Source organism: Domibacillus sp. A3M-37, from assembly GCF_024213455.1.
Classification (GTDB): Bacteria; Bacillota; Bacilli; order Bacillales; family Domibacillaceae; genus Domibacillus; species Domibacillus tundrae.
This window is the reverse complement of the sequence record NZ_JANAVL010000004.1, coordinates 1-57,671: the sequence shown is the minus strand read 5'-3', so window position 1 is coordinate 57,671 and position 57,671 is coordinate 1. Positions and strand designations below refer to the sequence as shown.

General features: G+C 44.7%; 54 protein-coding genes, 1 tRNA gene and 1 riboswitch (1 of these 56 running past the window's edge). Of the genes, 14 read left to right on the top strand and 41 right to left on the bottom strand.

All coding sequences use genetic code 11. From position 1 onward, the window contains the following. Nucleotides 1-572: the 5' portion of a YtxH domain-containing protein gene (locus NLX67_RS08640; protein ID WP_254311414.1), read on the bottom strand. The gene continues 172 nt to the left of window position 1, outside the view; 572 of the gene's 744 nt are visible here — the first part of the coding sequence; it begins with the start codon at nucleotides 570-572; the stop codon falls past the left edge of the window. A 31-nt stretch (nucleotides 573-603) separates the two neighbouring features. Further along, nucleotides 604-1,086, bottom strand: a complete 483-nt coding sequence (locus NLX67_RS08635) for a DUF948 domain-containing protein (protein WP_254311412.1) — start codon at nucleotides 1,084-1,086, stop codon at nucleotides 604-606. A gap of 162 nt (nucleotides 1,087-1,248) precedes the next feature. On the opposite strand from NLX67_RS08635, the gene NLX67_RS08630 reads away from it, so the two are divergent. Further along, nucleotides 1,249-2,364, top strand: coding sequence for an aminopeptidase (locus NLX67_RS08630; protein WP_254311409.1), 1,116 nt, complete (start codon nucleotides 1,249-1,251; stop codon nucleotides 2,362-2,364). A 60-nt stretch (nucleotides 2,365-2,424) separates the two neighbouring features. On the opposite strand, the gene murC is transcribed toward NLX67_RS08630, so the two are convergent. The 4 genes from murC to NLX67_RS08610 all read right to left on the bottom strand — a co-directional run bounded on the left by murC (nucleotide 2,425) and on the right by NLX67_RS08610 (nucleotide 8,104). Continuing rightward, entirely contained in the window at nucleotides 2,425-3,723 is a 1,299-nt protein-coding gene (gene murC, locus NLX67_RS08625; RefSeq protein ID WP_254311574.1) for a UDP-N-acetylmuramate--L-alanine ligase, read from the bottom strand. 158 nt (nucleotides 3,724-3,881) lie between these two features. After that, nucleotides 3,882-6,095, bottom strand: a complete 2,214-nt coding sequence (locus NLX67_RS08620) for a DNA translocase FtsK (RefSeq protein WP_254311407.1) — start codon at nucleotides 6,093-6,095, stop codon at nucleotides 3,882-3,884. A gap of 120 nt (nucleotides 6,096-6,215) precedes the next feature. Further along, nucleotides 6,216-7,016, bottom strand: a complete 801-nt coding sequence (locus NLX67_RS08615) for a DUF1444 domain-containing protein (RefSeq protein WP_254311405.1) — start codon at nucleotides 7,014-7,016, stop codon at nucleotides 6,216-6,218. 17 nt (nucleotides 7,017-7,033) lie between these two features. Further along, nucleotides 7,034-8,104, bottom strand: coding sequence for a M42 family metallopeptidase (locus tag NLX67_RS08610; protein WP_254311403.1), 1,071 nt, complete (start codon nucleotides 8,102-8,104; stop codon nucleotides 7,034-7,036). A 144-nt stretch (nucleotides 8,105-8,248) separates the two neighbouring features. Here NLX67_RS08610 and NLX67_RS08605 point away from each other — a divergent pair, with 144 nt between their 5' ends. Then, the gene (locus tag NLX67_RS08605; protein ID WP_254311402.1) at nucleotides 8,249-8,569 is read left to right on the top strand and encodes a hypothetical protein; all 321 of its coding nucleotides are present in this window, start codon (nucleotides 8,249-8,251) and stop codon (nucleotides 8,567-8,569) included. A gap of 299 nt (nucleotides 8,570-8,868) precedes the next feature. Here the strand turns inward: NLX67_RS08605 and trmB are convergent, their stop codons facing one another. The 5 genes from trmB to thpR form a co-directional block, all read right to left on the bottom strand. Further along, nucleotides 8,869-9,516 (bottom strand): tRNA (guanosine(46)-N7)-methyltransferase TrmB, encoded by a 648-nt coding sequence (gene trmB, locus NLX67_RS08600; RefSeq protein WP_254311401.1) that lies wholly within the window; start codon nucleotides 9,514-9,516, stop codon nucleotides 8,869-8,871. Continuing rightward, nucleotides 9,500-10,327 carry a phosphotransferase family protein gene (locus NLX67_RS08595; protein WP_046178541.1) on the bottom strand — a complete coding sequence of 276 codons (828 nt, stop codon included), beginning with the start codon at nucleotides 10,325-10,327 and terminating at the stop codon, nucleotides 9,500-9,502. The genes trmB and NLX67_RS08595 overlap by 17 nt, the downstream gene beginning before the upstream one ends. A 144-nt stretch (nucleotides 10,328-10,471) precedes the next feature. Next, nucleotides 10,472-12,607 (bottom strand): type I pullulanase, encoded by a 2,136-nt coding sequence (gene pulA / locus NLX67_RS08590; RefSeq protein WP_254311399.1) that lies wholly within the window; start codon nucleotides 12,605-12,607, stop codon nucleotides 10,472-10,474. Continuing rightward, nucleotides 12,608-13,561 carry a nuclease-related domain-containing protein gene (locus tag NLX67_RS08585; protein ID WP_046178539.1) on the bottom strand — a complete coding sequence of 318 codons (954 nt, stop codon included), beginning with the start codon at nucleotides 13,559-13,561 and terminating at the stop codon, nucleotides 12,608-12,610. After that, nucleotides 13,545-14,114, bottom strand: coding sequence for an RNA 2',3'-cyclic phosphodiesterase (gene thpR, locus NLX67_RS08580; protein ID WP_254311397.1), 570 nt, complete (start codon nucleotides 14,112-14,114; stop codon nucleotides 13,545-13,547). Before thpR ends, NLX67_RS08585 begins: the two co-directional genes overlap by 17 nt. Nucleotides 14,115-14,261: 147 nt before the next feature. Between thpR and cysK the strand changes: the two genes are divergently transcribed. Continuing rightward, complete coding sequence (gene cysK, locus NLX67_RS08575; protein ID WP_046178537.1) at nucleotides 14,262-15,194, top strand: cysteine synthase A; 933 nt, start codon at nucleotides 14,262-14,264, stop codon at nucleotides 15,192-15,194. 83 nt (nucleotides 15,195-15,277) lie between these two features. On the opposite strand, the gene pepV is transcribed toward cysK, so the two are convergent. Next, on the bottom strand, nucleotides 15,278-16,687 hold the full coding sequence (gene pepV, locus NLX67_RS08570; protein ID WP_254311395.1) for a dipeptidase PepV: 1,410 nt from the start codon (nucleotides 16,685-16,687) through the stop codon (nucleotides 15,278-15,280). 328 nt (nucleotides 16,688-17,015) lie between these two features. Here pepV and NLX67_RS08565 point away from each other — a divergent pair, with 328 nt between their 5' ends. Next, a complete protein-coding gene (locus tag NLX67_RS08565) occupies nucleotides 17,016-17,237 on the top strand; it encodes a DeoR family transcriptional regulator (protein ID WP_045851690.1) in 222 nt (73 codons plus the stop codon). A 45-nt stretch (nucleotides 17,238-17,282) separates the two neighbouring features. On the opposite strand, the gene NLX67_RS08560 is transcribed toward NLX67_RS08565, so the two are convergent. After that, entirely contained in the window at nucleotides 17,283-17,993 is a 711-nt protein-coding gene (locus NLX67_RS08560; RefSeq protein ID WP_254311393.1) for a pseudouridine synthase, read from the bottom strand. A gap of 11 nt (nucleotides 17,994-18,004) precedes the next feature. Continuing rightward, the gene (locus NLX67_RS08555; RefSeq protein WP_254311392.1) at nucleotides 18,005-19,627 is read right to left on the bottom strand and encodes a putative polysaccharide biosynthesis protein; all 1,623 of its coding nucleotides are present in this window, start codon (nucleotides 19,625-19,627) and stop codon (nucleotides 18,005-18,007) included. 120 nt (nucleotides 19,628-19,747) lie between these two features. Here NLX67_RS08555 and NLX67_RS08550 point away from each other — a divergent pair, with 120 nt between their 5' ends. Further along, a complete protein-coding gene (locus NLX67_RS08550) occupies nucleotides 19,748-21,001 on the top strand; it encodes a BaiN/RdsA family NAD(P)/FAD-dependent oxidoreductase (protein WP_254311390.1) in 1,254 nt (417 codons plus the stop codon). Between the two features lie 599 nt (nucleotides 21,002-21,600). Here NLX67_RS08550 and NLX67_RS08545 read toward each other — a convergent pair. Then, nucleotides 21,601-21,909 carry a rhodanese-like domain-containing protein gene (locus tag NLX67_RS08545; RefSeq protein ID WP_254311389.1) on the bottom strand — a complete coding sequence of 103 codons (309 nt, stop codon included), beginning with the start codon at nucleotides 21,907-21,909 and terminating at the stop codon, nucleotides 21,601-21,603. A 20-nt stretch (nucleotides 21,910-21,929) separates the two neighbouring features. Beyond that, complete coding sequence (gene leuS, locus NLX67_RS08540) at nucleotides 21,930-24,341, bottom strand: leucine--tRNA ligase (protein ID WP_254311387.1); 2,412 nt, start codon at nucleotides 24,339-24,341, stop codon at nucleotides 21,930-21,932. Nucleotides 24,342-24,591: 250 nt separating this feature from the next. On the opposite strand from leuS, the gene mnmL reads away from it, so the two are divergent. Both mnmL and mnmM read left to right on the top strand, forming a co-directional pair. Continuing rightward, nucleotides 24,592-25,548, top strand: coding sequence for a tRNA modification radical SAM protein MnmL/YtqA (mnmL, locus tag NLX67_RS08535; protein ID WP_254311386.1), 957 nt, complete (start codon nucleotides 24,592-24,594; stop codon nucleotides 25,546-25,548). After that, entirely contained in the window at nucleotides 25,545-26,117 is a 573-nt protein-coding gene (mnmM, locus tag NLX67_RS08530) for a tRNA 5-(aminomethyl)-2-thiouridylate-methyltransferase MnmM (RefSeq protein ID WP_254311384.1), read from the top strand. The genes mnmL and mnmM overlap by 4 nt, the downstream gene beginning before the upstream one ends. A 56-nt stretch (nucleotides 26,118-26,173) precedes the next feature. Here the strand turns inward: mnmM and NLX67_RS08525 are convergent, their stop codons facing one another. The 6 genes from NLX67_RS08525 to NLX67_RS08500 form a co-directional block, all read right to left on the bottom strand. Next, a complete protein-coding gene (locus NLX67_RS08525) occupies nucleotides 26,174-27,178 on the bottom strand; it encodes a FecCD family ABC transporter permease (RefSeq protein ID WP_254311383.1) in 1,005 nt (334 codons plus the stop codon). Next, entirely contained in the window at nucleotides 27,175-28,203 is a 1,029-nt protein-coding gene (locus NLX67_RS08520; protein WP_254311381.1) for a FecCD family ABC transporter permease, read from the bottom strand. Before NLX67_RS08520 ends, NLX67_RS08525 begins: the two co-directional genes overlap by 4 nt. A gap of 12 nt (nucleotides 28,204-28,215) precedes the next feature. Further along, nucleotides 28,216-29,169, bottom strand: a complete 954-nt coding sequence (locus NLX67_RS08515) for an iron-hydroxamate ABC transporter substrate-binding protein (protein WP_254311379.1) — start codon at nucleotides 29,167-29,169, stop codon at nucleotides 28,216-28,218. Nucleotides 29,170-29,289: 120 nt separating this feature from the next. Beyond that, entirely contained in the window at nucleotides 29,290-30,285 is a 996-nt protein-coding gene (locus NLX67_RS08510; protein WP_254311377.1) for an LLM class flavin-dependent oxidoreductase, read from the bottom strand. 18 nt (nucleotides 30,286-30,303) lie between these two features. Continuing rightward, the gene (locus tag NLX67_RS08505; RefSeq protein WP_254311376.1) at nucleotides 30,304-31,380 is read right to left on the bottom strand and encodes a tetraprenyl-beta-curcumene synthase family protein; all 1,077 of its coding nucleotides are present in this window, start codon (nucleotides 31,378-31,380) and stop codon (nucleotides 30,304-30,306) included. A 9-nt stretch (nucleotides 31,381-31,389) separates the two neighbouring features. Further along, the gene (locus NLX67_RS08500) at nucleotides 31,390-32,199 is read right to left on the bottom strand and encodes an alpha/beta hydrolase (RefSeq protein WP_254311375.1); all 810 of its coding nucleotides are present in this window, start codon (nucleotides 32,197-32,199) and stop codon (nucleotides 31,390-31,392) included. A 107-nt stretch (nucleotides 32,200-32,306) separates the two neighbouring features. Between NLX67_RS08500 and NLX67_RS08495 the strand changes: the two genes are divergently transcribed. Then, nucleotides 32,307-32,837 carry a gamma carbonic anhydrase gene (locus tag NLX67_RS08495; RefSeq protein ID WP_254311573.1) on the top strand — a complete coding sequence of 177 codons (531 nt, stop codon included), beginning with the start codon at nucleotides 32,307-32,309 and terminating at the stop codon, nucleotides 32,835-32,837. 213 nt (nucleotides 32,838-33,050) lie between these two features. On the opposite strand, the gene metK is transcribed toward NLX67_RS08495, so the two are convergent. Continuing rightward, nucleotides 33,051-34,247: a methionine adenosyltransferase gene (metK, locus tag NLX67_RS08490; protein ID WP_046178521.1), complete on the bottom strand. Its 1,197-nt coding sequence runs from the start codon at nucleotides 34,245-34,247 to the stop codon at nucleotides 33,051-33,053. A 120-nt stretch (nucleotides 34,248-34,367) separates the two neighbouring features. Further along, nucleotides 34,368-34,476: riboswitch (SAM riboswitch) on the bottom strand. A 269-nt stretch (nucleotides 34,477-34,745) separates the two neighbouring features. Between metK and pckA the strand changes: the two genes are divergently transcribed. Continuing rightward, complete coding sequence (pckA, locus tag NLX67_RS08485; RefSeq protein ID WP_254311373.1) at nucleotides 34,746-36,332, top strand: phosphoenolpyruvate carboxykinase (ATP); 1,587 nt, start codon at nucleotides 34,746-34,748, stop codon at nucleotides 36,330-36,332. Nucleotides 36,333-36,523: 191 nt separating this feature from the next. On the opposite strand, the gene NLX67_RS08480 is transcribed toward pckA, so the two are convergent. The 4 genes from NLX67_RS08480 to NLX67_RS08465 are packed head-to-tail and all read right to left on the bottom strand — an operon-like array spanning nucleotide 36,524 to nucleotide 38,334. Beyond that, nucleotides 36,524-36,766, bottom strand: coding sequence for a DUF2584 domain-containing protein (locus NLX67_RS08480; RefSeq protein ID WP_046178519.1), 243 nt, complete (start codon nucleotides 36,764-36,766; stop codon nucleotides 36,524-36,526). Beyond that, the gene (locus NLX67_RS08475; RefSeq protein ID WP_254311370.1) at nucleotides 36,766-37,521 is read right to left on the bottom strand and encodes an alpha/beta hydrolase family protein; all 756 of its coding nucleotides are present in this window, start codon (nucleotides 37,519-37,521) and stop codon (nucleotides 36,766-36,768) included. The genes NLX67_RS08480 and NLX67_RS08475 overlap by 1 nt, the downstream gene beginning before the upstream one ends. Continuing rightward, entirely contained in the window at nucleotides 37,518-37,991 is a 474-nt protein-coding gene (gene ytkD / locus NLX67_RS08470; protein ID WP_254311369.1) for an RNA deprotection pyrophosphohydrolase, read from the bottom strand. The genes NLX67_RS08475 and ytkD overlap by 4 nt, the downstream gene beginning before the upstream one ends. Before the next feature lie 34 nt (nucleotides 37,992-38,025). Further along, complete coding sequence (locus NLX67_RS08465) at nucleotides 38,026-38,334, bottom strand: hypothetical protein (RefSeq protein WP_046178516.1); 309 nt, start codon at nucleotides 38,332-38,334, stop codon at nucleotides 38,026-38,028. A gap of 123 nt (nucleotides 38,335-38,457) precedes the next feature. Here NLX67_RS08465 and NLX67_RS08460 point away from each other — a divergent pair, with 123 nt between their 5' ends. Beyond that, nucleotides 38,458-38,700, top strand: coding sequence for a DUF6154 family protein (locus NLX67_RS08460; protein WP_046178515.1), 243 nt, complete (start codon nucleotides 38,458-38,460; stop codon nucleotides 38,698-38,700). 63 nt (nucleotides 38,701-38,763) lie between these two features. Here the strand turns inward: NLX67_RS08460 and NLX67_RS08455 are convergent, their stop codons facing one another. Beyond that, complete coding sequence (locus tag NLX67_RS08455; protein ID WP_254311367.1) at nucleotides 38,764-39,204, bottom strand: Dps family protein; 441 nt, start codon at nucleotides 39,202-39,204, stop codon at nucleotides 38,764-38,766. A 118-nt stretch (nucleotides 39,205-39,322) separates the two neighbouring features. On the opposite strand from NLX67_RS08455, the gene ytzI reads away from it, so the two are divergent. Both ytzI and yidD read left to right on the top strand, forming a co-directional pair. Further along, nucleotides 39,323-39,469 carry a YtzI protein gene (ytzI, locus tag NLX67_RS08450; RefSeq protein WP_082091460.1) on the top strand — a complete coding sequence of 49 codons (147 nt, stop codon included), beginning with the start codon at nucleotides 39,323-39,325 and terminating at the stop codon, nucleotides 39,467-39,469. Further along, nucleotides 39,466-39,708 carry a membrane protein insertion efficiency factor YidD gene (gene yidD, locus NLX67_RS08445; protein WP_046178513.1) on the top strand — a complete coding sequence of 81 codons (243 nt, stop codon included), beginning with the start codon at nucleotides 39,466-39,468 and terminating at the stop codon, nucleotides 39,706-39,708. The genes ytzI and yidD overlap by 4 nt, the downstream gene beginning before the upstream one ends. Here the strand turns inward: yidD and NLX67_RS08440 are convergent. The 7 genes from NLX67_RS08440 to NLX67_RS08410 form a co-directional block, all read right to left on the bottom strand. Further along, nucleotides 39,694-40,233, bottom strand: coding sequence for a LemA family protein (locus tag NLX67_RS08440; protein ID WP_254311366.1), 540 nt, complete (start codon nucleotides 40,231-40,233; stop codon nucleotides 39,694-39,696). The two genes, yidD and NLX67_RS08440, sit on opposite strands and share 15 nt — an antisense overlap. A 75-nt stretch (nucleotides 40,234-40,308) precedes the next feature. Further along, nucleotides 40,309-41,409 (bottom strand): o-succinylbenzoate synthase, encoded by a 1,101-nt coding sequence (gene menC / locus NLX67_RS08435; protein ID WP_254311365.1) that lies wholly within the window; start codon nucleotides 41,407-41,409, stop codon nucleotides 40,309-40,311. Next, nucleotides 41,399-42,841: an o-succinylbenzoate--CoA ligase gene (locus tag NLX67_RS08430; RefSeq protein WP_254311572.1), complete on the bottom strand. Its 1,443-nt coding sequence runs from the start codon at nucleotides 42,839-42,841 to the stop codon at nucleotides 41,399-41,401. Before NLX67_RS08430 ends, menC begins: the two co-directional genes overlap by 11 nt. Before the next feature lie 57 nt (nucleotides 42,842-42,898). Then, complete coding sequence (gene menB / locus NLX67_RS08425; protein WP_046178510.1) at nucleotides 42,899-43,717, bottom strand: 1,4-dihydroxy-2-naphthoyl-CoA synthase; 819 nt, start codon at nucleotides 43,715-43,717, stop codon at nucleotides 42,899-42,901. Next, a complete protein-coding gene (menH, locus tag NLX67_RS08420) occupies nucleotides 43,707-44,501 on the bottom strand; it encodes a 2-succinyl-6-hydroxy-2,4-cyclohexadiene-1-carboxylate synthase (RefSeq protein ID WP_254311363.1) in 795 nt (264 codons plus the stop codon). The genes menB and menH overlap by 11 nt, the downstream gene beginning before the upstream one ends. Next, nucleotides 44,498-46,201, bottom strand: coding sequence for a 2-succinyl-5-enolpyruvyl-6-hydroxy-3-cyclohexene-1-carboxylic-acid synthase (menD, locus tag NLX67_RS08415; RefSeq protein WP_254311361.1), 1,704 nt, complete (start codon nucleotides 46,199-46,201; stop codon nucleotides 44,498-44,500). The genes menH and menD overlap by 4 nt, the downstream gene beginning before the upstream one ends. After that, nucleotides 46,194-47,582: an isochorismate synthase gene (locus NLX67_RS08410; RefSeq protein WP_254311571.1), complete on the bottom strand. Its 1,389-nt coding sequence runs from the start codon at nucleotides 47,580-47,582 to the stop codon at nucleotides 46,194-46,196. Before NLX67_RS08410 ends, menD begins: the two co-directional genes overlap by 8 nt. Nucleotides 47,583-47,872: 290 nt before the next feature. On the opposite strand from NLX67_RS08410, the gene NLX67_RS08405 reads away from it, so the two are divergent. Together NLX67_RS08405 and NLX67_RS08400 are read left to right on the top strand one after the other, a co-directional pair. After that, nucleotides 47,873-48,784, top strand: a complete 912-nt coding sequence (locus NLX67_RS08405) for a 1,4-dihydroxy-2-naphthoate polyprenyltransferase (RefSeq protein WP_082091440.1) — start codon at nucleotides 47,873-47,875, stop codon at nucleotides 48,782-48,784. Nucleotides 48,785-48,860: 76 nt separating this feature from the next. Further along, nucleotides 48,861-49,382, top strand: a complete 522-nt coding sequence (locus NLX67_RS08400; RefSeq protein ID WP_052728289.1) for a TraR/DksA C4-type zinc finger protein — start codon at nucleotides 48,861-48,863, stop codon at nucleotides 49,380-49,382. A 16-nt stretch (nucleotides 49,383-49,398) separates the two neighbouring features. Here NLX67_RS08400 and NLX67_RS08395 read toward each other — a convergent pair whose 3' ends face one another. The 6 genes from NLX67_RS08395 to NLX67_RS08370 form a co-directional block, all read right to left on the bottom strand. Then, nucleotides 49,399-51,780: a glycogen/starch/alpha-glucan phosphorylase gene (locus NLX67_RS08395; RefSeq protein ID WP_046178507.1), complete on the bottom strand. Its 2,382-nt coding sequence runs from the start codon at nucleotides 51,778-51,780 to the stop codon at nucleotides 49,399-49,401. Further along, a complete protein-coding gene (gene glgA / locus NLX67_RS08390) occupies nucleotides 51,770-53,221 on the bottom strand; it encodes a glycogen synthase GlgA (protein WP_254311359.1) in 1,452 nt (483 codons plus the stop codon). Before glgA ends, NLX67_RS08395 begins: the two co-directional genes overlap by 11 nt. Next, the gene (locus NLX67_RS08385; RefSeq protein WP_254311358.1) at nucleotides 53,218-54,228 is read right to left on the bottom strand and encodes a GlgC family sugar phosphate nucleotidyltransferase; all 1,011 of its coding nucleotides are present in this window, start codon (nucleotides 54,226-54,228) and stop codon (nucleotides 53,218-53,220) included. The genes glgA and NLX67_RS08385 overlap by 4 nt, the downstream gene beginning before the upstream one ends. Continuing rightward, nucleotides 54,228-55,391 carry a glucose-1-phosphate adenylyltransferase gene (locus NLX67_RS08380; RefSeq protein ID WP_254311357.1) on the bottom strand — a complete coding sequence of 388 codons (1,164 nt, stop codon included), beginning with the start codon at nucleotides 55,389-55,391 and terminating at the stop codon, nucleotides 54,228-54,230. The genes NLX67_RS08385 and NLX67_RS08380 overlap by 1 nt, the downstream gene beginning before the upstream one ends. A gap of 1 nt (nucleotide 55,392) precedes the next feature. Then, nucleotides 55,393-57,267, bottom strand: coding sequence for a 1,4-alpha-glucan branching protein GlgB (glgB, locus tag NLX67_RS08375; protein ID WP_046178503.1), 1,875 nt, complete (start codon nucleotides 57,265-57,267; stop codon nucleotides 55,393-55,395). A gap of 253 nt (nucleotides 57,268-57,520) precedes the next feature. Further along, a tRNA-Glu gene (locus NLX67_RS08370) sits at nucleotides 57,521-57,592 on the bottom strand. Between the last annotated feature and the right edge of the window lie 79 nt (nucleotides 57,593-57,671).

Sequence of the window (57,671 nt, the reverse complement as noted above, 5' to 3'; positions counted from 1 at the left end):
GATGAAGTATCGCTTTTTTGATCGGAGCTGTTTTTTGCTTTTTCTGCTTCGTCAAACGCTTTTTTCGTTTCATCAAGCTTTGTTTTCGCTGTGTCAGCTGTTGTATCCACCTTGTTCTTTACAGCTTCCGCTGCGTTATCTACTAGAGACTTTGCTTCTTCTTTTTTATCTTCTGCTTTTTCTGAGTCAATTGAGCCAGAATCATCAGATGATTTCAATGATTTTACTTTATCCACAATCGCCGTCGATTTTTCTTGGACTGCACTTGTCAGCATGGATGTTTTGTCTTTCGCTGTATCTGTCAATCCGCTGGCACGCTCTTTTAAGGAACCAGCTTGGGAATTTAAGTCGCTGCGAAGCTCTGTGCCTGACTTAGGCGCCATCATAAGCGCCGCTGCTGCACCGACAATCGCACCGAACAATGCGCCGATAATAAAATCTTTCGTATTCATTGTATCTTCATACTGATAACGATCTGCATTTAAATCAAAGCTGTCGTATTGTGTCTGCTGGGGTGTATTGACGCCATTTTTTTTAATATTAAATTGGTCATATGTGTTTTTGTTTCTCATGAATAAACGCTCCTCTTCTAATTATTCTTTTTTATTGATTATTTTTATAAGCTGGTGCCGGAAGAGCTTTCGTACGCCCGGCTGATGGCTGCGCATCCGTTTTTTGTTTGTCTTCCTTGAATTTATCAACCATTTGTTTTATAACATTCCCCCACTGAACAGCCTGGGAAATTTTGAACTGGTTTTTTTCCATTTGTGAAGCAACAGTCGTTGTCACTTTTTTCAACGAATGATTCAAGTTATGAACAGATGAACCGACATCTTTAACAGCGTAAACGACTGTATTCAGCTGTTCGGTTTTATGCTGCACATCCTCAGCTAACGCATTTGTTTTATGCAGCAGCTGTGCGGTTTCCGCTGTCACATCTTTTAATTGCCCTTCCAGTCGGTCTACTGTACGGGACAGCGTGTCGAGCGTATTGTCGACTGATTTTAATGTTTTGGACAAGTTAAGGACCAAAATCAAAAACGCGATTGCCGCAACCGCCGCGCTTAAGTAAAGAATAATTTCCACTCCGGGACACCTCCAACGTTATTGTTTATGTAATAAAATTACCCAGTGGCTAAAATTATAAACACTAAATTACTTATTTCTTTTTTTACAAGAGAATTTCCTTCTTTTTGCACAAAGTTTCCCTAAATCGTACAATAGAGAAGATCAGGAGGAGGATTTATTATGAAAGATTCACGTATTCAAACGCTTGCGGCTAACTTAATCAACTACTCTTGCCAAATTCAGCCTGGCGAAAAAGTGCTGATAGAAAACTTTGGCCTGCAGCGCGAACTTGTAACTGCGCTAGTCGATGAAGCTTATAAAGCGGGCGGCTGGCCATACGTGCTGTTAAAAGACCATCGGGTAGACCGATCGCTTTTAATGGGGGCTCAAGAAGGTCAATACGATTTAATGGCTGATTTTGAAGCGAATGTCATGAAAGAAATGGACGCTTATATCGGCCTTCGTGCTGGAGATAATATAAATGAGCAGGCGGACGTGCCGGCAGAGAAAGTGCAAATTCACGGCAATACGATCGGCAAGAAAGTGCATCGTGATATTCGGGTCCCAAAAACAAAATGGGTCGTGCTCCGCTATCCAACACCATCGATGGCTCAGCTTGCCAAAATGAGCACCGATGCATTTGAGGATTTTTATTTTGACGTATGCAACCTTGACTACAGCAAAATGGATACAGCGATGGATCCTCTTGTCGAGGTAATGAATCGGACCGATAAAGTACAGCTGAAAGGGCCGGGAACCGACTTAACGTTTTCCATTAAGAATATTCCGGCTATTAAATGCGCGGGCCGCTTAAATATTCCAGATGGAGAAGTGTATACAGCGCCTGTGCGGGATTCTGTCAACGGTGTCATTTCATATAATACCCCATCTCCATATAATGGCTTTACCTTTGAGAACGTAAAGCTTCGGTTTGAAAATGGCAAAATTATCGACGCTCATGCAAATGATGCAAAGCGCATTAACGATATTTTTGATACAGATGAAGGCGCCCGTTACATTGGCGAATTTGCAATTGGCGTCAATCCACACATTCTTCATCCGATGCAGGATATTTTATTTGATGAAAAAATCGACGGCAGCTTCCACTTCACACCGGGTGAGTGCTACGAAGAAGCATATAACGGCAACCATTCCAATATTCATTGGGATATGGTCAACATCCAGCGTCCGGAATACGGCGGCGGCGAAATTTGGTTTGATGACGTATTAATTCGTAAAGATGGACGGTTTGTGCTGCCAGAATTAGAAGGATTGAATCCGGAAAACCTAAAATAAGCGGATTTGCTCACGAAAAAACGCCCTTTCCGGCATCCCGGCAAAGGCGTTTTTTTCGTATTAAGCAAGCTGTTCTTCGTAAGCTGCCTGAAACTTTTGAATATCACCGGCGCCCATAAAAATGAGGACGCTGTTTTGATGCTCTTTTAGCACCTCTGTACTATCTTCTTTTATTAACCTGGCACCTGGAATCTTCTCTTGAAGATCTTCAATGGTTAACTTACCGTGATTTTCACGAGCCGAACCAAAAATATCGCATAAATAAACCGCGTCCGCTTTATTCAAGCTGTCCGCGAATTCATCAAGAAACGTTTGCGTACGCGAAAATGTATGCGGCTGGAATACGGCCACGATTTCCCGATTCGGGTATTTTTGGCGTGCCGCATTAACTGTCGCACGAATCTCAGTCGGATGATGTGCATAATCATCAATCAGCACCTGGCCGCCTGCTTGTTTCTCGGAAAAACGTCGCTTTACTCCCGAAAACGTAAGCAGGCGTTCTTTTACAATATCTGTATCGATTTCTTCGTAATGGCAAAGACCAATCACAGATAACGCGTTCAAAATGTTATGATCCCCGTAGCCAGGGATGCGGAATGTCGCATAAAATTCATTTCGGACAAATACATCAAATGTCGTTCCGTTTTCATTAAAAGACGTGTTGCGTGCCTGAAAATCGTTTTCGTCACCAAAGCCATAAAAAACAACGGGTACATTTGCTTGAATGCCTTGTAAATATTCATCATCGCCGCATGCAAAAATAGCTTTTTTCACTTGCATCGCCATTTGCTGGAACGCAGACACAACGTCCTGCACGTCAGCAAAATAATCCGGATGATCGAAATCGATGTTTGTCATAACCGCATAATCCGGCGAATAGGATAAGAAGTGGCGGCGGTATTCACACGCTTCAAATGCGAAATATACCGCGTCTTTCGCCCCATGCCCCGTTCCGTCTCCAATTAAATAAGACGTCGGTGCTGCGCCGCTCACAACGTGTGCCATTAAGCCGGTTGTCGATGTTTTCCCGTGCGAACCTGTAATCGCAACACTGGTAAAGTTTTGAATGAAATCGCCTAAAAATGTATGATAGCGGATGACCGGTACATTCATTTCTTGTGCGCGTTTAATTTCTTCGTGATCTTCTCCAAATGCATTTCCCGCAATAACGGTCATGCCTTCTTGAATATTATCTGCATTAAATGGCAAAATTAAAATGCCTGCTTCTTCAAGCGCTTTTTGTGTAAAAAATGTTTTTTCTACGTCCGATCCCTGCACGGCATATCCTTTGTCATGAAGAATATGGGCAAGGGCACTCATTCCAGAGCCTTTTATTCCAACAAAATGATAGGTTGTCATCATTAAACCTCCAGCATTCTCTAGCCTTTTACATGTAGTATATGTAGTGCCGCTTCATTTGAAACGGCTGGCAGTCAATCATTGCATTTGTCCATTATAGCACTTTTTTCAAAACGTGACTATTCCCCGAAAAAAACCGGTGCAAAGGCACCGGTTTATTAATTCGATTCCTCTAAATACGCAAAAAATTCTTCTTCTGAAACGAGAACTTCCCTTGGCCGTCCAGCCCGCTGTCCGGACACAAGACCTTTCTCTTCCATCATTTCAATGAGACGTGCTGCACGATTATAGCCTACTTTTAAATTCCTCTGCAACATGGAAGTGGAGGCGCCGCCTTGGCGGACAACAAGTTCACACGCTTCTTGAAATAATTCATCTTCTTCATCATGAATAGCTGTTTTTTGCAGCAGTTCTTCCTGTTTAAATAAATAATTCGGTTTTTGTTGTCCGCTGGCGAAACGGACCACTGCATCAATTTCTTCATTTGTAACGAATGTGCCTTGCAGGCGGATCGATTCACTTGCCCCGTTATCTAAAAAAAGCATGTCGCCTTTTCCAAGCAATTTTTCCGCACCTACTTTATCCAAAATAGTGCGTGAATCAATTTGTGAAGAAACGGAAAAAGCGATTCGTGTCGGGATGTTCGCTTTAATTAAGCCCGTGATAACATCAACAGACGGACGCTGCGTAGCGACAATTAAATGAATGCCGCATGCTCGTGCTTTTTGCGCAATCCGGCAAATGGACTCCTCTACTTCGCCTGGTGCCATCATCATTAAATCCGCTAATTCATCAATAACAATGACCAGATACGGCAAATGCGGCTCATTAAATTCAGATTGGCTCACTTTTGTATTATACGATGCCATATCACGCACGCCGGCATGAACAAAAAGTTGATAGCGGCGCTCCATTTCCTCCACTGCCCATTTAAGCGCAGCAGTGGCGGCTTTCACGTCGGTGATAACCGGGCTCGCCAAATGCGGAATGCCGTTATAAGGCGTAAGCTCGACCATTTTCGGATCAATGAGCAGCAGTTTTAGTTCATGCGGCGCTGCTTTATACAAAAGACTGACTAAAATCGAATTAATGCAGACGCTTTTTCCAGATCCAGTTGCACCCGCAATTAATCCATGTGGCATTTTTTGCAAATCCAGTACGACTGGTTTTCCTGCGATATCAAGACCCAGCGCTGAAGCAAGCGGAGACTTTGCCATTTGAAAACTGTTGTGCCCAATAATTTCACTGATAAACACCGGTCGGCTCTCTTCATTTGGCAGCTCAATGCCAACAACTTGCGTACCTGGAATCGGGGCTTCAATTCGAATGGTCCGTGCAGCAAGGCTGCGTTTAATATCGTCTGTTAAACTAACAATTTTGCTTACTTTCACACCGATTGCCGGCGTCACTTCGAAGCGCGTAATGGACGGACCCGTCGTCACGCCCGTAACGTGCGCATCAATATTAAAGCTTTTTAACGTTTCATTTAATAGCGCTGATTTTTCCTGTATCCACCTATTATCCGTTGTTTTTTTAGCGGGTGGTGTCAGAAACGACAGCGGCGGACGATCTATTTTGCCTGTTAAAACAGATTGAACGGGCGGAAGCGGTTTTTCTTCTTTCGGTGCCGGTGCTGACTGTTGTTTTAATGCCGGTTTGCCCACTTTCTCACGGTCTTTTTTCAGCATCACAACATTAAACGGCGAATGGCGCCGTTCCCGTGTTTTCTCAGCGTGAGCAGCTGGCGGCGGAAGCTTGCCGCCTTCATTATAGACAGGTGCCGGCTTTTCCACTACTGGAAGTGGCTTTTCCATCGGCATCTCCGCTTGTTCTTTCGGCACCGCCTTTTGGCGTTCAAGAGGGCGCTTTGACTGCTCCTTTGTAAACAGCAAAAGTGGTTCATTTGTTTTTTCCCGCTCTTCACTGCGGACGCTGCGCGCATCTTCTTTAACCGGACGGGCCCGGAATCCGTAAATCGGTGACGGGATTTCCGTTGGTTTAAACGGACGTGGCGCGACACGCGGTGCGGGTGTATAGACTGATTGACGCGGATGCTCACTTCCTGACAGATCGGATGGTGTTTCCTGTTTAGGCTCGGTTCGATTCGAACGATTCCGGCGTGGTACTTCTTCGTGATTGCCCCGCTTAACCGTTGGATACCGATACGCGACACGTGTTGAAATCTGCTGGACGGATGGATTCAGTGGGACGAACCGCTTTTGTGCAAAGGGTGCAGAAGGGTCCGGGCGCTTTTCTTCTACTTTTTCCGGCTGCGCTTCTTCTTGTTTTCTATCATTTGGTTTTATTTCGACTTCTTCAATGATTTCGATTTCTTCTCTAAAATAGGAGAGAATTTTTTTCAGCATACTCATCCATAACCACTCTTTCTCCTTAAAGTCTTTTTCATTGTACCAACTATACACGATTTGTTAACAGAAAAACGACATTTTGGGAAAATAGATGGGGATGAAAAAGACCGTCCGCCAAAGAAGTCAGTCTTTGTGCGGACGGTTTTTCGCTAAAATAAAGATCGGTTCGAGATGCCCGCCTTCGTAAACAAATGAAAGTGCCGTAATCGGAATACGTCCGGCTGCGAAAAAGCTCATCGCCATTTGCGCTAAAATGTCATAGCCCGTTTCATTACGAATGTCGCCAATAATAAGAACGTCGCCATGCGGAACGGATACGGTCATATCGCCTTCTATTTTGTCACTCATATCTTTTAAAAACCGATCGTTTAAAATACGAGTGGCATCATATCCATCATTTGAATTCAAGAAATAGAACACATTTCCAGCCACGGTGTCTTGTTTCATTTCAAGCGGCAGGGAACGCAGATTAAAGCGCGCAATTTCACGAATTTGATCTGCTGACCACTTTTCTTTCGCCATGAGCTTTTCATCAATTAAGCGATATGTTGAGCCAAGGTCAACCGCATAATAAATACGGGTTTCAGCTGTATGCTCATCATAAAAAAGCGGCACGCCTTCCTCTGCTTCTATTGGAAAAGAGGCTGAGCGGATAACTGGAAAAATCCTTTTTTCTTTTTGTTCTTCTTTGCCGGCGCCATCAAACGCATTGAGCGCTTCGTTAACATAATATACCGTTTCTTCCGCCGCTTTTTGAACGTTCCCTTCAAATTTAGCCAAAATTCCGCCAAGTGTTACAGTGACTCCTTTTTTCGTTTCACTGTTTTCAATGCGCATTTCCTCTTTCTCCCGGTCAAATACAATCGTCCGGTTGGGCTGTTGGAGCGCTTCTTCAAGCGCCCGTTTTAATTTTATCGTGGACATTTATGTTCTCCTTTCCGTTAATATTGCTTAATCGTATTCGCGGTCGTCTTGTCCATTTTGGAGACAAGTTTTACGAGCAGTTCTTTTGCCGCATCATAATCGTCCGTATGAATAATCGATGAATGCGTGTGAATGTAGCGTGAACAAATTCCTATGACCGCACTCGGGACACCGCTTCCTGTTGTATGGACGCGTCCGGCGTCCGTCCCGCCTGGTGAAACAAAGTACTGGTACGGAATATTGTTTGATTCTGCTGTATCCAGCACAAAGTCACGCATGCCGCCATGTGTCACCATCGATCGGTCAAAAATACGGAGCAGCAGCCCTTTGCCAAGCTGTCCAAATTCATTTTTGTCTCCTGACGCATCGTTGGCAGGGCTTGCATCGAGAGCAAAAAAGATATCCGGATTTATTAAATGAGCCGCCGTCTGTGCACCGCGAAGACCCACTTCTTCTTGAACCGTTGCCCCGGAATAAAGCATGTTCGGCAGGGCTTTCCCTTCCAGCTCTTTTAACAGCTCCACGGCCAGTCCGCAGCCGTATCGGTTATCCCATGCTTTCGCCATGATTTTCTTCGGATTAGCGAGCAGCGTAAACGGTGATACCGGCAAAATAGACTGACCCGGCTTTACTCCGATTGATACCGCATCGGCTTTATCGTCCGCGCCAATATCAATTTGCATGTTTTTAATTTGCATTGGCTTATTACGCTGATCTTCTGTTAATAAATGCGGCGGTGTAGACGAGATAACTCCTTCGATTGGACCGTTTTTCGTATAAATACAGACACGCTGAGCAAGCATTGTCTGGTTCCACCAGCCCCCTAGCGTTTGAAAGCGGATCATGCCGTTTTCGGTAATTGCTGTTACCATAAACGCTACTTCATCCATATGACCGGCAACCATAACGCGCGGACCATTTTCATCTCCATTTTTCACGCCAAACAAGCTGCCCAAGTGGTCTTGAATAATTGAATCCGCATACGGTTCCATTTCTCTTTTCATAAATGCCCGCACCGCATGCTCGTTTCCCGGCGCGCCTGGCAGTTCTGTCAGCGTTTTAAACATATCTTTTGTTTCTTGATTCATTGGTCTGATTCCTCCCGCTCCTGTCTTTTGTTCATTATACCGGAAATGAACACGAAGGTGGAATGAAGCGCATTTTAGTTTTCTTCAATCAGAACTTCTTGTATACTATAAGAGCAATCTACTAGATAACCAGGGGGTTTCAACATGATAAAATGTGATCGAACTGCTTTTTTGATCGGCGCAGCCGCAGGAGCAGCCGCAGCCGTTTTGATTCAAAAACAAACGTCCGAATCAATGAATGTTCCGCCTGAAAAAGTATTAAAAAAAGTGAAAGATACATTTAAACAAAACGGGCCGGTCGATGGCTCATGGATTCAAATGAAGCCAGAACAAATTGACAGAAACGGCTTTCCCGCACTTGTTTATAAAGGCGGCATTTCACGTCCTGGCGAAACCGGAAACGAACAATTTGAGTTCTCTGCAGATGCTAAAACCGGCACGCTGCTGCACGTTCAGCCTGTATAATTAAAAAAATCCCAAACAGATTGAATCTGTTTGGGATTTTTTAAAAGACAAAAAAGAATATATTTTGGACGTGGTCCAGCTCCAGGCGCCATCGAGGTCCACAGGATGTGGGTCACAAAAGCGTTGCGACGATCCGGATGATCTAGTCGGGCGACTGCCACAGGACGTGGCAGCGTTGAAGCGCGGCGGCACGATGCCGCGTTCTTAGCTTTTGTTCCATTTACCCAGACAAGCCCTTCTGGAGGCAAAAAGCGCCTCCGCCAGTGCTTGCCGCCGATAAGCAGGCACCTTGCGCTTTTCTATACGCGAGGCTGAAATTTTGCTTCTGATCGATAAATACGCTGGCCTTTTGCTGAAAATTTCTCTTCATATTCAGTCATCACATTGCCCTCATACCCGCTATTATGCAAATCCAGGCTGACAAATGTTAAAAGCATGCCGTATTCCGAAAAACTTTTCAGTGAAAATTCAAATAAGCCTTGGTTATCTGTTTTGAAATGGACTTCGCCGTCATCCGGCATAATCGATTCATACAAGCTTAAAAACGTTTTATACATTAACCGGCGTTTTGCATGGCGCGTTTTCGGCCATGGATCGGAAAAGTTTAAATAAACGCGGCTGACTTCCCCTTTTTCAAAGTAATTCATCAGCTTCGCTCCGTCCACGTCTAAAAGCTTCATGTTTGGCAAGTCTGCTTCAATAAGCCGGTCCAGCGCCGTGATAATAACACTTTCATACATCTCAATGCCAATATAGTTAATATGCGGGTTTTGTTTTGCCATGCCTGTTACAAACTGGCCTTTTCCCGTGCCCACCTCAATATGGATTGGGTTGTCATTGCCAAAAAATTCATTCCAGCGCCCTTTTGCTTCCTCAGGCTGCGGGATAATATATTGCGGGTACGCATTGATTTTCTCACGCGCCCACGGTTTATTTCTTAAACGCATCTTGCTTGTTCTCTCCATTTCCAAATAAATTGTACTCCGCCCCCATTAATCGATGCAAAGAGGCAAGACTTCGGTTCATATCATGAAAGCGGGTTTTTTCCCGGTTCCACTCGATCGACAAAAGCAGCTGTGCAGCCGCATACCATTTCATTCGATGGAAAAAATCCGGGGTCAACGCCAGACCATATTGTGACAGCCAGCCTGTCCAATTTTCTCGTTTCACGTAGCCAAACAACAGCGTTCCCAGGTCGATCGCCGGGTCCGCAATCATCGCTCCATCCCAGTCAATTAAAAATAGCTCATCCTGATCAGAAAGCAGCCAGTTATGATGATTCACGTCCGTATGACAAACGACAAATTGATAATCCGGTACATTTGGCAGCTGTTCTTCCAAAAAGTGTACTGCATCAGCTACAACTGGATGTGCTGAGATCAGATTGGTGCGGGAGCGGATATCGGATAATGTCGCTGCCGGCAAAACTGGCTGTTTTCCAAGCCGCTTCAGCATATTTAAAAGCGGTTTGGATGAATGAATTTTCCCCATCAGCCGGGCCACACGCTCGGACTCCATTTCTTCTGGTACAAGTTCGCGTCCATTCATCCAATGCTGTGCAGAAATAACATCTCCATTTTCAAGCCGCTTCGTCCAGACGAGCTTCGGGACAATCCCTTCGGCTGAGAGCATGGCAAGGAAAGGAGAAGAATTCCGTTTTAAAAACAGTTCTTTTCCAGCGTGCCGTGCAAAAAATGCTTTTCCTGTTACGCCTCCAGCAGGCGTTATTTCCCAGTCACCGCCAAGAAAATGTTCCACAAAAACTCACCTTTTTCATAAAAAAAGACAGCAGCCGCTTCGAAAAACAATCGCTGTCTTTTTTATTACTCGTATCGTTCTTAATATCGTATGAAGTATTGTACCATGAATTTATGCTTTCGACCAGTTCCTTTCTAAAACATTCTATCGGACGAAAACAGCGCAGCTAAATGATTCTACAACCGCGTCAGCCCGTGCCACATCAATAGGATCTATTCCTGACTGCGTGCCAGAGACAATTTGATTCCATTGTTCTCCATCTGGCAGTATAAAGCTTGAAACAGCCCTGCCGGCATTGAAACTGACAACTATATCATTCCACTTTCCGTAAGAACCAACATCTTTCAGCCAAACAGTTAATGTGTCGGAATTGGAAGGCCATTTGATCATATGATAGCAAATGGCTTCTTCTGTTCTCATTCGAAAAGCACCGGTTGACTTTCGCAGCTCAATCAGCCCTTTTATATATTGAACATGATCAATATACTCACTGCGTCGGCGCCAGTCCATCTGATTGATCATATCCGAACTCGTGTAGCTATTCTCCACCCCATATTTTGTGCGACAAAATTCCTGTCCTGCATGCAGAAATGGAATGCCCTGTGAAAGAAGTACAAAGGATGTCGCGAGCAAATGCTTTTTCCTGTTCACTTCTGTGTCTCCTGGGAAACACGCCTCAAGCTTATCCCACAACGTGTAGTTGTCATGGCACTCTACATAATTAACAGACTGTGCCGGTGAATGAAACAACCGGTCAATACCAGCGCAGCCGACATTTGCTGTTAGTGCCGCAAAAGCGTTATCTAAAAATTGGCTGTTTCCAAACGCAAAGCCCGGTTCAAATAATTGAAACGTGTTTCCTTTTACTGAATCTCGAAACCGGTCATTAAAAAAAGCGATGTCTCTTAAGTCCTGTTCATTTTGAATGGACGCTTTTTTTTCCGATGGCAAAGCGGTATTTAAATCCCATCCTTCTCCTAAAATAACCGCATCCGGCTTATTGCGGCGGATGCGGGCGGCCGCCTGCTGAATCGTTCCTACGTCGATCAGCCCCATCAAGTCAAAGCGAAAGCCATCTAGATGATAAGCATCCATCCAGTAATGAAGCGAATCAAGAATGAATTTACGCCCCATTTTTCTCTCCGAAGCAAAATCATTTCCACAGCCTGACCCATTTGACGGCATTCCATCCAGCCCCTGGCGGAAAAAGTAGCCTGGGACAAGCCGTTCGAACGAAGATGTTTCACGGACGAATACATGATTATACACGACGTCCATAATGACACGAAGCCCTTTTTTATGAAACGCCTCAATCATTTGTTTCAGTTCAACTGCCCTCGCATACAAATCAACGGGATCTGTGCTGAAGCTGCCTTCCGGAACGTTAAAGAACAGCGGGTTGTATCCCCAATTATAGTTGGCGGAAAAATCAACGTCCGACACGCCGAAATAATCGAAAAACGGCAGCAGCTCTACATGTGTTACACCGAGAGATGCAACATAGTCAAGCCCCGTCGGTTGACCGTCCGGACTTTGTGTTCCTTCTTCGGTCAAACCAAGATACAATCCTCTCCGCTTAATCCCGCTTTCCCGCTGGCTTGATAAATCCCGAATAGAGGCTTCATAAATAATCGCATCAAGCGGCGATGAAAATGGCGGAAGCTCGTATTTAGGCACCATCATTTTTTCATCATCAACAACCCGGCCCCATTCGCTGTGCACTGACACCATTTTCGCATAGGGATCTACAGCTTCATGCCAAATGTTATTGATTCGTACTTGGTAATGATAAAAATACCCTTCCGCATTTTCAGCCAGATCTGCTTCAAATGTGCCAGACGGGCCTCTTCTCATTGGCACATAGCGATGCGGGCTGTCGGCTGTTTCTTTAAACTTCACAAATGCTTCGGTTGCTGTTGGCGCCCATACCCGAAAAGATGTCAGTTTCGGCGAATAGATACTTCCAAGCTCCCCTTCATAATAAAATAGATGGTCAAATTCTTCTGTTCGGATGACCCCGCCAATTTGCAGGTCCGTACGCATGAGCCGTTCATCTAAAATGACATGCTCCCGGCCAAATTCCGGCATTTCTTTTACTTGGCACGTATACTTGATCATCGTGTCAAATTTTTCTATATTTAAAATATCCATTTTGGTCACACTGCCGCCGCTTTCAATATAAAAAGCAGACGACTTTCCCGAATAGTAATGATTCGGCAATAAAACAGCCACTTCTGTTAATGTGTCCAAATACGCGTTAAACGGACGGGTTGAAATCATTTAAAGTTCCTCCTCCCATTCGGGGCGGCGCAAACTGACTGTATCTGCGTGGGCAAGCAGTGCTTTGGCTGCCTTTAACTGAATCGTTTTCAGCGGCGATGATAACTGCCTCATCTCGTCAAACCAGTGATAAAATTCACGCTTATCAATATAATGTATGTCTGCCGGCGCAGCTGGATCATCAATGTAGCCGTTTCGAGAAAACACAGCTTTTCGGATCGGCATATCTACTTGGTCATGCTGAAGAAGCTTTTTAACGATTTTTTCCGTTCTTGCCAGTGACACAGCCGGGCTTAAAATTTTTGATTCTGCCGCGCCAAACCTCTTCACCCAAAACCGCTCTGGTGATCCTGCAAAAACAGCTTCGTCCTGCTCTTCTAAAAAAGTAACACACCAAATATGCAGCGGGGTAATGATAACCACATCAAGCTCAACGACCGCTTTTTGAAAACGAAAAACCGGTTCATACAGCATAAGAAATGTATCTGGCAGCCGTTTCAATAAAAACTGCAGCCGCTCATCGACGTAATATTTATGGTCAAGCGGCGACTGATGTAAAAGCGTGGAACTCGCCCATTTAATTTGAAAATTATACATCTTATCAATAAACGCTTTTTTCGCATCCTCTTCCGTTTTCAAATAGATTGATTCTGTTTCATTGATAGAAAATAAGTTCTCTTCCTCCTGCAGCGGTTCGGGATCGGCTTCCGCCTGTTTTTCTTTCCGTGAAAAAAGGCCTCGAAATAACGAATATTTTTCTTTCGGTTCCTCCAGCAGCCAATCATCCCCCTCACCCGGTTCTGGAATCAGTAATCCGGCATCTTGCCGCTGTTCCCAAAGAGCGTGAAACTTCTCCCACTCTTGCTTTTTAAGCCGCACATACTGTGCAGGATAATGAAAAACATCATTTTCGTATCGCGATATATAATTCTGCAGCTTAATTAATTGCCCCATGGCTTGTACCCTCTCCCGACTTACCTAATGTGCATGACCATTTTTTTATATATTTTGGCAATGCAGACGTATTTGTTTCGTATAAAGCCACTTCAGTTACAAAAAATGGCGGCCAGTCCGGCAGTTGTGATGGGAAATATGGCTGCTGGCCGATCCATTTCCGTGCCGTTGTAATGTGAGGACGAAATGGTTTTTCATCAATATCAATACCTGACTTCCTGCACGCTGCCGCTACTTCTTTTTGCACGTGAAAAAGAGGTGCCGGCTCATCCGTTCCAATCCAGAAAATGCGGGGCGATGCCTTCTTGCCAAATGTACCTAATGAAGAAAGTTTCATCGGAAAAGCTGGAGTACGACTCACTTCTTCACTGATAAGGCTGCAAGCTTCTTGAAGGACGGATAATTTCTCGGCCCCAACAAAAGCTAATGTCAGGTGATAGTCTTCTGGATGAACAGTTCGTTTAAACGGATCATTTCGTTTTTTCATTTCATCCGCAATCATTTTTTTCACATGATCGGGGAGAACGATAGCAAAAAAATAATGTGGCTGCATATCATACACTCCTCTTTTCGGTCAGCCGTTGCTTTTAGTTTACCAAAAACAAAGAATAAAAGCCGGGCATTTTCATTCATTGTATTTCCATTGGAATTGTTTAGATAATGTGTTTTAATAAACAAAGAACAGAAAGGGTGACATTAAATGAAAGTAGTCAACAATATAGCGGATTTAATTGGCGATACACCGCTTGTTAAGTTGCAGCGTTTGTCACCTGAACATGGAGCAGACGTATATGTGAAATTAGAATTTTATAACCCGAGTAGAAGTGTAAAGGACCGTGCCGCCTATAACATGATGGTCGAGGCAGAAAAATCGGGCAAGCTGAAACCGGGTGCCACGATTATTGAACCGACAAGCGGTAACACGGGCATCGGCATCGCGATGAATGCAGCAGCGCACGGTTACAAAGCGATCTTAGTTATGCCCGACACGATGTCGAAAGAACGCATCAATATTTTAAAAGCCTACGGCGCAGAGGTTGTGCTGACGCCAGGGAATGATAAAATGCCCGGCTCGATTAAAAAAGCAATTGAGCTGGCAGAATCGACGCCAAACAGCTTCATTCCCATGCAATTTGACAATCCGGCCAACCCCGACGCCCACCGCGGTACGACTTCCGCGGAAATCGCTGAAGCGGCTGCTCAAATCGGCAAAAACCTCGCCGCATTTATCGCAAGTGCCGGTACAGGCGGTACCATTACCGGCACAGGTGAAGAATTAAAAAAACAATTTCCCGATTTGGCGGTCCATGTTGTGGAACCCGCAGGCTCTCCTGTCTTATCAGGCGGAAAGCCAGGCAAGCATAAATTAGTCGGTACAAGCCCCGGCTTTATTCCCGATATTTTAAATACAAATGTGTATGATTCCATTTTTAAGATAGAGGATGATGATGCTTACACGATTACCCGCCGTCTTGCCGCGGAAGAAGGCATCCTCATTGGTCCATCAGGCGGAGCAACATGTTACGCAGCGATTGAAGTCGCTAAAACACTAACTAAAAATGATATTGTCATTTGTATTGCACCGGATACGGGCGAACGGTACTTATCGACCGATGTTTTTCAATATGAATAACTCCTCCCCTGCCGGCTTAGAAGTATCGTTTTCATGGTTTAAATAATTAACAAAATCCCGCCGTTTAACTGGCGGGATTTTTTCTATTCTTTTTTTCCGGCGAGCTCGACAATAGCCCGCGCGTATATGGCGGCTGCCCGGAACAAATCATCCAGTATTGCGTATTCATCTTTTTGATGTGCGACATCCTCTCGCCCCGGGAACAACGCGCCAAAAGCAACACCCGTTTTTAACGCACGGGCATACGTGCCGCCGCCAATAGCAAGCAATTCTGCTTCTTCTCCCGTTTCTTCTTTATACACACGTTTTAACGTTTCGATGAAAGGATCATCCGGCTTCATATAATGCGGTTTGCTATTGTTTAAAATAAGCAGTGAAGCGTTTTCCAGCCTTTTGTTAAGCTCATTCATTTCTTGATCAAATAAAAATGAAACCGGATACCGGACGTTCAGGCCAATTTGTGCCGCCTGCTCTTTTTCATAACGGAAAAGAGCAGCGTTTACAGTTACATCGCCCATTTCAGGATCTGTCATAGCGATGCCAAGACGCTGCCCGCGTGTATCTCCCTCAAATTGATCGATAATAAATTGCAAATATGCGGCTGAAGCCGGGTCAATGGCTTCTTTCACTAAAAATGCGGCCAGCATCAAGGCTGCATTTTGCCCATGATCCGGTTCCATCGCATGAGCAGAAATGCCTTTCATTTCGAGAAAAACCATGCCACTGTCAATATAATAAGAACCGTCTAATTCATTATCTTTTATATATTCTGTATATTTTTGTAAAAATAAAGTATGCTGCTGTTCAATCCAAACAGAGGCAACGGCGTGATCCGGCACCATGTTATACCGTCTGCCGGCTTGAAAAGCTTCAACCGATACAGCGGATTGTGTCGATGATGGAACATTGATATTTAACTGAAGATCCGCGATTCCTTTTTCAGCAAAAATAATCGGAAAGTCTGCATCTGGCGCAAATCCGGATTGAGGCATTTCTTCCGTTTCAAAGTATCGATCCACACATTCCCAGTCACTTTCTTCATCAGTTCCAATAATCATCCGGACACGTTTTTCAAGAGGGATGCCCAATTCTTTTATGGCCTTCATCGCATAGTAGGCAGCCATTGTCGGTCCTTTATCATCCATTGCTCCCCGGCCAAAAAGCTTGCCATTCTCTATTTCTCCGCCGAATGGTTCGTAAGACCAGCCGTCTCCTGCCGGCACAACATCGACATGGCATAGGATGCCGATTAAGTCAACTCCTTCTCCCATTTCAAGATGACCGGCGACATTTCCAACATTTTTTAGAGTAAATCCATCTTTTTCTCCTAATTGAAGCATAAAGTCGAGCGCTTGCCGGACTTCTTTGCCAAATGGCGCTTCATCTGTACGTTCATTGCTTTTGACGCTTGGAATTTGAATGAGCTTTTGAAGGTCTTTTATTAATCCACCTTCGAGTTTCTTTATTTCGTCCCGCCAATCAATGGTATGCATAAACATTCCTCCCTTTTTCATTTTACATGGGAACAGTCATTTTAACTAATTCCTTTACAAGAGATTATTTTTCAGAACATATAGAAAAATTACGTACATTTTTCCCGTTTAAAGGCATAATATTATTAAAAAAGGGTAAACATCATGTAAATTCAACGGTTTTTTCTAGCAAATTCTATACAAATACAGTACACTGTAATTGTCAGACAGTTTAACACCTGTATAAAAATAGGCTGTAAAGGAGATGTCTGAATCAGCTTAATCATATTATCATTTTCTGCCGTCTGTTGTTGTATGCCTCAGGGAAAAAAGATGAGGGAGTGGTTCTTTGAAGCCTACTACAAATCGAATGCTGACTCGCATAAAATCCATCTATATGTTCATTAAAGAAAATGGGACTGTGACAACGCAGGATATTGTAGATGAATTTGGCATCACCCCGCGAACAATTCAACGCGACTTAAATGTACTGGCTTACAATGAGCTTGTTTTTAGTCCAACACGCGGAAAATGGACAACCACGGAAAAAAAAGTTCGGATGACATCCTAATATTTTTATACCAAAAACGGCTGCCCGCTATGGACAGCCGTTTTTTCAGTTCTCTTTTAATAAATTCAGTTCTTCTTCTGTCAGCTCTCGATATTCGCCTAATTCCAGTTCTTCATCAAGACCAAGCGCGCCCATGGAGAGCCTTTTTAAGTACACTACTTCTTTGCCGACCGCCTGAAACATGCGCTTCACTTGATGAAATTTCCCTTCGGTGATCGTCAGTTCAATTTCTGATTCGTCGCCGCTTAATAAAATAACGAGGTCACCCGGCTTCGTTTTATACCCGTCATCAAGCGTTACGCCTTCTTTAAACGCGGCAATGTCAGCTTCGGTTACCTGCCCATGAATACGGGCAAAATATGTTTTCGGCACATGATGTTTTGGTGACAGCAATTGATGCGACAAGTGCCCGTCATTTGTTAATAACAGCATACCTTCCGTATCTTTATCGAGCCGGCCGACCGGGTGCGGATCGAAGTGCTTATGCGCATCATCGAGCAAATCAATGACCGTTTCATCTCTCTTGTCTTCTGTTGCGGAAATGACGCCATTTGGCTTATTCATCATCAAATAAATAAATTCCCGGTATTCAACCGGCTCATCGAAAAGCATCACATTATCCGCATTCGGGTCGACATGGACCTTTGCGTCTTTTGTCATTTTCCCATTCACAGTTACAGCCCCGGTTTTCAACAATTTTTTTACTTCTTTCCGGGATCCAATCCCGGAATTGGCGAGCCATTTATCTAAACGCATCTTTTACTCCTTTATGCTTTTTTCAAGCGTAGTTTTCGTTTAATACTATCAAGTCTTGATCCAAATACTTCATCAAGAAGACCCGACTTCTCGCTGATCGCGAAATAAACAATCGCTCCGACAGTTGCGCAAATGAAAATAATCAATAACGCAGTGCCTTTTGTTTCTGTTGAAAGGACCATTGACAAAATGCCATAAAGCGTGATCACCACAATCGCCATCACGGCATTAAATGCTGTGATCAGCCCAATCTTTTTGGCGAGTGGACGAAGAGAATACGATGCGTACATGCGAATGACGACAATATTGATGACAATAGAAGTCAAATAGCCTAGAGCGGTCGCATACACAGCGCCTTCCGTTTCAAAAAGTTTAATCAGCGGAATGTTCAGCGAAAGCTTAACTAAAATTCCAGTCAGCAGGCTCAATACGGTAAAGCGCTGTTCATTGATGCCCTGCAGAATAGCAGCTGTTACGGAAAACAGTGCAAATAAAATGGCAACTGGCGCATATACCCGGAGCACATCGGTGCCAAACTCACTGTATTTATAAAAAACAGTGTAAAGCGGCTCTGCCAAAAGCGCCATGCCGACAGCTGCTGGAACAGTCAAAAACAGCAGTACTTCAAATGTTTTATTGAGCTGCTGCTTCACCAGCGCCATGTCTTTTTTCACAAATGAGCTTGTCACCATCGGCACGAGTGTCATCGCAAAAGCTGTTGCGAGAGAAACCGGTATGATCACCAATTTTTGGGTGCTGAAATTTAACACTCCGAATGCTGACACAGCCTGGTCCGCAAGCCCAATTTGAGACATGGCTCTTGAAAAAGTAACTTGGTCAATAAGCTGGTATAACGGAATAGCGATTCCGACAAAAATAAATGGAACGGCATAGACGACAATTTCCGAATACATGCCAAACAGTGACACATCCGCCTGTCCTTTATCCTTCTCTAACAGCTTGTCCAAATGCTTTTTCCGCTTAAAAAAGTACCAGTATAAGACGAGCAGGCCAAATAACGCACCGATAAACGCCGCAAATGTGGCAACGCTGATCGCAGTGACAACCGACCCGTTCATCACATGAATAACGATATATGCGCCGCCAAGAAGGAAAATAATCCTAGCAATTTGCTCAACAACCTGTGAAACAGCAGAAGGTCCCATTGACTGGTGCCCTTGAAAAAATCCACGTGTTACACTCATGAATGGCACAATAATAAGTGCGAAGCTGACCGCACGAATGACCGTTGCCACTTCATCAATAGTGTATGTTGTTTCTTTGCCACCTAAAGATAGTTTCGCAAAAAATGGCGCAAAAGAATACATAACAGCAAAAGCGGCGAAACCTGTTAACAGCATAATGACAAGACCGGATTTAAACAGTTTCCGGCCGACAGCGTATTCTTCAATCGCATTATATTTCGCAATGTACTTGGATACTGCAAGCGGAATACCGGCTGTGGCAATGCTGATAAAAATCGTATATGGAACGTAGCCGTAGCTATACAGCGCGGCCGCATCCTCCCCACCGATAATGCTGTAAAATGGTATCACATAAAACAAGCCAAGAAACTTTGAAATAAACGTGCCCAGTGTGAGGATAAACGTCCCTCTTATTAAGTTGGATGGCATAAATAAATCCCTCTTTTTCTCCATTAAACATCACTTGCTAGTGTACATCTTTCCAGCGTGCCTGACAATTTATTTTGCCATCTGCTATAATGAAAAAAGTTTAAAGAACGAGGTGACCCTATGTATGACGTAATTGTGGTAGGCGGCGGACCAGCCGGCTTAATGGCAGCCATTGCTTCAGGCCGTTCGGGCGCGCGCACACTGTTAATTGATAAAGGACGCAAGCCAGGAAACAAGCTGCAAATTTCCGGCGGCGGCCGCTGCAACGTGACGAACCGGCTGCCCGTAGAAGAAATTATTCGGCACATTCCGGGGAACGGCCGTTTTTTGTACAGCGCTTTTTCTGTTTTCAGCAATGAAGACATTATCCGTTTTTTTGAAAACCTCGGCGTGAAGCTGAAAGAAGAAGACCACGGACGGATGTTTCCAGTTTCTAATCGGGCACAGGACGTCGTCGAAGCGCTGCTCGGTGAATTAAAGCGGCTTCGAGTCGACATGCGGCTTGAGTCTCCTGTCGCAAAGTTATTAATGGATGACAAATATATGCGGGGTGTTCAATTAACATCTGGTGAAGAAATTCATTCTAACGCTGTTGTCCTCGCGACCGGCGGCAAAGCAGTGCCGCAAACCGGATCAACCGGCGACGGTTATCCGTGGGCAAAACAAGCGGGGCACACGATTACAGAATTATTTCCAACAGAAGTACCGGTCACGTCAAAAGAGCCGTTTATTGTGAACCGCTCTATGCAAGGGCTGGCGCTCCGTGATGTCGGGCTGTCTGTACTGAATAAAAAAGGTAAACCGCTCGTCACGCACCGGATGGATATGCTGTTTACTCATTTTGGCTTGTCCGGTCCCGCCGCACTGCGCTGCAGCCAATACGTCGTAAAAGAGCTGAAAAAAAATGGCTCTCCTGTTTACATGTCTATTGACGTGTTTCCGAATGGGAATGAACATGAAGCAGGCGTTTCGATTCGGCAAATCATCAAGGAAGAACCAAAAAAAGCGGTAAAAAACAGCTTAAAGAAATTGTTGCCAGAACGGTATTTGCACTTTTTGCTTGAACGGGCTGATATCGATTTAGAAACGCCTGGCAATCAATTGTCCGATGCGAATATTCGTGAACTCGCGTCTCTCATTAAATCGTTTAAAATTGCCGTTAGCGGCACATTGCCAATTGAAAAAGCGTTTGTCACAGGCGGCGGCGTATCGGTAAAAGAAATTGAACCGAAAACGATGGCGTCTAAAAAGAAAGATGGTCTCTTTTTCTGTGGCGAAATACTGGATATTCATGGCTATACTGGCGGCTACAATATCACTGCCGCGCTCATCACCGGCCATATTGCCGGAACGAATGCGGCAGCCGTGAGATAAGGGAGAGACTGTCGACAAAGTGGGCTGCTTTTTGAAAGCATGCGTTTATTGCTGGAAACGAGCAAACGTCTTTATAGAAACTATGCTTTTTTAAAAGGGCCGATAGGTGAAGCCAAACGGACTCCACTTTCCGCGGGCCACCAGCGAGCCGCTTCGTCGCTAACGCGCCTGCAGGGTCTCGCACAGCTGGCTGTTCCCGCAGGAGTCTCCGTCCATTTGGCTTCACCCCGTTTTAAAATAGCAGCGAGAATTCGAGCTGTTGCTTTTATTCACGAAAAGCGGGTGAGAAGCGTGACGGTCTCGTTTCAAAGCGGAGCATGCCACACGCCTCGCTTCTTTTATCTTCACTTATTTTAAAAGCAGAGGCGGTGGGGGCTCCTGCGGGACTAGCGAGCTCATCTTCTGCTCCGTGGAAAGCAAAGCCGCGCGCCCGCCGCCTTTACGGCTCCCATTTAAAAGCAGCAAACGAAACCTCCCACACATTCCGAGCGTCATGGTGAGGAAGAAAAAAAGAAGGTTCTGAAAAAAATATTAATTTGTCTACACCCTCAAGGGATTTTCCATAAAAAAACTGTGCGGATTGGCTCCGCACAGTTTTTTTAGTTTTTCGGTACTGTTTCGCCTGTATAGTCCAGCATGCCGCCTGTCATATTTGTTGCTTTGTAGCCATTTTCGATTAAGAAACGAGACACATTTTCCGAACGGACGCCGGAGCGGCAAACAATAATGTACTCTGTTTCTTTGTCAAGACGATCCAACTGTTCAGGAATCGTCCCCATGACGATATGCTCCGCCTGCGGGATCATGCCTTCTGCCACTTCATCGTTTTCCCGCACATCAATTAATGCCAGCTGTTCGCCATTTTCGAGCTTTTCACGTACTTCTTCACCAGTGATTGTTGGAATCATATGTCTTCATTCCTCCTTGATTAGTTTGCGACGATATTGACAAGCTTGCCCGGCACCGCGATCACTTTCCGGATCGTTTTTCCAGCCAGCTCTTCTTGAAGCTTGTCATTTTGCATCGCGATCTCTTCCATTTGTTCCCTTGTTGCATCTTTTGAAACCATTACTTTTGCTTTTACTTTGCCGTTTAGCTGGATGACAATTTCCACTTCATCATCGATAAGCTTTGATTCGTCAAATACCGGCCACGCTTCATACGTTACCGTACCGCTATGACCAAGCTTTTCCCAAAGCTCTTCCGCTAAATGCGGCGCAAGCGGTGACACTAATTTCACAAACCCTTCCGCATATTCAGCCGGAATCGTTTCAGCTTTATTCGCTTCATTGACAAACACCATCATTTGCGAAATGGCTGTATTGAAACGAAGTCCTTCATAGTCTTCTGTCACTTTTTTCACTGTCTGATGGTATACTTTTTCAAGTGATTTATCCTCACCTGTCACTTTAGGCGTTAACGAGCCGTTTTCTGTGATAAGCAAGCGCCAAATACGGTCAAGAAAGCGGCGAGCTCCGTCCACCCCAGTAGTGCTCCATGCAATGGATGCTTCAAGCGGCCCCATGAACATTTCATAAAGACGAAGTGTATCCGCGCCGTGGCTTTCCACAATTTCATCGGGGTTGACAACATTGCCTTTTGACTTACTCATTTTTTCGTTGTTTTCACCGAGAATCATGCCTTGATTAAACAATTTTTGGAACGGCTCTTTCGTATGAACGACGCCAATGTCGTACAATACTTTATGCCAGAAACGCGCGTATAACAAATGAAGTACAGCATGCTCGGCGCCGCCAATGTAAATGTCAACCGGCAGCCAGCGCTCTAGTAAGTCTTTATCCGCTAACGCTTCTTTATTATCCGGATCGATAAAGCGCAGATAATACCAGCAGCTTCCGGCCCATTGCGGCATCGTATTTGTTTCACGGCGGCCTTTTTTCCCTGTCTCTGAATCAACAACATTTACCCAGTCTTCAATAACGGCAAGCGGTGATTCACCGGTTCCTGATGGGCGGATTTCTGTTGTTTTTGGCAATATAAGCGGCAATTCCGATTCCGGAACAGCTGTCGTCGTGCCATCTTCCCAATGAATGATTGGAATCGGCTCACCCCAATAGCGCTGACGGCTGAACAGCCAGTCACGCAGGCGGTATGTTACTTTTCTTGTGCCGACGCTTTCTTTTTCAAGCCATTCAATCATTTTTGCAATGCCATCTTCTTTATTTAAGCCGTCTACGAATCGGGAATTCACGTGGGCTCCGTCACCCGTGTATGCTTCTTCCTCTACATTTCCGCCAGCAACGACTTCTTGAATCGGCAGATTAAACTTTTTCGCAAATTCAAAATCGCGCTCATCATGCGCTGGAACTGCCATAATCGCGCCCGTTCCGTATGTGATTAGTACATAGTCAGCAATCCAGATCGGCATTTTTTCGCCATTGACAGGATTTACCGCATATGCGCCAGTGAAAACGCCTGTTTTATCTTTAGCAAGGTCTGTCCGCTCCAAGTCGCTTTTTGACTTTATTTGGTCAATGTACGCATTCACAGCTTCTTTTTGCGCATCGGTTGTGATTTTTGCTACAAATGGATGTTCAGGAGCTAAAACCGCATACGTGGCGCCAAATAGCGTATCCGGACGCGTTGTAAAAACAGTAAATGTTTCATCGTATCCATCGATGCTAAATGTCACTTCTGCTCCTTCAGACCGTCCGATCCAATTGCGCTGCATGTCTTTAATGCTTTCCGGCCAGTCAAGTTCATCCAAATCTTCAATTAACCGATCCGCATAAGCGGTAATTTTCAGCATCCATTGACGCATTGGACGGCGTTCGACCGGATGTCCGCCACGCTCTGACTTGCCGTCGATGACTTCTTCGTTCGCCAAGACAGTGCCAAGCGCCGGGCACCAGTTCACCGGCACTTCATCTACGTAGGCAAGACCTTTTTTATACAATTGAAGGAAAATCCATTGTGTCCATTTGTAATAACCCGGGTCTGTGGTATTAATTTCACGATCCCAGTCATAAGAAAAACCTAACGCTTTAATTTGGCGGCGGAAATTGTTAATGTTTTGCTCCGTGAACTCAGCCGGATCATTTCCAGTATCAAGCGCATACTGCTCCGCTGGAAGACCGAATGCATCCCAACCCATCGGATGAAGCACATTATAGCCCTGCAGGCGTTTAAAGCGGCTTAATATGTCCGTCGCTGTATAGCCTTCCGGGTGTCCGACGTGAAGACCGGCACCGGATGGATACGGAAACATATCGAGCGCGTAAAACTTCGGTTTATCAGAATGGTTGTTCATTTTAAAGGTTTTATTTTGTTCCCAATATTGCTGCCATTTTTGTTCAATCTGCTTATGATCAAAATTCATTATTGAACCTGCCTTCCATTTATGTAAGCCGTCTTTTTCCCTTCTCAGGAGCTCTAATGAAAAAAACTCCCTCCCAGGTAATGGGACAGGAAAAGTGTGTCTCTACCCAATGCTGAATAAAAACTCAACGGCTTTCTTCCTTAATCTTTACCTTTCATTCTAGAAAAACTTTAGTCATTATGCAAGCGCATTTTACCAGTGCTGCTGTTCATGCTACAATTTAAAATGAGCTTTAAAGGAGGAATGGATCATGACAAACCCGTTTCCGCACGCTAGTGACGACAGACGGTATCATACATGGAACTATCATTTACGGGAGCATTTCGGTCACAAAGTGTTTAAAGTTGCGCTTGATGGCGGATTTGACTGCCCGAACCGTGACGGCACGGTGGCGTTTGGCGGCTGTACATTTTGCAGCGCAGCAGGCTCAGGTGACTTTGCCGGCGACCGGGTCGACCCGCTTGAAAAACAATTTCACGATATTAAAAATAAAATGCACGAAAAATGGAAACATGGCAAATACATGGCGTATTTTCAAGCGTATACAAATACACATGCACCTGTTGACGTGCTCCGTGAAAAATATGAAACTGTGTTAAAGCAGGACGATGTTGTCGGGATTTCCATTGCGACACGCCCAGACTGTCTGCCGGATGATGTTGTCGAGTATTTAGCTGAATTGAATGAGCGTACGTATTTATGGGTGGAGCTTGGACTCCAGACTGTTCACGAAAAAACCGCACGTATTATTAATCGTGCCCATGATTTCCAAACGTATGTAGAAGGCGTGGAAAAACTGCGCAAGCACAACATCCGCATTTGCTCGCATTTAATTAACGGCCTTCCGCTCGAAACACCAGAGATGATGATGGAAACAGCCCAGGCAATCGCGAATTTGGACGTGCAAGGCATAAAAATCCATTTGCTTCACTTGTTAAAAGGCACACCGCTTGTGAAGCAGTACGAAAAAGGGATGCTCGACTTTTTATCAATGGACGAATATGCAAAACTTGTTGTCGACCAGCTTGAAATTTTGCCGCCTGAAATGATTGTGCACCGCATTACCGGTGATGGACCCATTGAATTGATGGTCGGGCCGATGTGGAGCGTCAACAAGTGGGAAGTGTTAAACGCAATCCATGCAGAAATGCTGCAGCGTGATACATGGCAAGGCAAATTTTATAAAGGAGCCGTTATGCAGCCATGATTCTGGAGGGGATTTTGCCGTTTGCACGCCTATTAATCCAAAAAACGGTATCAGATAAAAATTATTTCGTCGACGCGACAGCGGGTAACGGACACGATACTTTATTTTTAGCAAATTTAGCTGGCGGTGACGGACACGTTTTTGCCTTTGACGTTCAGCATCGGGCAATTGAAAATACAACAGTGCGGCTTCAAAATGCCGGAATTGCTGACCGCGCATCTTTATTTCATGCTGGTCATGAGCAGGCGCAGACGCTCATTCCAGAAAGTTATCATGGAAAGCTGAACGCGGCGATTTTCAATCTAGGCTGTTTGCCAAAAGGCGACAAGTCCATTATTACAAAACCGGATACAACGATCGATGCGGTTCATCAATTATTTCAAATGATAAAACCGGGCGGCTTGATCGTGCTTGTTATTTATCTCGGACATGATGGCGGTGCCGACGAACGGGACGCGGTTGTTCAATACGCCGCTTCTCTCGATCAGCAAACGGCACATGTCATGCAGTATGGTTTTATTAATCAAATGAACACGCCGCCGTTAATTGTGGCAATTGAAAAACGGTAAGTGATTGAAAAAGCCTGACTCCCGCCGCGCTAATGCGATGAGAGATCAGGCTTTTTTTATTTTTTTACCATTAAATACATAAAATACGGTGCGCCAATTAATGTGACAATGATACCGGCCGGGACGCTTGTTGTAAAAGGCATAAGCCGTCCTGCAGTATCTGCAGCTAATAGCAATACCGCGCCAATAACAGCAGCGGCCGGAACAAAGTGCTGATGCCGGGGGCCTGTTAAACTTCTCGCAATATGCGGTGCCATCAGTCCGATAAATACTATACCGCCGCTGACAGAAACGGCTGCTGACGCGAGAGCTACCGCAACGAACAGAAGCAGGATCCGCTCTTTTCCCACTTTTACGCCAAGCCCTGCTGAAGTGCCTTCGTTTAAATTCAGCAAATTTAAAACGTTTGATTTCCAAAGAGCCAATGGAATAAGAATGCCAACCCATGGAATTAGTGCCATGACAAAATTCCAGTCGTTCCCCCAAATCGACCCTGCAAGCCATCCGGCAATAAATTCATATTCGCGCGAATCAAACTGAGAGGCCAAAATAAGCATGCTTCCCGACATAGCCATCGCCATACCTACACCTGCGAGCACAAGGCGCATTGGATCAAGTCCTTCTGTTTTATGATACGAAATGACAGAAATGATGCCGGCCGTTGCCATGCCGCCAATAAACGCAAAAAGCGGCACCATATACAGAAATGTGGAAGATTGCGGTGTGAAAATCATCGCATAAACCGCCACCATCAACCCTGCACCGGCATTAATTCCCAAGATGCCTGAATCCGCAAGCGGGTTGCGTGAAATGCTTTGCAAAATAGCACCTGAAACGGCCAATGCCGAGCCGGCAAGCATCGTAATGACCATGCGTGGCAGGCGGAAGCTGTATAAAATAAGCTCCTCTCTCGATGTCCCATTGCCAAGCAATGTTTCTAACAGCCTTGCGGGGGGAAGCGACGCTTTTCCTAATGCCGCACTTAAGACAAACAAGAAACAAAGCAGAAGAAAGGAAACGGTTAATATAAGGCCCGCTTTTCTTTTTAAATGACCGTTCATTGAGTCAGCCGCCCCCTTTTCCGAATTAAATAAAGGAAAAACGGCACACCGATAATAGATATGACAGCGCCCACTGGTGTTTCAAATGGCGGATTAATCATACGGGCTGTGGTGTCAGCCAAAACAAGCAGGATACCGCCGGCAAGCGCCGAGCCGGGAATAATCCACCGGTAATCAGTTCCAACGAGCGCCCGTACAATATGAGGCGTCATCAAGCCGACAAACATGATGGGTCCGGCGACAGACACTGCCGCGCCAGCAAGCACGAGTACCGCAAAAATAAGGATCACTTTAATAAGCGTTGTCCGCTGTCCAAGACCCTTAGCCATCTCATCGCCAAAACTTAAAAGGGTCAGCGATCTTGAAAAGAAAATGGCTGTCAGAAGACCCATGCCGACAATCGGCGCCATCACTTGCAGCTGTGACCAGCTTGTTCCGGAAACACCGCCGGCCATCCAGAAAGCCAGGTCCTGGGACAGCTTGAACATAATCGCGACTCCTTCACCAAGAGCGGTTAGAAGCGCTGAGATCGCGGCGCCAGCCAAAACAATTCGAAGCGGTGAAAATCCGCCTTTTTTTAAAGAAGCAAGTCCAAATAATAAGCTGGCTCCTAAAGAAGCACCAAGAAACGAAAACAAAATCGCCATGATATACGTAGTATTCGTAAAAAAAGCGAGCAGACAGGCAAGTCCAAAACTTGCCCCTGCATTTAACCCAAGCAGCCCTGGTTCCGCAAGTGGATTGCGCGTAATACCCTGCATGATCGCCCCTGCAGTTGCAAAAGCCGCACCGGTAAGGGCCGCGCCGACTTCACGCGGCAAGCGGATACCAATAATAATTTGATCTGCTTCACGGCTCGGGTTATAAGAAAAAATTGCTTCCCAAACTGTTTTTAACGTTAACTCTGCTGCACCGACCGAGACAGAAAGAGCCAGACTAAATAACAATCCCGCAAATCCCGCTAAAATGACGAATACTCCCGTCTTAGGACGGGAGGTAATCGCTGGTTCTTTTATATTATTCATAAAAACAGCCCTTTATTGTGCCGCTTTTTCTGTTAAAGCGTCCACGATGAATTCCAATTCTTTTTCAATAGAGATCGGATCATTAAAATAAAAAGAATCAGAATCAAATTTAATGACATTTCCTTTTTGTACAGCCGGGATGTTTTTCCACAGGTCTGTTTCCATAAAAGTAGAAGATGACACGTTTGCACCCTCTCCTACAAAAATGTAGTCGCCTGCATACTCTGGAATGGCTTCAGCTGAAATAGCTTTGTATCCTGGTCCAAATGCTTCAGATTCGACTTTTTCAGGCGCTTTAATGCCTAGTGCCTGATAAATGACTTCTGTGCCGCGTCCCCAGTTTTGACCGTATACATACGTATCTTTCCCGAATGTTTCCACAACTGTTGCCGTCACGTCTGTACCAATTGCTGCTTGAACGGTTTTCTTCGCTTCTTCCGCTTTTGCATTCCATTCATCTACCCAAGCTTGAGCTTCTTCTTCTTTGCCGAGGATTTTACCGATTTCAAGATGCTGTTCGATATAACCGTATTTTTCATATGTCAGGCCGATTGTTGGCGCAATTTCTTTATATTTCGCCATGTTTTCATCACCTGTATATGTAATGATCAAATCCGGTGCTAATTCAAGGAGTGTTTCGTAATCATCCGGCGCAACCACTTCTGCACCTTCCAGCTGATCACCCAAAAATTTACTTTTCGCTGACCAGTCTGTAATGGCGACCGGTGTAACACCAAGCTCAAGGAAGTTACCGGGATATGTTGCCGCCATAACCGCTACACGTTCCGGATTAGCCGGGATTTCAATGTCTCCTTCTTCAGATGCATATGTACGCGTTTCTGAAGCTGCATTGTCTTTGCTTTCACTTTCTGTTTCTTCCTCTGCGCCTTGTGAACATGCAGCTAAAAACAACGCGCTCATGATCACAAGCAATGATAAAATTGAAAATAATTTATTCTTCTTCATGTAATTCGTTCCTCCCTAATGAAAATGATTATCAATGACTAGTAAAATATTAACGAAAATGATTATCATTGTCAATGTTATTTTGTAAAAAAAGTCCCCTTTCTTAAAGGGAACTTTTTCCTACTGCTTCATTAATCGCGCAAGAAGGTCAAATGACCGCTTTTTTTTCTCAAAATCATACAGGATGGTCACTGCCATGATTTCATCTGCCTCATATTCAGCCGCAAGACGTTCCACCTTTTCCCGGACAGTTTCTGGTCCACCGATGATCATCCGCTTTCGGTTTTCTTCAATGTGCATCATTTCAAACTTTCCGTATGAATACGCCGCCGCTTTTTCCGGGGATGGTGTCCCTTTTGATGGAATCCCCTGTCCCGTCATCATTAATGATAATTCCAAACTGCCGGCCAAGTACTGCGCCTCTTCATCTGTTTCGGCACATATAAGAAAAACAGCAATCGTTGTTTTTGGAGCAGTCATGTAAGCAGACGGCTGAAACAAGCGCCGATATTCAGCCAGCTCTTTTTGTCCGCCATCCCCGTTTATAAATTTTGCAAATGTATAAGGAAGGCCTTTTTCCGCGGCTAACACAGCACTCGAAGGACTTGAGCCAAGCAGCCATACATCAGGCGGTACATCTACAACCGGCGTCGCTTTCACTCCTGTATACGCATGCGGCACCGGCTGATCATGCAAATATGCAAGGACATCATCGATTTGTTCTGGATACCGATCAACCTCCCGTTTCCGCCCGTCCGACAGCGCAAATGAAGCCCGGGGCATGCCGCCTGGCGCCCGGCCTAAACCAAGGTCGATCCTCCCTGGCGCGAGTGCAGCCAGCAGCTTGAAATTTTCAGCCACTTTATAAGCGCTGTAATGCGGCAGCATGACACCACCTGAACCAAGCCGGATCGTTGTTGTTTTTGCTGCCAGATGGGCCAGCAGCACTTCCGGCGAGGAACCGGCGAGTGTGGCGGCGTCATGATGTTCTGATACCCAAAATCGCTCGTAGCCAAGCTGTTCGGCAAGCTGCGCAAGCTCAATTGTTTCCTGCAGCGCCTGGGCTGCTGTCTGCCCTTCTGAAATCGGGGATTGATCTAGTATACTGATTTTCATTTAGCAGTGACACCTCTTTTATTTATAAGCTTGCCGCATTTTCCGATACGTTTTGTATGTCCGGCCATTCCAGTAAAAGAAAATACTAGCGGACCCAGCTGTGTGTACGAGCTTGCGGCAATGGCCGCGCACACTTTTTTTGCCGGCTGCTTTTTCTTCTGACAAATAAACGGCCACGATGCCTTCGATTAGGAATGAATGAAACTTCGCATGCGGCAGCTGCTCCGTTCCCTTTTTCGCCTGCTGTAAAAAGTAAAGAAAACGTTCCATCATTTCTTTCTCATTTTTGTAATACGTGCAGAAGTTCAACTCGCCATCTTCTAAGTCCTCTTCTTGATCAATAAAATAATCGAGCAAAATGTGAATACCCTGTCCATACGGGAAATAGCAGTCACGTACCATTTTGGCATATGTCGGTGTAAACGCCGGCTGCATCGCGCATGACATAAGACAATACACCCCAACCGTAGAACCTGTGCAGGCTGAAAATTCATACCATGTCATGTCCGGCAAGTCTGCTTTATAGCTGTCAAACCAGCGGATCAGTCGTTCTTCCCTTTCTTCCGCACGGACATGTTTATGAATTTGAAGCTCGCTGTAGTAACGGCTTAAATCCAGTACATGTGGTTTTGCAGCTGCAAACGATGGCGTGTTCTCGACAATGCGGCGGCAGCCATCAACAAGTGCATTCAAATAACCGCCATCGTTTTTCGACTGGCGGAATCGATAGTAATCGCTTTTTGCCTGCCTCGGAAAAAAGCAGTCATGAAGCGCTTCGTGAAGCGCCGCAAAATCATCCGGATTAAACGATGTCGTTTGGTCACACAAATTGTCCAGATAATCGCAAATTAATTGATACGGTACGATAAACGAAATAGCGTCTTTAGAGCGAGCACCGGCGAGCATCGAAATGACGCCGCCTGCTTCACAATGAAAATATTTTTTTTCGTAAACATCAAGTGCCTGCTGTCTTAATTCCGAATCCGGGATTTGTTCCGCCAGCACTTTCCATTTTCTCCATTCCGCTTTTACAGACGGAAAAATGTTTTTGTATATTTTTCGCATTAACAGAAGCGAATTTGTAGGGACCGTCATTCTCTTACCTCACTTTTCAATGATAAAACCGAGTGACCGCAGCCGATTGTGAACAAAATCGAGCGCATACTTAAACACATCATCACGCTCCGGTTCGTTAAAAATTTCATGATACAGTCCTGGCCATTCTTTGTACTGTAATTCTGACAGACTGAGCTTTTTAGCAAAAATGCGGACGGCGCTTGCGTCTGTGACCCGGTCATCCCCTGCCTGCATAATCAGATGCGGGATATCGGGAATTTCGCCCGGACCAGCTGTTGCAATTTTAATGGCCTGAACAACTTCCCGATACCAGCGGACTGATACTTTTCGGACGAATAAAGAATCTTCCGCATCAAATGCCCAAATTTCTTCATTTCGGGTCGCTATATCGGATGTTAAGCCAGAATCGAATTTTAGTGAAGGCGTAACGGTATTTAAGCCGTGTGTCATTACATTTAAATGTTTCGGCGGCATATGCTTCATTTTAAAAAGCGGGGACGACAAAATCACACCCGCGATTTCCGGCTTTTGCTCCTGCAAAAAACGGGTGACAATGAGCGCCCCCATGCTGTGGCCAAGCAAAAACACCGGCACGTCAAACTGATAAGCTGCCTGAATCCAATCGGATAGTTCATTTGTATATTCTGTAAAAGATGAAATGTGACCCCGGCGCGCACGCGATGTCATGCCCTGACCCGGCAGGTCACCCATGACGACATGAAATCCATTTTGCCGCCACCTTTCAATGAGCCAGCCGTATCGCCCATGGTGCTCAAATGCGCCATGAACGATGACGATGACCCCTTTTGGCTTTTCTTCGCATTCCCATTTCCACATAACGTTCTCTCTCCTTCAAAAACGACAGTCGTTTTTTCTATTATACAAATCTTTTGCCGTTCGATAAAATAAAACGGTACAATAACTAAAAGAAAGGGGTTACAATGATGATTTATCCATACAAAGACAAGAAGCCAGTGATTGCGGAATCAGTTTTTGTCGCTGACTTTGCAACTATTACAGGCGACGTTATCATCGGTGAAGAATCTACTATTTGGTATAATACGGTTATTCGAGGCGATGTGGCACCAACCGTAATCGGCCGACGGGTAAACGTGCAGGATAATTCGGTCCTCCATCAAAGCCCTAACAATCCGCTCCTAATAGAGGATGACGTGACGATTGGCCATCAAGTGATGTTACACAGCTGCAAAATTCGGAAAGGCGCACTTGTTGGCATGGGTTCGATTATTTTAGATAATGCCGAAATCGGGGAAGGGGCGTTTATCGGTGCAGGGAGCCTCGTGCCGCCGGGCAAAGTGATTCCGCCAAACACAATGGCGTTCGGACGGCCGGCGAAAGTCATACGGGAAGTAAACGATGCCGACCGAAAAGACATGGAGCGGATCGTCCAGGAGTATGCGGAAAAAGGCCAATACTATAAGGGAATTCAAGAAAAAGACCGACTCAATAAATGAGACGGTCTTTTGGTTTAGATAAGAAAATATTTTTTTGATCTTTGTCCAGCTTCAAGCAACCAGGCCTCGAGGCCCACGCGATGTGGGTCACGAAAGCGTTGCAGCAGGATGCTGCGTTCTTAGCTTTTGTTCCAAAAAGCCGTCACAGCTGTGTGGCAAAGAGTGCCACCGCCGGTCCGTCTTACGGGCCTGAGCGGCCGCCTTATGCTTTTCTTACTTCACCGCTGATTTTAACACATCTGCTTTGTCTGTACGCTCCCATGGAAGATCCACGTCTGTACGTCCAAAATGACCGTATGCAGCTGTTTGGCGGTAAATTGGACGGCGCAGATCAAGCATTTTAATGATGCCTGCTGGACGAAGGTCAAAGTTTTGACGAATCAGATCAACGAGCACTTCTTCCAAAACAGTCCCTGTTCCGAATGTGTCCACAGCGATTGAAACGGGATGTGCAACACCAATTGCATACGCAAGCTGTACTTCGCATTTATCAGCAAGGCCTGCTGCAACGATGTTTTTCGCTACGTAACGTGCTGCATAAGCGGCAGAACGGTCTACTTTTGTTGGATCTTTACCGGAGAAAGCACCGCCGCCATGGCGTGCATATCCACCGTACGTATCAACGATAATTTTACGGCCTGTCAAGCCTGCATCCCCCTGCGGTCCGCCAATAACGAAACGGCCTGTCGGGTTGATGAAGAATTTCGTTTCCGCATCGATCAATTCAGCCGGAACAACTTCATTGATGACTTGCTCACGAACTTCTTTTTGAATTTGCTCAAGTGTTACTTCCGGATGGTGCTGCGTTGAAATAACAATCGTATCAACACGAACCGGCTTGCCGTTTTCATCATATTCAACCGTTACTTGCGTTTTTCCGTCTGGACGGAGGTAATCAAGCGTTTCTGTTTTACGCACTTCTGTTAAACGGCGCGCTAATTTATGAGCAAGAGAAATTGGAAGCGGCATAAGCTCTTCCGTTTCGTTGCAGGCAAAGCCGAACATTAAGCCTTGGTCTCCTGCCCCGATGTCATCTAATTCTTTATCGGTCATTTGGCCTTCGCGCGCTTCAAGAGCAACGTTAACACCTGCCGCAATATCAGGAGACTGCTCGTCAATTGATGTTAAGACCCCTGCTGTTTCTGAGTCAAATCCGTATTTTGCACGGACGTAGCCGATTTCTTTTATTGTTTCACGAACAATTTTTGGAATATCCACATAAGATGAAGTGGTAATTTCGCCTGCAACGAGAACAAGTCCAGTCGTTACAGATGTTTCCGCTGCCACACGGGCATTCGGGTCTTTGTCAAGAATAGCATCAAGAATCGCATCGGAAATCTGATCGCAGATTTTATCCGGATGTCCTTCCGTTACGGACTCTGATGTAAACAGGCGGCGCTGCTTTGTCATGAAAAAATTCCTCCTTAAAAACAGTATGTGTACGGTACTCATTTCCCTCAGGTGATCCAGAAAATAAAAAAACTCTCCCGGTATTGAGAGAGGAAAGGTTGTTTTTACTCGGGCCTTTCACTCTTATCGTCCAAGGCTGATCCTTGCTCAGGTTTAGCACCTTCTCCGCGCGTTGCGGCAGGTTGCTGGGTTTCACAGGGCCTGTCCCTCCACCAGCTCAGGATAAGAGTATCCGTTCAAGTGTCAATGTTACGAAATATCGCGCTTCGTGTCAACCCGTTTTCCTTCTAAAAACAAAACAATTTCTGTCTTCATTTTTTTCATTCTTTTTTTTTCTTTCCTATTTAATAAGCACACATATTGATTAGTATTTCACAAAAAATATAAAAATAAACAAAAAAATCCCTCCAATAGTATAGATTATTAACGTTAATGTGTTATACTAATTTCATGTTAAGCAAACACATATAAAATTTGGATAAAGGATGGTCGTACACTATGAACTCTTTAACTGTTTCCAGCGAAATCGTCGAGCTGCTGAAAGGCTCAAACATTCTCGTTCAGCCTTCCGTACCTGTTCTTGTTGAAAAGGTGCTTAAACGCGGCGAAGGTATTTTAACCGCATCCGGTGCGGTTCGCGCCGAAACAGGCAAATATACGGGCCGCTCTCCGAAAGATAAGTTTATCGCCCTAGAAGCCTCTGTTAAAGACAAAATTGATTGGGGTTCAGTCAACCAGCCAATATCTGAAGAAGCGTTCAACCATTTGTACGAAAAAGTCGTCCGTTATTTGAAAGAAAAAGACGAACTGTTTGTTTTTAAAGGTTTTGCTGGTGCGGATGAAAAACACCGCTTGCCGATTCAAGTCGTCAATGAATATGCATGGCATAATCTATTTGCCCATCAACTGTTCATTCGCCCAACTGAAGAAGAACTTCACATGCACGAAGCGGGCTTCACGATTTTGTCGGCGCCTTCTTTCCAGGCAGATCCGCTTGTAGACGGTACTCATTCTGAAACATTCATTATCGTTTCATTTGAACAGCGCGTAATTTTAATTGGTGGAACAGAATATGCGGGCGAAATGAAAAAATCTATTTTCTCCGTTATGAACTACCTTCTTCCTGAAAACAATGTATTGTCGATGCACTGCTCGGCTAACGTCGGCTACGAAGGCGATGTTGCTTTGTTCTTCGGTCTTTCCGGCACAGGGAAAACAACTCTTTCCGCTGATCCGCACCGCCGCCTTATAGGGGATGATGAGCACGGCTGGTCTGCAAATGGCGTTTTCAACATCGAAGGCGGCTGCTACGCAAAGACAATTGGTTTAACACGGGAAAAAGAGCCGCAAATTTTTGATGCGATCCGCTTCGGTTCTGTTCTTGAAAATGTGGTCCTCAACCACGATACACGACTGCCAGATTACGACGATAACACATTGACCGAAAACACGCGTGCCGCATATCCGCTTCAAGCGATTGACAACATTGTCGATCCGAGTGTAGCCGGTCATCCGAATACGATCATTTTCCTGACAGCAGATGCATTTGGCGTACTGCCTCCAATCAGCAAATTGTCGAAAGAGCAGGCAATGTATCACTTCTTGAGCGGTTACACATCAAAGCTTGCCGGAACGGAGCGCGGCATCACAAGCCCGCAAGCGACGTTCTCTACTTGCTTCGGTTCTCCATTCCTGCCGCTACAGGCAAACGTATACGCTGAAATGCTCGGCAAAAAAATTGATGAGCATAATGCACAAGTATTTTTAGTCAACACAGGCTGGACAGGCGGCGAGTACGGAACAGGCGAGCGTATGAAGCTTTCTTACACGCGCGCTATGATTCAGGCTGCACTAGAAGGTGAGCTGAATCATACTGAAACGTACAAAACAAAAGTGTTCGGCCTTGAAATCCCACTTCACGTACCGGGTGTCCCGGATGAGGTATTAATTCCGCGCAAAGCATGGGTGGACGAGGACACATTTATGGAAAAAGCAAAAGAATTGTCTGCCAAGTTCCGTAATAACTTCAAAAAATTCGCCGGTGTTGCTGTCGATATTGAGGAAAAAGGCGGGCCACTGCTTTAGAAAATAAGATCAAAGGCTAAGAGCGCGGTATCGTGCCGCAACGCCTTTATGACTCGCTCGCCTCCTGCGGGTCCCATGCGGAAGGCTCCTAGGCTCCTTTAGCTGGCATCACCAACATCGTTCAAAAATATATACTTTCTTAATCTTTTCAAAAAAAGGACCACAGGAATTATCCTGTGGTCCTTTTTTGTTTAATTCGTTGACTTTAATGAAACGAGTGTATACGTGATTGTAGTGGAGTCCTGCTGCCATTCTACTTTTTTGATGAGCGCTGTGCCGCTTTGTTCACTGTCGATTGTTTTATGAACAGCGACAGGAATATCAATCGGGTACAATCGATAGCCGCTTTTTTTCAATACAAACCGGTTTTCTTCCTCCCGCACTTCGTTTCCTTTTGTGACAATCATTGTATTTAATTCCATCGGCATTCCCATCATTTGTCCCCCTTCATCCATTTCGCAATATGACCGACAATCTGCCGGTTGACTGCAGGTGGTATGTAATGATCATATTCGTCAAAATACATCGTTTCCGCATGTGGCACAGCTTGTTCCAGCCTATACGCATGCTCCGCCGATACATTTTTATCAAGCCGCCCATGAATGATCAACACGGGCGCTTTTATGCGGCGGGCATCACGTAATGGTGTCCGCCGCTCGTATTGCTCTGGCACTTTTTGCGGTGTCCCGCCAATGACACGCTTCATCATTCGGCGCATATCTTTTCGCTCTTCGTATGTGAGCGTCATATCCGACACGCCGCCCCACGTAACCATAGAGGCTGCCGGCCGATGAATCGCTGTTAAAATCGCCATGACGCCGCCTCGGGAAAAGCCGAAAACATGAACACAGCTGCTTCTCACACGCGGATGCTGTTCCAGCCAGTCAAATGCGCAAAAAGCGTCTTCTCGGTCATCTCCGGCAAAGTCTTCATTTCCTTCACCGCCGCGGTTACCCCTATAAAACGGCGCAAATACAATAAATCCTTCTGCTGCAAATTCGGCAATTCTAGCCGGTCTCACCATACCAACGCCTTTAATGCCGCCGCGCAAATATAAAAGTCCATCATAGCGCTCGTCATCAGCTGGTTCTGCTAAAAATCCTTTGACTGAAAGACCGGCAGATTCATACCGGACCATATAAAGACGAACATGTGGATTTGGCGATGGATACGGTGTGCAGGTCATCATACCAATCCCTTCCTTTTTACTTCAGACAACGCAAGCGCAATCATGTCATCTTTCATTAAAAACGAATAGCTGTCTTGAAAACGCACATGCAGCAAATCTTCTGTTTCAACGTAAGGACCGTCTGTTTCCAAATAATCGTCTTTCTTTTCTATATCCGTTACTTGCGCGAAAAAAACCGCTTTTAAAAAGGGCTTTTCCGGAACATGCACACAGTATTCACCAATGAAATGCAAGCCGGATATAACAGCACCTGTTTCTTCAGCTACTTCCCGGCGGGCTGCGGCTTCAAGTGCTTCACCCGGCTCTATTCTTCCTCCGGGACATTCAAGTCCGCGCACCTTGTGCTTCGTTAAAAGCCATGCTTGTTCTTTTCGGCATAAGACGAGAACGTGAGACGGCGTTTTACCGAATGCACCTTTTTCAAACGTCATTGTAACGGTATAGCTATTTTCGTCCGTAAATATACGCAACCGGCATCCCTCACCCTTGCTTGCTTTCTCTCTATTATACGTCATTTCTCCATTTTTTTATATACTCACGCGCCTCATCATCCCCGAGTTCATATATTTTTTCATACACGGCCGTCATGTGCCGGTCATATTGGTCGTTGTCGGCATCTTCATGATACGGAATGGCCGGGAGATGTGCCCGCCAAAACGTACCGAAATCAGCACCATTCATCCCGTTCAAAAGCTCTCGCAACGATCGGATTTCTTTTTCATTGGCGAAAACACGAAAATTCCAAGGCGATACATCAGGCTGCGACTGGATTTCCCCACTGGCAACTTGAATATAATAAGGCTGCTTTTCCACATGAATCTCCTCCTTTTTACAGGATGCTCTCTTTTCTTTTCATTCATTCAACGAAAAAAAGTTGGAATATGATAACGTTTTCATGTATAACTATATATATATTCTTGAAAAGGAGGCACAGCGATGAAATTCGTGGATGAGTTATTTGAACTATATCGTGGCCGGCTGCAGGGAACGGAAGACGACCTCGATATGATCACGCTGACCGTTCTGGGTGAAATGTCTGAAGCGGATATATTGTCGGTCATTGGAGAAATGCCGAAAGACGAGCTTGCCTGGCTGTTCCGAGTGTATTTGTACGAAGGGTTAAAAGAAAAGTTTAATCAAGATCAGATTCCGGTTCGTCACAATCGCCAGTTTCATTAATACATAAAAAAAAGCGGAGAAGCAAATTCTCCGCTTTTTTGTTGCCATTCATCGATTTGTCAATTATTTTTCAAGAAACGATTTCAGCATCCATACGTGTTTTTCAAGACTTTGGTGAATCGCAAGAAGCATATCTCCGGTTGTTTCATCGCCCACTTCATCCGCAAGGTCCATCGCTTCTTTTAACTCGCCTGTCAGCGTAGTGAAATCATCTACAATAGATTGAACCATTTCTTCCGCTGACTCTTTTCCTTCCGCTTCTTTTACACTTGATTTTTCCAGTGATTCTTTAAGCGTTGCAATCGGTTTTCCGTTCAGCGCTAGTAGACGCTCCGCCAATTCATCAATATGAACGCTCGCTTCCGTATAAAGCTCTTCGAATTTTGTATGAAGAGTGAAGAATTGCGGTCCTTTTACATACCAATGGTAGTTATGAAGCTTCGTGTACAGAACCGTCCAGTTTGAAACCTGTTTGTTTACGCTGTTAATTAGTTTTTTTGACATAAAAAAATCCCCTCCAGCTTGTATGTAATTTATACCGATACTTACATTATACCCGCCTTGTGCGAAAGTAAACAAAAACGTGTTACACTATGAAAAAGGAGGATCTTTCATGTCGACTATGATCATTGTCGTTATTATATCTATTATCGTTGTTCTGGTTGTGCTTGCTTTATCCGTTTTAACAATTAATAAAGGGTACAGCTACAAGCACACAATCGACCCGCCGAAACGCAATTCATCTGATGAGACGCGTGAAGATAAATGAAAAAGTTGTTCTTGCTTTTAATCCGTTTTTATCAAAAAGTACTGTCACCATTGAAACCGCCGACATGCCGCTTTTATCCAACCTGCTCTCATTATGGACATGAAGCTGTTCAAAGACACGGGGCGTTGAAAGGCGGGCTGCTTACTACGATCCGTATTTTAAAATGCCACCCCTTTCATCCAGGCGGCTTTGATGAAGTTCCTGAAAAATGGCCAAAAAAAAAATCAGACCTCGGCTGATTTTTTTTCGGGATGGCTGAACAGCTCTTTTTGCTCAAAGCCGGCCACTCCTGCTGTAATGTTTGCCGGGAAACGACGGAGAGCTTCATTTAATTGGTTAGCTTGTGTATTGTAAGCACAGCAGGCGTTCGGCATTTCCGCTATCAAATTCTCAGCTTGGGCACGAAGACGAATATAGGATGCAGATGTTCGAAGACGTGGACAGCGCTCAGCAGATGCAATCATTTGACCTGACAGCTTATCCAGCTTTTCACACAGCCGCACCTTTTCCTCGATGGGCATATAATCAAAGCGGTCACGTAAAGCGGTCATTTCTGCTAAAATCCCTTGTGCATCAAGGTCATAAGCGGCTACTTTTTCCGCCCATTTCGCATGCACCTCTACTCGTTTTTTCATAAAAAGATCCACATCACGAAACGAATCATTAAGTTTCACATGAAGATCTTCCAAACATCGCTTTTTGCGGATAAACAGAAAAAAAGTGAGAGCCGCCACGGTACATGCCATCCAAATTACAACTTCCATAGGCTGCACCTCTTTTCTGTTTTGCTTACTCCTTTTTACTTCTTTTCCCCAAAAAAGTTTCAATAAAACGACAATTCAGACAAAATAAACAGTTTCTTTTTTGTTTTCGAGCCATTTTCTGTTGATTTCATAACCAATCCCGGCTTTTTTAGACAGCTGAATGCGGCCCTTTTCGACAAAAATACCTGGTTCAATGACGTCTTCTTCCCAATAGTAATCCGTAGACATGATATCACCCGGGATTGTAAATCCCGGAAGCGAGGCGAGAGCAATGTTATGAGCGCGTGAAATACCAAATTCAATCATCCCCCCTGCCCATATGTCCACATTTTGCCGAAGACAGCAGTCGTGAATGCGTTTCGCTTCCGATAAACCGCCAACGCGGCTGAATTTAAGATTGATAACCTGACAGGCTCCCATTTCAAGTGCACAAACTGTATCATGAAGCGACCGGATGCTCTCATCTAAACAGACAGGCGTGTGGAGTACTTTTTGCAGCTTCGCATGATCCCACATATCATCTACAGAAAAAGGCTGCTCGATCATCATGAGCCCAAAATCATCCAGCTTTTTTAAATGATCCTTATCTTGTATAGAGTACGCAGAATTGGCGTCCGCCATTAATGATATGTGAGGATATGATTGACGGATTGCTGTTAACAAAGAAATATCCTCTTCACGGCTGATTTTCACTTTGATTCGTTCATAACCCGCCTCAATGAATGTATGAATTCGCTCTAACATTTCATTTATTGTATTTCCGGCTGCTACTGCTCCGACCGGAATCGACGTGCGTGTTCCGCCTAATACCTCAAAAAGCGGTTTGTTTACCTGTTTCGCATATAAATCCCAAATAGCCGACTCTACTCCTGCTTTAGCCATTCGATTGCCCCGGACCTCAGAAAATAGATGAGCGATTTTTTCCGGATGATTGATTTGGCTGTCTTTAAGCAGTGGAAATAAAAGATTTTTAATGATGTGCCATTCCGTTTTGACTGTTTCTTCGGTATACCACGGCGTGGAAAAAGCAGACGCTTCTCCCCAGCCGACTATTCCGTGCTCATCTTCTGCTTCAATAATAATCGCTTCCCGCTTCGTTACCGTTTCCAAATGTGTATGAAATGGCTTTTTAAGCGGCATTGAAACGACATACATCTTCAGTTTTTTAATCTTCATCCTGTCCACTCCATTGCTTCGCCAGCTCACGCCGAAGCAGCTTGTTTGCAGCATTTTTTGGCAGTGTGTCCACTTTCACAAAATAAGCGGGTACTTTATAGCGGGCCAGCTTTTCCCGGCAAAAATCGATTAGTTCTTCTTCAGAAATCGGTTCTTTGTTTACATAAAAAGCGGCCGGTACGCTTCCCCATTGGTCATTTGGCACACCGGTGACGCCCGCTTCAAGAATCGCTGGATGTCCAGTCAGCACAGACTCAATCTCAGCTGGATAAATATTTTCTCCTCCGGAAATGATTAAGTCGGAGCGGCGGTCCAGCACATATAAAAAACCATCTTCATCGAGACGGCCAATATCGCCCGTTCGAAACCAGCCATGTTGAAAAGCTTGTTTATTGGCCTCTGGACGATTTAAATAGCCCGGTGTCACATTTGGACCACTTACCAGAATTTCACCTTCATCTGCTCTGTCAATTTTGACCGCACACGGAAATAACGGCTTTCCTGCTGAACCGAGCTTTCGAAGTGAATCTTCTGGCGTAAGTGTAACAATTTGGGACGCTGTTTCAGTCATGCCGTACGTTTGGAAAACGGGAATTCCTTTCGCTTTACATGCTTCAAGAATGGGAACAGGCGCCGGCCCGCCGCCAAGAAGCATACAGCGCAGACGAGAACTGTAATCACCCTCCAGCTCATGCAGCATCGCTGAAAGCATCGCCGTCACGACAGACATCATTGTTACATTACCTGATTTCAACAGTTGATTCACACGTTCTGGTTCAAATTTTTCCATTAAGTGTACTTCCATGCCATACAGTACACTTTTCATCAGAATTGAATAGCCCGAAATATGAAAAAGGGGCACAGCACAAAGCCAGGTGTCATCTGAATGAAGACCAAGGTTTAGCGCGGAAGCCGTAGCACTCATATAATGATTTCCATACGTTTGAATGACTCCTTTTGGGCGGCCGGTCGTACCTGATGTATACATAATGGAACATGTTTCATCCAAGGAAAATGTCTGACGTGTTTCAGCAGGTGCAACGCCCTCAATGCCGGTTATGCAAAAAGACCGCACTCTGGAAATAAGCTGTGCTTTTTCAGTGTGTTCCTGATCGTACAGCAAATAAACCGCCTTCGCATCATGAAGCTGCCAGGCGATTTCATCCGTTGTCAGCCGGCTGTTCAACATAACAGCCGTCGCACCAATCTGCTGGAGCGCATATATAGTAAATACGGTTTCAGGCCGGTTTGCTGCCAGTATACCGCAATAGTCACCCTTTTTAATACCTGCTGAATATAATCGGTCTGCTGTCCGGCGCGTTTCATCGAACAGCTGGGAGAACGTCCATTTTTGTTCATTGAAAACAAGCGCGCTCCGATCTGGTGTTAAAAAAGCGCGCTGCTTCAGCCAGTTCGGCATATTCATTACCATCATCCTTTCCACCTGAAAAAAGAGTGTCCATAAAGTGGACACCCTTTTTCTTATTGCTTACGGAAATCTCGGGAATTGGCCGAAGTCCGGATCGCGTTTTTCTTTAAATGAATCGCGTCCTTCTTTTGCTTCATCCGTTGTGTAATAAAGAAGTGTCGCATCGCCTGCAAACTGCTGGAGTCCTGCAAGGCCATCTGTATCCGCGTTCATTGCTGCTTTAATAAAGCGAAGTGCCGTCGGGCTCTTCTCAAGCATTTCTTCCGCCCATTGCACCGTTTCTTCTTCCAGCTTTTCAAGCGGTACAACGGTGTTGACAAGACCCATATCGAGCGCTTCTTGTGCGTTGTACTGACGGCAAAGGAACCAAATTTCACGCGCTTTTTTATGTCCGACAATGCGGGCAAGATAACCTGAACCATACCCAGCATCAAATGAGCCGACTTTTGGACCTGTTTGGCCGAACACCGCATTGTCCGCTGCAATCGTTAAATCACATACAACGTGAAGCACGTGGCCGCCGCCGATCGCATAACCCGCTACCATCGCGATAACCGGTTTTGGAATGACACGGATCAAGCGCTGCAAGTCGAGCACATTTAAGCGTGGAATCTCATCCTCTCCAACATAGCCGCCGTGCCCGCGCACTTTCTGGTCGCCGCCGGAGCAAAATGCTTTTCCACCTTCTCCTGCTAAAATAATAACGCCAATTTTTGAATTATCACGCGCACGAGCAAATGCATCAATCATTTCCATGACCGTTTTCGGACGAAATGCGTTATGTACTTCCGGACGATTAATCGTCACTTTGGCAATGCCATTATACGTTTCATACTTAATATCTTCATATTCACGTTCTTTTACCCAATTAACTGCCATCTTGTTTTCCTCCTTTTGTGTTCGACAAAAACGTCTTTACTATTGTACCAAATTTTCCACGTTGCTCCACATGAATTGCATGACCGGCTTCATCAAATTCAATCCATTCGCAAAAAGGGATCAATTCGCTCATTTGACGGGCGATGCCAGTAAACTTTTTATCTTTTGTGCCAGTGAGAAGCAATACAGGCATATTCAGACCGGAAAGCCGGTCCCAGTAGGATGGCTGCCTTCCTGTTCCCATCTGGCGAAGCGATGATGCAAGTCCTTCTATTGACTGCTTCAAGCGCTCAGAACGAATGGTTTCCCGTATGGGCACCGACAACGCTTTTTGCGAGTCAAACATCGGAATGTTTTCCCAAAAATCGACGAATGAAGCAATGCCGCCTTTTTCAATCTTTTGCGCCAGCTTCTCATCCGAAGATCTTCTTGCCGCGCGTTCCTGCTCGTTTTGAAGTCCAGGTGAAGTGCTCTCAAGGACGAGAGAGCGGACAGCTTCAGGGTGTAGAAGTGCCAGAGCCAAAGCCAGCCGCCCGCCCATTGAATAGCCAACAAGATGAAAAGCTGTAAATCCTATTTTGTCCATCATTTGCTTTAATGCTTCAGCTTCGGCTTCAAGGTTGGCTGAAAGGCGTGTTGTCTGTCCATGACCGGCGAGATCCGGCATAATCAGTTGAAATGGGAGAAGCTTTTCCATCCCATCCCACGTGCCGGAGCTTCCGGTGAACCCATGCAAGAAAAGCACAGGTTCTCCCTCTCCTTTTATGTGAAAAAAAAACATCATTGAATTACCTTTTTTGCTGCTTCAATTGCATTCTGCCATAGCTTACGATGAATAGCTGTATTTTCTGCCCGGTCTGTAAACGCTTCTAAAATGGTTACGCCTTCACGTTTTTCCGTTAGTTCTTTCTCCAGCTGGGCAGCACTTGTAATCGGAACATAATGACAGCCATACAATGCCGCTGCATGATTAAACTTTAAGCCGGACGGTGTACCAAACAGCCTCTCAAAATGCTTTTGTTCACCCGCTTGCGGCAAATAAGAAAAAATACCGCCGCCATCGTTGTTCATGATAAGAACGGTCATCGACAAGCCGTTCATTTTCGCCGCCAGCAGTCCGTTTACATCGTGGAAAAAAGATAAATCGCCCATGACAGCAAAAACAGTCTCACCGCTCGCTGCAATACCAAGCGCCGTCGAGACGAGTCCATCAATGCCATTCGCACCGCGATTTCCGTGAAGGCGGACATTTTGTTCTCCTGAAAATAAAAACGAATCAAGGTCTCGGATCGGCATACTGTTGCCCGTAAAAACAGAAGCACCGTTCGGCACTGCCTGCAAAAAACGTCGGAACAAAGCCCCTTCATCCATCCCTTCCGCTTTTTTCATTTCAGATCGGGCTGCTTCGTTCACGTCTTGCCATATTTCGTGCCAATCGGATGGCTTCTGCTCCAGCCGATTAGCCATTTCATTGCAAAAAGCTGATTCATCGACGTTGATCATATGCGTTGCGATGTGTGACGGATCACGCCAGCCTCCATCCGCATCGATAATTACTTGTGGAATATCGTGGTGGCGTTTCATAAAGAGCATAAGCGCTTTAGACACTGGCAGTGCACCGAACCGAATAATCGCTTCCGGTTTTAATGCGTCCTTTACTTCATCATCGCGTAAAAAAGCGTCATAGCTGTCGATCACTTTATCATTTTTCCGAAGCTGCGAAAGCGGGTCAGCAACAATTGGCCAGCCTGTTTTTTCGGAAAGTGACACAATGGCAGCAGCAGCTCCCGGTTTCATGATTTCACCTGCGACAATAAGCCCTTTTTCAACTTGGACCGCTTTGGCAATGTCATCCATCATAATTGGATCCGGCACTTTTTTACCAGAAATCAGCCGGACTGGTGCCGGGATTGACATTCGTTCATAAACGCCATCATAATCCGGCATCAGCGGCTCCCGGTACGGAAAGTTCAAATGAACTGGTCCAGCGGGGGCAGTAAGTGATTCAAACACAGCGCGCGCGCCTTGTGTGCGAACATATTGTAAAGTCGTTTCCGCTGCTTCCGGCATCGCCATTTCCGCAAACCATTTTGCCGTATGTCCATACAAATGAAGCTGATCAATCGTTTGCGGTGCGCCAACGTCGCGAAGTTCCGGCGGGCGGTCCGATGTCAATACAATAAGCGGAACCCGTGAAATTTTTGCTTCAGCGACAGCTGGCATGTAATTTGCCGCTGCCGTGCCCGACGTACACAAAAGCGCAACCGGATTTTGCGAAGCTTTCGCCAAACCGAGCGCAAAAAAGCCGGCCGACCGTTCATCTACTTGAATAAAGGTACGCAGCCGCGGATGCTCTTCCATTAACAAAGCCATCGGTGTTGAGCGGGAGCCCGGGCTGATGACTGCCACCTTGACGCCAGAGCGGACGAGGCTGTCGATAAAATGCGCGTTATACTGCGTCATATTGTCTTGATGGTTACTCATTGCCGCCTCCAATCGCCCGCAGCATAGGCCGCAGTTTCATATTTGTTTCATCAAGCTCTGTTTCCGGATTGGAGTCCGGCACGACCCCGCAGCCTGCATATAAAAAGGCTTCATTTTGCACAATCAGCCCGGAACGGATAGCGACGGCAAACTCGCCATTTTTTCGGTAGTCCATCCAGCCGACCGGTGCCGCATAAAAACCGCGATCCATTTCTTCTAACTCACGAATGACCCTGAGTGCTTTCTCACCTGGCAGCCCGCCTAATGCAGGTGTTGGATGAAGTGTTTCCACAAATCGCAAAATCGAATCTTCTTCATTTGCTTCGCCAACAACCGGTGTATACAAATGCTGGATGTCTCTTACTTTCATGACGACCGGTGCATCCGGTACCGTCACACGCCGGCACATCGACTGCATTTCCTGGCGAATCATTTGCACAACATAGTCATGTTCAATCCGATTTTTGTCATCATGCAATAGTGCTTCAGCTAGTTCTGTGTCTTCCAGCTCTGTTGCACCACGGGCAGTTGAACCAGCCAGGCACGTCGTCAATACAATTTGAGACTGCTTTTTCACAAGCCTTTCCGGAGAAGCGCCTAAAAAGCAGCTGTCCATTGCTTCAATTGAGAAAACAAAGCTGTCTGGCTGTCCTTCATTCAAACGCCGAAGAATGCGGTCAGATGATACCGTTCCATCAAAAGCCGCTGTTACTTTCCGAGCGAGCACGACTTTTTTCAATTCGGTATCTGTTTCGATTTCATCGACAGCAGCCTGAACCGACTTCTTCCAAGCAGCTGTATTACCGGCACGAAGCTCCATCAGTACCGCTTCTTTTTCAGATGGACGCTTCATATCCGATAAGATCGCATGCTTTCGTTCTTCAATTCGGTCAAACAAAAGACTTGAATCCACGTCCTCACAAACTACATTGACAGTCACATATGTTTCACCACCATAAACCGTCATCATCAATTCCGGCACATAAAAAAAAGAAGGCGCAAACCGGGACCATTCTTCTCCTTGACGCCGCATCGGATCAAAAGAAAAACCGCCAAATGCGACAGGACCTGTTCCATAAATATCATACGGGTTGTGTATCGACGAACGGTCTATAAATGCATCCCACTGCGATTCCACATCCGCAAAACGGCCGAAACTTGCGCTTTGGATGGTCCGGACACTTCCCAATCCGGCAATGATCCGCTCGCCGTCGCGGTCTTTAAAATAAAACCGCTCTCCTTTATACCATTCTTTTCCGTTTTCATAAAAACGGATCGGATCGCCTTTTTCTACTTTTTCTACATAGCTGAACAAAGTCGAACTGTTTATATCATTTATAAAATCAACAAAGGCCCCTTTAAGCGGATGCCCCTTTATCATAGCCAATGAAATCCCTCCATTGTGCCGACCACATACGGTCAAACTTCTTTAGCCTCTTATTTTACAGGGCATTAAGACGTTGCGGCAAATGCCGCGCTCTTTATCTTTACTCTTTATTATATACCACTTATATCACATTTTCATTTCTGAATGACAATGTTCGATTTTTCCGAAAACATTCCGGACGGCTGCAATATTGAAAAATGATTGACACTTTTGGTTCCGTTTTCTACACTTGATAAAGGACATTTGTTTAATCGTTCACAATGATGGATTGGGAGAGAAGAATAATGAATCAAACCCCTTCGGCGGATACCGGTTTTCAAATATGGTGGCAGCTTATGCGGCCTCATACGTTAACCGCTGCGTTCGTGCCGGTTTTTCTCGGGACAGCGCTCGCCATTGCGCATACAGACCTGCACGTTCCCTTGTTTTTAGCCATGATGACCGCGTCCCTGCTCATCCAGGCAGCAACAAATATGTTTAATGAATACTTTGATTTTAAGCGTGGCCTCGATACGGAGAAATCGATTGGCATTGGCGGCGCCATCGTCCGGAACGGTGTAAAGCCAAAAACCGTGCTGAATATGGCATTTGCTTTCTTTGGCATTGCTCTTTTGCTTGGTATTTACATTTGCGCCGTTTCTTCCTGGTGGATTGGCTTAATCGGGTTAATCTGCATGGCTGTTGGCTACTTGTATACGGGCGGCCCGCTTCCAATTGCCTATACCCCATTTGGTGAAGCCGCGTCCGGATTTTTTATGGGCGGCGTCATTATTTACATTTCATTTTTCATTCAAACTGGCTTTCTTTCAATGACAGCTGTATTATTTTCGGTTCCGATTATTTTACTCGTGGGTGGCATTAATTTGGCAAACAATATTCGGGACCGTGTTGGCGATAAAGAAGCTGGACGGAAAACGATCGCTATTTTAATTGGCCATGACCGTGCTGTTATGCTTCTCGCTGCTTCGTTTGTCATTGCATTTCTATGGATAATTGTTTTATTGTTTACAGATCTAGGCTCTTTTTGGCTGTTTCTTTCATATTTAAGTATTCCGAAAGCGATCAAATCCATTAATGGGTTTAAAGAAAAATCAAATCCGCTTCACATGATGCCTGCGATGAAAGCGACTGCGCAGACAAACACGATTTACGGATTTCTGTTAGCAACCGGCCTATGCATCAGCTACCTTTTTTAACCCGATCCTTCCAATCGGGTTTTTTTTTATGACAAAACGGTTATAGAGGGATATAGATGAAAGGATGAGACGACTTATGTTGACGAAAGAACAATTGATTGAATTGAAGCAGGAACTGCTCCGCCAAAAACAACAGCTGACTGAACAGCTTGAGCAAGATGAAGAGAATCAAGATGTTGGTGACCTATCTTCATACGCCAATCATCCGGCCGATACGGGCACCGAGCTGTATGAGCGTGAGCGGGATAAAGCGCTTGACGAGCACCGCCGCGTGGAACTCGAGAAAATTGATGCCGCTCTTGCAGCAATGAAAGAAGGTACATACGGCATTTGCAAAAAAAGCGGCGAAGAAATTCCTTTTGAACGGCTACAGGCTGTTCCAACCACTCTTTATTCGGTTGAGAACTCTCCTGACCAGACTCCCGAGACTGACCGCGTGCCGGAAGACCGTATCTCTCACCCGGATGACGGGATTGACAGCTTCAGTGACGCAGCAAACGATGGGACATCTGAAACGCCATCGGACTTCAGTGAAGACAAAGAAAATTACAATGAATTGTATAAAGAAGAGGAAGACGAAAAAAATCCAGCGACGTAACCGCCGCTGGATTTTTTTAAATGTGCCAAATATCTTTCGCATACTCCTTGATCGTCCGGTCACTGGAAAAAATGCCGGAGCCACTAATATTGTGAACCATCATTTTGCGCCATCGTTCTGGATCGTCTGCATAAATACGCCCGGCTTCTTCTTGCGCCTTTCGGTACGATTCAAAATCTTTCAAGACAAAATATTGATCATTTTCCCCTAACAGAGAGTCGTAAATAACGCCAAACAGCCCCTTATCATCAAGCGTGCCATCCACCAACTGGTCAAGTGTTCGGCGAATAAGCGGATCATGATGATAATAATCCATAGAACGGTAGCCGCCTTCTTTATCGTACGCCATAACTTCTTCCGCTTTCAGCCCAAAAATGAAAATATTATCCGGACCTGTCTGTTCTAAAATCTCCACGTTTGCTCCATCCAGCGTCCCCATTGTAAGCGCACCATTCATCATAAATTTCATGTTGCCGGTACCTGATGCTTCTTTACTCGCCGTGGAAATTTGTTCACTTAGATCCGCCGCCGGAATAATATCTTCCGCAAGCGAAACACGGTAATTTTCCATAAAGACAACCGTAATCAGCCCTTTTGTTGCTGGATCGTTATTCACCAGATCGGCGACTGAATGAATTAACTTAATAATCCGCTTCGCATAAAAGTAGCCTGGCGATGCTTTGGCACCGAAAATAAACGTGCGCGGCGCCATTTGATAAGAAGAATCGGCTTTTACTTTATTATACAGCGCCAAAATATGAAGGACATTTAACAGCTGTCGCTTGTACGCATGAAGCCTTTTTACCTGTACATCAAAAATAGATGTTGGATCGACTTTAATACCATTCTGGTCAAAAATGCGCTTCGCCAAAATTTCTTTCCGCTTCGTTTTTACATTCCATAGCTTTTCAAGGAATGCGGAATCGTTTGCATAAGGTGCAAGTTTGGACAGCTCAGCAGCATCCTTTTGAAACCCGTTACCAATTGTATCTGTCAAAAGAGAAGTCAATTCCGGATTCGCTTTTAGCAGCCAGCGGCGATGGGTAATCCCGTTTGTTTTATTATTAAATTTTTCCGGCTGGAATTGATAAAAATCATTCATTTCACGGTTTTTCAAAATTTCGGTATGAAGCCAGGCTACACCATTTACACTATGGCTGCCGGCAATCGCTAAATGTGCCATCCGAACTTCGCTATTGGCAACTATCGCCATTTTCTCAATTAGATTCCATTCTCCTGGATACTCTTCCCACAAACTTTTACAAAACCGTTCATTAATTTCTTCTACGATCATGAAAATGCGCGGTAAAAGTGGCTTGAAAATCCGAATCGGCCAACGTTCCAGTGCTTCTGAAAGCGTCGTATGGTTTGTATAAGCAAAGGTTCTTTCCGTAATATACCATGCGGCATCCCATGAAAGTTGATATTCATCCAACAACAAACGCATCAATTCTGGAATTGCCAAAACCGGATGTGTATCGTTAATATGAATAGCCACATGTTCATGCAAATCCTTCAGCTCACCGCCATTGCCGAGAAATCGGCGCAAAATCGAGCGAATACTCGCAGAAACGAGAAAATACTGCTGTTTTAAGCGCAAAATTTTCCCTTCGTCATTGGAATCATCCGGGTATAAAAATTCAGAGATGGCTTCTGTTTCCCGCTTGTATTTTAGCACATCGTGCATCGGTGTCATTGTCGACATTTCCGCACTCCATAGACGCAATGTATTGATCGTTTCGCCGCCATAACCAACAACTGGCATATCGTGCGGAACTGCCCTTACATATTCTGCATCTACGTGGCGAAATTTGGTGCCTTCTTCACGTTCAATAACATCTACACTGCCCCAAAACGGAACATCTACCGATAAATCCGACTTTCGTACTTCCCAGACATATCCATAACTAAGCCAATTTTCTGGCAGCTCCATTTGAAAGCCATCTACCATTTTTTGCTCAAATAAGCCGTGTTTATAACGAATACCACATCCGTGACCAGGCAAGTTTAAGGAAGCAAGCGAGTCTAAAAAACAGGCAGCAAGACGACCAAGGCCGCCATTTCCAAGCGCGGCATCCGGCTCAATCTCCTCAAGCTCGTCAAGTGGAATGCTTAAATCAGCCAGCCACGTTTCAAGCGTTTCATATAAACCAAGATTGATTAAATTTTGTCCGAGCAGGCGGCCAAGCAAAAATTCAATGGATAAATAATACACTTGCTTATCGCCTTTCCGATAACGCTCGTTCGTCTCAATCCATTCGGTGCTAATATGTTCCCGCACCATACTGCTAAGTGTGACAAACTGCTGAGCACGTGTTGACTCTTGAAAGCTGACACTATAGGATTGCTCCAGCCGCTTTTTAAACGAATCCTGAAACGCTTTTTTATCAGAAAACATGACTTTCCCTCCTGTTGGATACATCCTCATACAGTTTCATATACGCTTTTGCAGATTGCGACCAGCTGTAGTCTGCTTGCATTGCACTCTCGACAATTTTCGCCCAGACTGCGGGCTCTTCTTGATAAAGATATAGAGCACGCTGGTATGTATTCAGCATGTCATGCGCATTGAAATTGCTAAATGAAAAGCCATTGCCTTCCCCTGTTTCTTCATTGTACGAACGAACCGTATCGTTTAAGCCGCCCGTTTCCCGAACAAGCGGGAGAGAACCATATTTCATCGCAATTAATTGTCCAAGGCCGCATGGTTCAAACTGAGAAGGCATTAAAAACAAATCGGATCCTGCATAAATTTGATGCGCTAGCTTTTCGTTAAACCCAATATAAGAGCGAACCTTTTCCGGATATACCCACTCCATCTCACGGAAGAAATGCTCAAATTCCGGGTCTCCACTGCCAAGCAGGATGAATTGAACATCTTCCCGGATCATTTCATGGAATACATGGCGAACGAGATCAAGCCCTTTTTGTTTTGTCAGACGTGAGATCAACCCAACAACTGGAACATCTTCACGTAACGGCAAATGGAAAAACTCTTGAAGTCGGCGCTTGTTTTCTCCTTTTCCAGACATATCATCGACGCTGTAGGGTTCAATCGCTTCATTCGTTTCCGGGCTGTAAATCGAATAATCGAGCCCGTTTAAGATGCCGGTTAAATCGCCCTGCCGTTCTTGAAGTACGCCTTCAAGCTGCTCACCAAAATAGGGATTTAAAATTTCATTCCTGTATGTTGGGCTGACGGTCGTAATTTCATCGGAAGCGACAAGTGCTCCTTTCATAAAATTCGTATTCCCATTAAATTCAAGCTGTCCTGTCTGATAGTGCTGGCTATGTAAGTTTAATAAATCTGTCACAGCCTGAGGTGGAAAGATGCCTTGAAACATTAAATTATGAATAGTGAAAATCGAGCGGATTTTTTCATATCCCGGGCGATGCTGATGCTCAACCTTGAGCATAAACGGAATCATTGCAGTATGCCAATCATGACAGTGCAGAATATCCGGGAAAAAGTCAAGATGATACAATGAATCTAGAACCGCTCTCGTAAAATAAGAAAAACGTTCCCCATCGTCGTAATGACCATATAAACTATCTCTTCTAAAATAATAAAGGTTGTCGACAAAATAATAGGTGACACCATCCTGCTCTAGCTCAAAAACAGCACAATATTGATTACGCCAACCGACAGGCACGGTAAAAACCGCCACTTGTTTCATTTCTTTTTCATATTTTTCGGAAATAAGACCGTATTTCGGCATAATAACCCGCACGTCTACTCCCATTTTGGCTAATTCTTTTGGAAGGGCGCCTGCCACATCCGCAAGCCCCCCTGATTTAACAAACGGTACACACTCTGAGACCGCAAATAAAACTTTCACGAGTTTGCCACCGCTCTTTCAACAGATCCTTTTTTTATAACAAGTGGATTGTCCGGTGTCCCGCGCAGCACGGCACCGTCTTCTATTGATACGTCTTTGTCAAGAATCACATGTTCTAAAATACAATTTTGACCTATTTTACTTTTTTGCATAACAATGCTGTTTTTCACTGTTGAATTTTTCCCGATGGTTACCGCACGGAACACAATACTATGATTTACTTCTCCTTCAATAATGCAGCCATTCGCAATCATGGCATTCGTTACATATGAACCTGCTAAATAATTTGTTGGTGGTTCATCTTTAACTTTTGTATAAATTGGCTGAAACTCATTAAACAACTCGCTCCATTTATCTTTTTCAAGCAGCTGCATGCTCGTTTGATAATAATCGCTAACGGATTTTATCCGCTTTAGAAAACCTTCAAATTCATATTGGCATTTTGTTAGTGAAGAGCTAGAATCTTCGACGACATTCTGTACGGATTGATAGCCGGTTTCATTACGATTTTTAATTAAATCAAGCAAAAGACCCAATGATAAAAGATAAATATGGGCAGATTCGCCTTTATGGACAATTTCTAAAATATCGCATTTTTCATTAATGAACCGGTCCAACGCAGGCGCAAAGTCCATGTTCGCTATAGTAGTACAATTTGACAAAAGGACATATTTTTGATCACTGCGGTTGAAATAATCAAGGTGTTCCGCCAGTCGGCTAAACTGCCCTTCTTTTGCAGGGGCCGGGAAGAAAAAAAGCCCATCGCGCTTGCGATTCAAATCCCAGTCTTTTCCAGAACCTAAATGATCCATTAATGACCGGTATGGAGACCGTGGAAAAATGGCTACACTTTGAATGTCCGAATTGACCATATTGGATAACACGAAATCAATAAGCCGATATCGTCCCGCAAATGGAATGGCCGCAGGAGAGCGGTGAGCTGCGAGCTCACCCATCTCTCCCGGGAGCATTGTTGCATCAATGACACCAAGCATCGATTTTTTCATTAGGCTTCCTCCACTCTTGTCTGTTGTTCAGCGAACTCTGCTAAAAAGGATTCTGTTATGAGCAAGATGTCATCAGAATTATTTCGAATGACTGTGTTTTCCGGTACTTCCAAGTCACTCATAACGATTGCCCGTTCAAGAAAAGAACCGCGGCCAATACGGGCATTCGGCATAACCACACATTCTTTAATAATCGTATCTTCTTCTACTTCCACTCCCTGGAACATGACTGACTGCTCAATCGATCCATCAATTACGCAGCCTTCGTTCACAAGTGAGTGCTTTACTTTTGCCTGCATTCCGATAATTTGAGGCGGCTGATTTGGATTGACCGAATAAATACGCCACGAATGTTCAAACAAATTTAAATCCTGCTCGTCATCGAGTAAGTCCATATTTGCTTCCCATAGGCTTTTTACTGTCCCTACGTCTTTCCAGTATCCTTTAAAAGGATAAGCCATGAGTTTCAACTCATCTGCAAGCATCGCCGGAATAACATCTTTGCCAAAATCATTCGATGAATCTGGATTGCTTTCATCCATTTCTAAATATTTGCGAAGAACTGACCATTTAAAGATGTAAATCCCCATAGAAGCCAGGTTGCTTTCCGGTTTTTCAGGCTTTTCATCGAAGCGTGTTACATTATATTCGTCGTCCGTATTCATGATTCCGAAGCGGCTTGCCTCGTCCCAAGGCACTTCAATTACAGAAATCGTGACATCGGCTTGTTTTTCAACATGATAATCAAGCATTGTGTCATAATTCATTTTATAAATATGATCACCGGATAAAATAAGGACGTACTCGGGGTCATATTGTTTAATATAATTCAAATTTTGATAAATGGCGCTTGCTGTGCCAGAATACCATTTCACTTCAGACGATTCACTGTAAGGAGGTAAAACGGTTACTCCGCCGTTTTTACGGTCAAGATCCCAGGCGCTCCCAATTCCAATGTATGAATTTAACACAAGTGGTTGATACTGTGTTAATACACCAACTGTATGGATACCTGAATTTACACAATTAGATAGCGGGAAATCAATAATACGGTATTTTCCACCGAATGGCACCGCTGGTTTCGCAAGGCTCTCCGTCAATTCTTTTAAACGGCTTCCTTTTCCTCCAGCCAGAAGCATTGCTACACATTTTTGTTTTGCCATGTTAGTTCCTCCCTTTTTTATCTACGCGGCGCAAATAAACTGCGCCAAATGGCGGTACATTTATTTCAACAAAAGCCGGCTGCCCATGAAATGAATCTGAAAATGTTTTAATAAGGTTATTGTTTACTTGATTAGAGCCTCCATATAAAGCACTGTCACTATTGAGAACTTCTTCGTAAAGCCCCTCTTCCGGAATACCTACTTTATAATCACTGTACCCATATTCACCAAAATTACACACAATCAAGAGTGTGTTTCCATCTTTATCTTTGCGAACAAATGACAAAACGCTTTGTTTATGATTATGCACATCGATCCACTCAAAGCCTTCTGGACTATGGTCACGCTCATATAACGCTGGTTCTGCTTTATAGTAATCCATGAGTTTCGTAAAGTAATGGTTGAAGCTACGATGCATATCATAATCCATTAAATGCCAATCTATTTCTTCAAGATCTTTCCACTCTGAAAATGGAGCAAGCTCTGTTCCCATGAACAAGAGTTTCTTTCCAGGATGTGCGATCATAAACATAAGCAGCAGGCGCAGTTGAGCAAATTTTTGCCAATAGTCACCGGGCATTTTATCAAGCAGCGATTTTTTCCCATGAACAACCTCATCATGTGAAAACGGCAAAATGTAGTTTTCCGAGTATGCATACATAAGTGAAAATGTCATCAAGTGATGTTTTTCCGGACGCTCGTTCCAATGGGTCTCCATGTATTCAAGCACATCATTCATCCAGCCCATGTTCCATTTGTAATTAAAACCTATTCCGCCTTGATGAACAGGGGCGGTTACCTGCGGCCAATCACTTGAATCTTCCGCTATCATAAGTGCCTCCGGCTTAAATGAAAAAACAGCTTTATTTAGTTTTTGCAAAAAAGATATACCATGCGGATTAGCTTCAAGCCCATCCCGGTTTGGCCAATAAAAAATATTGGAGACGGCATCTACACGAAAACCATCAATATGATAATAATCCATCCAAAAAAGAGCATTTGAAATTAAAAAGCTATGTACCTCTGTTTTACTTAAATCAAAATTAGCCGTTCCCCATACATAATTTTCGCGGTCCCAGCTATTTTCATATTCATAGCTGAAGTTGCCGTCAAAATTATGAAGTCCGTGTGCATCTTTGCAAAAATGACCAGGCACCCAGTCCATAATGACACCTAATCCTGCACGATGGCATTCATCAATAAAGTACATAAAATCTTTCGGTTCACCATACCGTCTCGTTGCTGCAAAATAACCAGTGCCCTGGTAGCCCCAGGAACGGTCAAAGGGATGCTCTGTTATAGGCATCACTTCAATATGGGTGAATCCTTGTTCTTTCACGTGCGGAATAAGCATTTCAGCTAATTCCCGGTACGTATAAAGATCATTTTCATCTTTTCCTTTTCGTTTCCATGTACCCAGGTGCATTTCATAAATAGCCAGTGGCTCCTCATATATGTGTGAAGGCTGTCTATTATTAACCCATTCTTGATCGCGCCATTCATATCCATTAAGCGCTTTAACTACACCTGCTGTTTTTGGGCGGAGTTCGGTCATAAATGCAAACGGGTCCGTTTTATGAATAACTCTGCCGCTTTGAGCTACAATCTCATATTTGTACAATGAACCTTCTAAGTTAAGCGGAACTTCTAAAAACCATACGCCTTCAGCTGATATTCGATTCATTTCGAATTCTGAGCCATCCCAATTGTTAAAATCACCAATAACCCGTATTTTCTTTGCATTTGGCGCCCATAAAACAAAATATGTCTTTTCATTTTGGATATGAGCCCCGAATAGTTTATACGCCTTAAAAAGATTTCCTTCATGGAATAAATGGAGATCAAAATTGCTTGGATAAAAAGTTTTTGATGACATGGTCCACACCCTTTATTTATGTATTCTTGGTGAAGTGGAAAAGAGGAAAATGCAGAGAATTCAGTATTTATTTCCATATTGTTAGTATTCTTTAAAAATACCTGGTTTTCCTTCTTTATTTTCAACATTTATTTATTTATTTATTTATTTATTATTTTCCCTGTTTTTTTAAAAAATAACTATAAACTGCATGTTAAAATTTCACAAATAAAAAAACACCAGAAAGTTAAAAATAACTTCCTGGTGTTTCGTATGACCCCTACGGGATTCGAACCCGTGTTACCGCCGTGAAAGGGCGGTGTCTTAACCGCTTGACCAAGGGGCCAGCTGGCGGAGAAGGAGGGATTTGAACCCTCGCGCCGGTTACCCGACCTACACCCTTAGCAGGGGCGCCTCTTCAGCCT

Coding starts and splice junctions, on each gene's coding strand:
- NLX67_RS08630 (WP_254311409.1), top strand. CDS start 1,249: ATGAAAGATTCACGTATTCAAACGCTTGCGGCTAACTTAATCAACTAC.
- murC (WP_254311574.1), bottom strand. CDS start 3,723: ATGACAACCTATCATTTTGTTGGAATAAAAGGCTCTGGAATGAGTGCC.
- NLX67_RS08620 (WP_254311407.1), bottom strand. CDS start 6,095: ATGAGTATGCTGAAAAAAATTCTCTCCTATTTTAGAGAAGAAATCGAA.
- NLX67_RS08615 (WP_254311405.1), bottom strand. CDS start 7,016: ATGTCCACGATAAAATTAAAACGGGCGCTTGAAGAAGCGCTCCAACAG.
- NLX67_RS08610 (WP_254311403.1), bottom strand. CDS start 8,104: ATGAATCAAGAAACAAAAGATATGTTTAAAACGCTGACAGAACTGCCA.
- NLX67_RS08605 (WP_254311402.1), top strand. CDS start 8,249: ATGATAAAATGTGATCGAACTGCTTTTTTGATCGGCGCAGCCGCAGGA.
- trmB (WP_254311401.1), bottom strand. CDS start 9,516: ATGCGTTTAAGAAATAAACCGTGGGCGCGTGAGAAAATCAATGCGTAC.
- pulA (WP_254311399.1), bottom strand. CDS start 12,607: ATGATTTCAACCCGTCCGTTTAACGCGTATTTGGACACATTAACAGAA.
- NLX67_RS08585 (WP_046178539.1), bottom strand. CDS start 13,561: ATGGGGCAATTAATTAAGCTGCAGAATTATATATCGCGATACGAAAAT.
- thpR (WP_254311397.1), bottom strand. CDS start 14,114: ATGCAGCCACATTATTTTTTTGCTATCGTTCTCCCCGATCATGTGAAA.
- cysK (WP_046178537.1), top strand. CDS start 14,262: ATGAAAGTAGTCAACAATATAGCGGATTTAATTGGCGATACACCGCTT.
- pepV (WP_254311395.1), bottom strand. CDS start 16,687: ATGCATACCATTGATTGGCGGGACGAAATAAAGAAACTCGAAGGTGGA.
- NLX67_RS08560 (WP_254311393.1), bottom strand. CDS start 17,993: ATGCGTTTAGATAAATGGCTCGCCAATTCCGGGATTGGATCCCGGAAA.
- NLX67_RS08555 (WP_254311392.1), bottom strand. CDS start 19,627: ATGCCATCCAACTTAATAAGAGGGACGTTTATCCTCACACTGGGCACG.
- NLX67_RS08550 (WP_254311390.1), top strand. CDS start 19,748: ATGTATGACGTAATTGTGGTAGGCGGCGGACCAGCCGGCTTAATGGCA.
- NLX67_RS08545 (WP_254311389.1), bottom strand. CDS start 21,909: ATGATTCCAACAATCACTGGTGAAGAAGTACGTGAAAAGCTCGAAAAT.
- leuS (WP_254311387.1), bottom strand. CDS start 24,341: ATGAATTTTGATCATAAGCAGATTGAACAAAAATGGCAGCAATATTGG.
- mnmL (WP_254311386.1), top strand. CDS start 24,592: ATGACAAACCCGTTTCCGCACGCTAGTGACGACAGACGGTATCATACA.
- mnmM (WP_254311384.1), top strand. CDS start 25,545: ATGATTCTGGAGGGGATTTTGCCGTTTGCACGCCTATTAATCCAAAAA.
- NLX67_RS08525 (WP_254311383.1), bottom strand. CDS start 27,178: ATGAACGGTCATTTAAAAAGAAAAGCGGGCCTTATATTAACCGTTTCC.
- NLX67_RS08520 (WP_254311381.1), bottom strand. CDS start 28,203: ATGAATAATATAAAAGAACCAGCGATTACCTCCCGTCCTAAGACGGGA.
- NLX67_RS08515 (WP_254311379.1), bottom strand. CDS start 29,169: ATGAAGAAGAATAAATTATTTTCAATTTTATCATTGCTTGTGATCATG.
- NLX67_RS08510 (WP_254311377.1), bottom strand. CDS start 30,285: ATGAAAATCAGTATACTAGATCAATCCCCGATTTCAGAAGGGCAGACA.
- NLX67_RS08505 (WP_254311376.1), bottom strand. CDS start 31,380: ATGACGGTCCCTACAAATTCGCTTCTGTTAATGCGAAAAATATACAAA.
- NLX67_RS08500 (WP_254311375.1), bottom strand. CDS start 32,199: ATGTGGAAATGGGAATGCGAAGAAAAGCCAAAAGGGGTCATCGTCATC.
- NLX67_RS08495 (WP_254311573.1), top strand. CDS start 32,307: ATGATTTATCCATACAAAGACAAGAAGCCAGTGATTGCGGAATCAGTT.
- metK (WP_046178521.1), bottom strand. CDS start 34,247: ATGACAAAGCAGCGCCGCCTGTTTACATCAGAGTCCGTAACGGAAGGA.
- pckA (WP_254311373.1), top strand. CDS start 34,746: ATGAACTCTTTAACTGTTTCCAGCGAAATCGTCGAGCTGCTGAAAGGC.
- NLX67_RS08480 (WP_046178519.1), bottom strand. CDS start 36,766: ATGGGAATGCCGATGGAATTAAATACAATGATTGTCACAAAAGGAAAC.
- NLX67_RS08475 (WP_254311370.1), bottom strand. CDS start 37,521: ATGATGACCTGCACACCGTATCCATCGCCAAATCCACATGTTCGTCTT.
- NLX67_RS08460 (WP_046178515.1), top strand. CDS start 38,458: ATGAAATTCGTGGATGAGTTATTTGAACTATATCGTGGCCGGCTGCAG.
- NLX67_RS08455 (WP_254311367.1), bottom strand. CDS start 39,204: ATGTCAAAAAAACTAATTAACAGCGTAAACAAACAGGTTTCAAACTGG.
- ytzI (WP_082091460.1), top strand. CDS start 39,323: ATGATCATTGTCGTTATTATATCTATTATCGTTGTTCTGGTTGTGCTT.
- yidD (WP_046178513.1), top strand. CDS start 39,466: ATGAAAAAGTTGTTCTTGCTTTTAATCCGTTTTTATCAAAAAGTACTG.
- NLX67_RS08440 (WP_254311366.1), bottom strand. CDS start 40,233: ATGGAAGTTGTAATTTGGATGGCATGTACCGTGGCGGCTCTCACTTTT.
- menC (WP_254311365.1), bottom strand. CDS start 41,409: ATGAAGATTAAAAAACTGAAGATGTATGTCGTTTCAATGCCGCTTAAA.
- NLX67_RS08430 (WP_254311572.1), bottom strand. CDS start 42,841: ATGGTAATGAATATGCCGAACTGGCTGAAGCAGCGCGCTTTTTTAACA.
- menB (WP_046178510.1), bottom strand. CDS start 43,717: ATGGCAGTTAATTGGGTAAAAGAACGTGAATATGAAGATATTAAGTAT.
- menH (WP_254311363.1), bottom strand. CDS start 44,501: ATGATGTTTTTTTTTCACATAAAAGGAGAGGGAGAACCTGTGCTTTTC.
- menD (WP_254311361.1), bottom strand. CDS start 46,201: ATGAGTAACCATCAAGACAATATGACGCAGTATAACGCGCATTTTATC.
- NLX67_RS08410 (WP_254311571.1), bottom strand. CDS start 47,582: ATGATAAAGGGGCATCCGCTTAAAGGGGCCTTTGTTGATTTTATAAAT.
- NLX67_RS08405 (WP_082091440.1), top strand. CDS start 47,873: ATGAATCAAACCCCTTCGGCGGATACCGGTTTTCAAATATGGTGGCAG.
- NLX67_RS08400 (WP_052728289.1), top strand. CDS start 48,861: ATGTTGACGAAAGAACAATTGATTGAATTGAAGCAGGAACTGCTCCGC.
- NLX67_RS08395 (WP_046178507.1), bottom strand. CDS start 51,780: ATGTTTTCTGATAAAAAAGCGTTTCAGGATTCGTTTAAAAAGCGGCTG.
- NLX67_RS08385 (WP_254311358.1), bottom strand. CDS start 54,228: ATGAAAAAATCGATGCTTGGTGTCATTGATGCAACAATGCTCCCGGGA.
- NLX67_RS08380 (WP_254311357.1), bottom strand. CDS start 55,391: ATGGCAAAACAAAAATGTGTAGCAATGCTTCTGGCTGGAGGAAAAGGA.
- glgB (WP_046178503.1), bottom strand. CDS start 57,267: ATGTCATCAAAAACTTTTTATCCAAGCAATTTTGATCTCCATTTATTC.